This is a genomic window from Nitrincola salilacus, assembly GCF_046271865.1.
Taxonomy (GTDB): Bacteria; Pseudomonadota; Gammaproteobacteria; order Pseudomonadales; family Balneatricaceae; genus Nitrincola; species Nitrincola salilacus.
Genome location: NZ_CP176580.1, coordinates 4,202,210 through 4,257,414, shown reverse-complemented (window position 1 = coordinate 4,257,414; position 55,205 = coordinate 4,202,210). Strand labels below are relative to the sequence as shown.

General features: G+C 52.9%; 60 protein-coding genes and 2 riboswitches (2 of these 62 running past the window's edge). Of the genes, 40 read left to right on the top strand and 20 right to left on the bottom strand.

Annotation, left to right across the window (positions count from 1 at the left end):
* Positions 1–386 carry the 5' end (the start) of an ATP-binding protein gene (locus ACK3CJ_RS19645; RefSeq protein WP_409523886.1) on the bottom strand. Its footprint begins 1,090 nt before the window's first position, so the window shows 386 of its 1,476 coding nt (coding positions 1–386); it begins with the start codon at positions 384–386; the stop codon falls past the left edge of the window.
* Between the two features lie 255 nt (positions 387–641).
* Here ACK3CJ_RS19645 and ACK3CJ_RS19640 point away from each other — a divergent pair, with 255 nt between their 5' ends.
* Both ACK3CJ_RS19640 and ACK3CJ_RS19635 read left to right on the top strand, forming a co-directional pair.
* The gene (locus ACK3CJ_RS19640; RefSeq protein ID WP_409523885.1) at positions 642–1,094 is read left to right on the top strand and encodes an Lrp/AsnC family transcriptional regulator; all 453 of its coding nucleotides are present in this window, start codon (positions 642–644) and stop codon (positions 1,092–1,094) included.
* Between the two features lie 250 nt (positions 1,095–1,344).
* Entirely contained in the window at positions 1,345–1,722 is a 378-nt protein-coding gene (locus tag ACK3CJ_RS19635; RefSeq protein ID WP_409523884.1) for a DUF4168 domain-containing protein, read from the top strand.
* Positions 1,723–1,740: 18 nt separating this feature from the next.
* Here the strand turns inward: ACK3CJ_RS19635 and ACK3CJ_RS19630 are convergent, their stop codons facing one another.
* Both ACK3CJ_RS19630 and ACK3CJ_RS19625 read right to left on the bottom strand, forming a co-directional pair.
* Positions 1,741–2,259: a DUF192 domain-containing protein gene (locus ACK3CJ_RS19630; RefSeq protein ID WP_409523883.1), complete on the bottom strand. Its 519-nt coding sequence runs from the start codon at positions 2,257–2,259 to the stop codon at positions 1,741–1,743.
* 4 nt (positions 2,260–2,263) lie between these two features.
* Complete coding sequence (locus tag ACK3CJ_RS19625; RefSeq protein WP_409523882.1) at positions 2,264–3,253, bottom strand: rhodanese-related sulfurtransferase; 990 nt, start codon at positions 3,251–3,253, stop codon at positions 2,264–2,266.
* 437 nt (positions 3,254–3,690) lie between these two features.
* Here ACK3CJ_RS19625 and urtA point away from each other — a divergent pair, with 437 nt between their 5' ends.
* The 8 genes from urtA (at position 3,691) to ACK3CJ_RS19585 (ending at position 12,117) form a co-directional block, all read left to right on the top strand.
* Positions 3,691–4,971, top strand: a complete 1,281-nt coding sequence (gene urtA / locus ACK3CJ_RS19620; RefSeq protein ID WP_409526626.1) for an urea ABC transporter substrate-binding protein — start codon at positions 3,691–3,693, stop codon at positions 4,969–4,971.
* A gap of 115 nt (positions 4,972–5,086) precedes the next feature.
* Positions 5,087–6,715, top strand: a complete 1,629-nt coding sequence (gene urtB, locus ACK3CJ_RS19615; protein WP_409523881.1) for an urea ABC transporter permease subunit UrtB — start codon at positions 5,087–5,089, stop codon at positions 6,713–6,715.
* A 3-nt stretch (positions 6,716–6,718) separates the two neighbouring features.
* Positions 6,719–7,798 carry an urea ABC transporter permease subunit UrtC gene (urtC, locus tag ACK3CJ_RS19610; RefSeq protein ID WP_409523880.1) on the top strand — a complete coding sequence of 360 codons (1,080 nt, stop codon included), beginning with the start codon at positions 6,719–6,721 and terminating at the stop codon, positions 7,796–7,798.
* Positions 7,795–8,631: an urea ABC transporter ATP-binding protein UrtD gene (urtD, locus tag ACK3CJ_RS19605; RefSeq protein ID WP_409523879.1), complete on the top strand. Its 837-nt coding sequence runs from the start codon at positions 7,795–7,797 to the stop codon at positions 8,629–8,631. Before urtC ends, urtD begins: the two co-directional genes overlap by 4 nt.
* 15 nt (positions 8,632–8,646) lie before the next feature.
* Positions 8,647–9,342, top strand: coding sequence for an urea ABC transporter ATP-binding subunit UrtE (gene urtE / locus ACK3CJ_RS19600; RefSeq protein WP_409526625.1), 696 nt, complete (start codon positions 8,647–8,649; stop codon positions 9,340–9,342).
* Between the two features lie 713 nt (positions 9,343–10,055).
* Positions 10,056–10,316, top strand: coding sequence for a Rap1a/Tai family immunity protein (locus ACK3CJ_RS19595; RefSeq protein ID WP_409523878.1), 261 nt, complete (start codon positions 10,056–10,058; stop codon positions 10,314–10,316).
* The gene (locus tag ACK3CJ_RS19590; protein WP_409523877.1) at positions 10,313–10,804 is read left to right on the top strand and encodes a T6SS effector amidase Tae4 family protein; all 492 of its coding nucleotides are present in this window, start codon (positions 10,313–10,315) and stop codon (positions 10,802–10,804) included. The genes ACK3CJ_RS19595 and ACK3CJ_RS19590 overlap by 4 nt, the downstream gene beginning before the upstream one ends.
* Positions 10,805–10,899: 95 nt before the next feature.
* Positions 10,900–12,117: a methyltransferase gene (locus ACK3CJ_RS19585; RefSeq protein ID WP_409523876.1), complete on the top strand. Its 1,218-nt coding sequence runs from the start codon at positions 10,900–10,902 to the stop codon at positions 12,115–12,117.
* Between the two features lie 34 nt (positions 12,118–12,151).
* Here the strand turns inward: ACK3CJ_RS19585 and ACK3CJ_RS19580 are convergent, their stop codons facing one another.
* The 8 genes from ACK3CJ_RS19580 to ACK3CJ_RS19545 all read right to left on the bottom strand — a co-directional run bounded on the left by ACK3CJ_RS19580 (position 12,152) and on the right by ACK3CJ_RS19545 (position 19,849).
* Entirely contained in the window at positions 12,152–13,678 is a 1,527-nt protein-coding gene (locus ACK3CJ_RS19580; RefSeq protein ID WP_409523875.1) for a cobyric acid synthase, read from the bottom strand.
* Positions 13,679–13,709: 31 nt separating this feature from the next.
* Positions 13,710–14,321, bottom strand: coding sequence for a cob(I)yrinic acid a,c-diamide adenosyltransferase (gene cobO, locus ACK3CJ_RS19575; RefSeq protein ID WP_151702461.1), 612 nt, complete (start codon positions 14,319–14,321; stop codon positions 13,710–13,712).
* An 82-nt stretch (positions 14,322–14,403) separates the two neighbouring features.
* Positions 14,404–15,174: an ABC transporter ATP-binding protein gene (locus ACK3CJ_RS19570; RefSeq protein WP_409523874.1), complete on the bottom strand. Its 771-nt coding sequence runs from the start codon at positions 15,172–15,174 to the stop codon at positions 14,404–14,406.
* Positions 15,174–16,094: a FecCD family ABC transporter permease gene (locus tag ACK3CJ_RS19565; protein ID WP_409526624.1), complete on the bottom strand. Its 921-nt coding sequence runs from the start codon at positions 16,092–16,094 to the stop codon at positions 15,174–15,176. The genes ACK3CJ_RS19570 and ACK3CJ_RS19565 overlap by 1 nt, the downstream gene beginning before the upstream one ends.
* A 94-nt stretch (positions 16,095–16,188) precedes the next feature.
* Positions 16,189–17,079 carry a cobalamin-binding protein gene (locus tag ACK3CJ_RS19560; RefSeq protein ID WP_409523873.1) on the bottom strand — a complete coding sequence of 297 codons (891 nt, stop codon included), beginning with the start codon at positions 17,077–17,079 and terminating at the stop codon, positions 16,189–16,191.
* 21 nt (positions 17,080–17,100) lie between these two features.
* Positions 17,101–18,921, bottom strand: a complete 1,821-nt coding sequence (locus ACK3CJ_RS19555; RefSeq protein WP_409523872.1) for a TonB-dependent receptor domain-containing protein — start codon at positions 18,919–18,921, stop codon at positions 17,101–17,103.
* 127 nt (positions 18,922–19,048) lie between these two features.
* A riboswitch (cobalamin riboswitch) is annotated at positions 19,049–19,248 on the bottom strand.
* A gap of 72 nt (positions 19,249–19,320) precedes the next feature.
* Positions 19,321–19,614, bottom strand: a complete 294-nt coding sequence (locus tag ACK3CJ_RS19550; protein WP_409523871.1) for a type II toxin-antitoxin system RelE/ParE family toxin — start codon at positions 19,612–19,614, stop codon at positions 19,321–19,323.
* A complete protein-coding gene (locus tag ACK3CJ_RS19545; RefSeq protein WP_409523870.1) occupies positions 19,607–19,849 on the bottom strand; it encodes a type II toxin-antitoxin system ParD family antitoxin in 243 nt (80 codons plus the stop codon). Before ACK3CJ_RS19545 ends, ACK3CJ_RS19550 begins: the two co-directional genes overlap by 8 nt.
* 374 nt (positions 19,850–20,223) lie before the next feature.
* Here ACK3CJ_RS19545 and ACK3CJ_RS19540 point away from each other — a divergent pair, with 374 nt between their 5' ends.
* Both ACK3CJ_RS19540 and ACK3CJ_RS19535 read left to right on the top strand, forming a co-directional pair.
* The gene (locus ACK3CJ_RS19540) at positions 20,224–20,514 is read left to right on the top strand and encodes a DUF1778 domain-containing protein (RefSeq protein WP_409523869.1); all 291 of its coding nucleotides are present in this window, start codon (positions 20,224–20,226) and stop codon (positions 20,512–20,514) included.
* Positions 20,492–21,010 carry a hypothetical protein gene (locus ACK3CJ_RS19535; RefSeq protein WP_409523868.1) on the top strand — a complete coding sequence of 173 codons (519 nt, stop codon included), beginning with the start codon at positions 20,492–20,494 and terminating at the stop codon, positions 21,008–21,010. Before ACK3CJ_RS19540 ends, ACK3CJ_RS19535 begins: the two co-directional genes overlap by 23 nt.
* 37 nt (positions 21,011–21,047) lie before the next feature.
* Here ACK3CJ_RS19535 and ACK3CJ_RS19530 read toward each other — a convergent pair whose 3' ends face one another.
* The 5 genes from ACK3CJ_RS19530 to ACK3CJ_RS19510 form a co-directional block, all read right to left on the bottom strand.
* A complete protein-coding gene (locus ACK3CJ_RS19530; protein ID WP_409523867.1) occupies positions 21,048–21,485 on the bottom strand; it encodes a bifunctional adenosylcobinamide kinase/adenosylcobinamide-phosphate guanylyltransferase in 438 nt (145 codons plus the stop codon).
* On the bottom strand, positions 21,476–22,045 hold the full coding sequence (locus tag ACK3CJ_RS19525) for a bifunctional adenosylcobinamide kinase/adenosylcobinamide-phosphate guanylyltransferase (protein WP_409523866.1): 570 nt from the start codon (positions 22,043–22,045) through the stop codon (positions 21,476–21,478). Before ACK3CJ_RS19525 ends, ACK3CJ_RS19530 begins: the two co-directional genes overlap by 10 nt.
* On the bottom strand, positions 22,039–23,271 hold the full coding sequence (locus tag ACK3CJ_RS19520) for a pyridoxal phosphate-dependent aminotransferase (RefSeq protein WP_409523865.1): 1,233 nt from the start codon (positions 23,269–23,271) through the stop codon (positions 22,039–22,041). The genes ACK3CJ_RS19525 and ACK3CJ_RS19520 overlap by 7 nt, the downstream gene beginning before the upstream one ends.
* Before the next feature lie 42 nt (positions 23,272–23,313).
* Positions 23,314–24,300 carry an adenosylcobinamide-phosphate synthase CbiB gene (gene cbiB / locus ACK3CJ_RS19515; RefSeq protein WP_409523864.1) on the bottom strand — a complete coding sequence of 329 codons (987 nt, stop codon included), beginning with the start codon at positions 24,298–24,300 and terminating at the stop codon, positions 23,314–23,316.
* Positions 24,301–24,383: 83 nt separating this feature from the next.
* On the bottom strand, positions 24,384–24,878 hold the full coding sequence (locus ACK3CJ_RS19510; protein ID WP_409523863.1) for a winged helix-turn-helix transcriptional regulator: 495 nt from the start codon (positions 24,876–24,878) through the stop codon (positions 24,384–24,386).
* Between the two features lie 151 nt (positions 24,879–25,029).
* Here ACK3CJ_RS19510 and fabB point away from each other — a divergent pair, with 151 nt between their 5' ends.
* The 4 genes from fabB (at position 25,030) to ACK3CJ_RS19490 (ending at position 28,788) form a co-directional block, all read left to right on the top strand.
* Positions 25,030–26,244 (top strand): beta-ketoacyl-ACP synthase I, encoded by a 1,215-nt coding sequence (gene fabB / locus ACK3CJ_RS19505; RefSeq protein ID WP_409523862.1) that lies wholly within the window; start codon positions 25,030–25,032, stop codon positions 26,242–26,244.
* 169 nt (positions 26,245–26,413) lie between these two features.
* Complete coding sequence (gene cobT / locus ACK3CJ_RS19500; protein ID WP_409523861.1) at positions 26,414–27,466, top strand: nicotinate-nucleotide--dimethylbenzimidazole phosphoribosyltransferase; 1,053 nt, start codon at positions 26,414–26,416, stop codon at positions 27,464–27,466.
* Between the two features lie 18 nt (positions 27,467–27,484).
* Positions 27,485–28,231 (top strand): adenosylcobinamide-GDP ribazoletransferase, encoded by a 747-nt coding sequence (cobS, locus tag ACK3CJ_RS19495; RefSeq protein WP_409523860.1) that lies wholly within the window; start codon positions 27,485–27,487, stop codon positions 28,229–28,231.
* A 20-nt stretch (positions 28,232–28,251) separates the two neighbouring features.
* Positions 28,252–28,788 carry a histidine phosphatase family protein gene (locus tag ACK3CJ_RS19490; protein ID WP_409523859.1) on the top strand — a complete coding sequence of 179 codons (537 nt, stop codon included), beginning with the start codon at positions 28,252–28,254 and terminating at the stop codon, positions 28,786–28,788.
* A gap of 54 nt (positions 28,789–28,842) precedes the next feature.
* On the opposite strand, the gene ACK3CJ_RS19485 is transcribed toward ACK3CJ_RS19490, so the two are convergent.
* The gene (locus ACK3CJ_RS19485; protein ID WP_409523858.1) at positions 28,843–29,751 is read right to left on the bottom strand and encodes a phosphotransferase; all 909 of its coding nucleotides are present in this window, start codon (positions 29,749–29,751) and stop codon (positions 28,843–28,845) included.
* Between the two features lie 15 nt (positions 29,752–29,766).
* Positions 29,767–29,899, top strand: a riboswitch (TPP riboswitch).
* 63 nt (positions 29,900–29,962) lie between these two features.
* Here ACK3CJ_RS19485 and thiB point away from each other — a divergent pair.
* The 4 genes from thiB (at position 29,963) to ACK3CJ_RS19465 (ending at position 33,432) form a co-directional block, all read left to right on the top strand.
* Positions 29,963–30,961 carry a thiamine ABC transporter substrate binding subunit gene (gene thiB, locus ACK3CJ_RS19480; protein WP_409523857.1) on the top strand — a complete coding sequence of 333 codons (999 nt, stop codon included), beginning with the start codon at positions 29,963–29,965 and terminating at the stop codon, positions 30,959–30,961.
* Between the two features lie 7 nt (positions 30,962–30,968).
* The gene (locus tag ACK3CJ_RS19475; RefSeq protein WP_409523856.1) at positions 30,969–32,579 is read left to right on the top strand and encodes an ABC transporter permease subunit; all 1,611 of its coding nucleotides are present in this window, start codon (positions 30,969–30,971) and stop codon (positions 32,577–32,579) included.
* Positions 32,572–33,183: an ATP-binding cassette domain-containing protein gene (locus tag ACK3CJ_RS19470; protein WP_409523855.1), complete on the top strand. Its 612-nt coding sequence runs from the start codon at positions 32,572–32,574 to the stop codon at positions 33,181–33,183. Before ACK3CJ_RS19475 ends, ACK3CJ_RS19470 begins: the two co-directional genes overlap by 8 nt.
* 66 nt (positions 33,184–33,249) lie before the next feature.
* A complete protein-coding gene (locus ACK3CJ_RS19465; RefSeq protein ID WP_409523854.1) occupies positions 33,250–33,432 on the top strand; it encodes a hypothetical protein in 183 nt (60 codons plus the stop codon).
* Between the two features lie 11 nt (positions 33,433–33,443).
* Here the strand turns inward: ACK3CJ_RS19465 and ACK3CJ_RS19460 are convergent, their stop codons facing one another.
* From ACK3CJ_RS19460 to flgA, 3 genes are all read right to left on the bottom strand, one after another.
* Entirely contained in the window at positions 33,444–33,602 is a 159-nt protein-coding gene (locus tag ACK3CJ_RS19460; protein WP_409523853.1) for an entericidin A/B family lipoprotein, read from the bottom strand.
* Between the two features lie 203 nt (positions 33,603–33,805).
* Positions 33,806–34,360: a magnesium transporter gene (locus ACK3CJ_RS19455; RefSeq protein ID WP_409523852.1), complete on the bottom strand. Its 555-nt coding sequence runs from the start codon at positions 34,358–34,360 to the stop codon at positions 33,806–33,808.
* A gap of 105 nt (positions 34,361–34,465) precedes the next feature.
* The gene (gene flgA, locus ACK3CJ_RS19450; RefSeq protein WP_409526623.1) at positions 34,466–35,155 is read right to left on the bottom strand and encodes a flagellar basal body P-ring formation chaperone FlgA; all 690 of its coding nucleotides are present in this window, start codon (positions 35,153–35,155) and stop codon (positions 34,466–34,468) included.
* Positions 35,156–35,226: 71 nt separating this feature from the next.
* Here flgA and ACK3CJ_RS19445 point away from each other — a divergent pair, with 71 nt between their 5' ends.
* The 20 genes from ACK3CJ_RS19445 to ACK3CJ_RS19350 form a co-directional block, all read left to right on the top strand.
* Complete coding sequence (locus ACK3CJ_RS19445; protein WP_409523851.1) at positions 35,227–36,159, top strand: chemotaxis protein CheV; 933 nt, start codon at positions 35,227–35,229, stop codon at positions 36,157–36,159.
* A 25-nt stretch (positions 36,160–36,184) separates the two neighbouring features.
* The gene (locus tag ACK3CJ_RS19440; RefSeq protein ID WP_409523850.1) at positions 36,185–37,021 is read left to right on the top strand and encodes a CheR family methyltransferase; all 837 of its coding nucleotides are present in this window, start codon (positions 36,185–36,187) and stop codon (positions 37,019–37,021) included.
* Positions 37,022–37,211: 190 nt separating this feature from the next.
* Positions 37,212–37,613 (top strand): flagellar basal body rod protein FlgB, encoded by a 402-nt coding sequence (gene flgB / locus ACK3CJ_RS19435; protein ID WP_409523849.1) that lies wholly within the window; start codon positions 37,212–37,214, stop codon positions 37,611–37,613.
* A 2-nt stretch (positions 37,614–37,615) separates the two neighbouring features.
* Positions 37,616–38,050, top strand: coding sequence for a flagellar basal body rod protein FlgC (flgC, locus tag ACK3CJ_RS19430; RefSeq protein ID WP_409523848.1), 435 nt, complete (start codon positions 37,616–37,618; stop codon positions 38,048–38,050).
* 43 nt (positions 38,051–38,093) lie between these two features.
* Positions 38,094–38,765 carry a flagellar hook assembly protein FlgD gene (locus tag ACK3CJ_RS19425; protein WP_409523847.1) on the top strand — a complete coding sequence of 224 codons (672 nt, stop codon included), beginning with the start codon at positions 38,094–38,096 and terminating at the stop codon, positions 38,763–38,765.
* A 14-nt stretch (positions 38,766–38,779) separates the two neighbouring features.
* Entirely contained in the window at positions 38,780–40,738 is a 1,959-nt protein-coding gene (locus ACK3CJ_RS19420) for a flagellar hook-basal body complex protein (protein ID WP_409523846.1), read from the top strand.
* 214 nt (positions 40,739–40,952) lie between these two features.
* Positions 40,953–41,693 (top strand): flagellar basal body rod protein FlgF, encoded by a 741-nt coding sequence (locus tag ACK3CJ_RS19415; RefSeq protein ID WP_409523845.1) that lies wholly within the window; start codon positions 40,953–40,955, stop codon positions 41,691–41,693.
* Positions 41,694–41,797: 104 nt separating this feature from the next.
* A complete protein-coding gene (gene flgG, locus ACK3CJ_RS19410) occupies positions 41,798–42,583 on the top strand; it encodes a flagellar basal-body rod protein FlgG (RefSeq protein ID WP_409523844.1) in 786 nt (261 codons plus the stop codon).
* A gap of 80 nt (positions 42,584–42,663) precedes the next feature.
* A complete protein-coding gene (gene flgH, locus ACK3CJ_RS19405) occupies positions 42,664–43,344 on the top strand; it encodes a flagellar basal body L-ring protein FlgH (RefSeq protein WP_409523843.1) in 681 nt (226 codons plus the stop codon).
* A gap of 29 nt (positions 43,345–43,373) precedes the next feature.
* A complete protein-coding gene (locus ACK3CJ_RS19400; protein ID WP_409523842.1) occupies positions 43,374–44,465 on the top strand; it encodes a flagellar basal body P-ring protein FlgI in 1,092 nt (363 codons plus the stop codon).
* A 1-nt stretch (position 44,466) separates the two neighbouring features.
* Positions 44,467–45,534 carry a flagellar assembly peptidoglycan hydrolase FlgJ gene (flgJ, locus tag ACK3CJ_RS19395; protein ID WP_409523841.1) on the top strand — a complete coding sequence of 356 codons (1,068 nt, stop codon included), beginning with the start codon at positions 44,467–44,469 and terminating at the stop codon, positions 45,532–45,534.
* 62 nt (positions 45,535–45,596) lie between these two features.
* Positions 45,597–47,639 carry a flagellar hook-associated protein FlgK gene (gene flgK / locus ACK3CJ_RS19390; RefSeq protein ID WP_409523840.1) on the top strand — a complete coding sequence of 681 codons (2,043 nt, stop codon included), beginning with the start codon at positions 45,597–45,599 and terminating at the stop codon, positions 47,637–47,639.
* Between the two features lie 15 nt (positions 47,640–47,654).
* Positions 47,655–48,575 carry a flagellar hook-associated protein FlgL gene (gene flgL / locus ACK3CJ_RS19385; RefSeq protein WP_409523839.1) on the top strand — a complete coding sequence of 307 codons (921 nt, stop codon included), beginning with the start codon at positions 47,655–47,657 and terminating at the stop codon, positions 48,573–48,575.
* 1 nt (position 48,576) lies between these two features.
* Positions 48,577–48,882 (top strand): hypothetical protein, encoded by a 306-nt coding sequence (locus tag ACK3CJ_RS19380; protein ID WP_409523838.1) that lies wholly within the window; start codon positions 48,577–48,579, stop codon positions 48,880–48,882.
* A gap of 153 nt (positions 48,883–49,035) precedes the next feature.
* Positions 49,036–49,446: a flagellar protein FlaG gene (locus tag ACK3CJ_RS19375; RefSeq protein WP_409523837.1), complete on the top strand. Its 411-nt coding sequence runs from the start codon at positions 49,036–49,038 to the stop codon at positions 49,444–49,446.
* Between the two features lie 45 nt (positions 49,447–49,491).
* Positions 49,492–50,877: a flagellar filament capping protein FliD gene (fliD, locus tag ACK3CJ_RS19370; protein ID WP_409523836.1), complete on the top strand. Its 1,386-nt coding sequence runs from the start codon at positions 49,492–49,494 to the stop codon at positions 50,875–50,877.
* A 27-nt stretch (positions 50,878–50,904) separates the two neighbouring features.
* A complete protein-coding gene (fliS, locus tag ACK3CJ_RS19365) occupies positions 50,905–51,318 on the top strand; it encodes a flagellar export chaperone FliS (RefSeq protein ID WP_409523835.1) in 414 nt (137 codons plus the stop codon).
* Positions 51,319–51,534: 216 nt separating this feature from the next.
* A complete protein-coding gene (locus ACK3CJ_RS19360) occupies positions 51,535–52,395 on the top strand; it encodes a flagellin (protein WP_409523834.1) in 861 nt (286 codons plus the stop codon).
* A gap of 106 nt (positions 52,396–52,501) precedes the next feature.
* A complete protein-coding gene (locus ACK3CJ_RS19355; protein ID WP_409523833.1) occupies positions 52,502–54,982 on the top strand; it encodes a 6-hydroxymethylpterin diphosphokinase MptE-like protein in 2,481 nt (826 codons plus the stop codon).
* On the top strand, positions 54,979–55,205 hold the 5' portion of the coding sequence (locus tag ACK3CJ_RS19350) for a motility associated factor glycosyltransferase family protein (RefSeq protein WP_409523832.1). 1,045 nt of this gene lie beyond the right edge of the window; only the first 227 of its 1,272 coding nucleotides appear in the window; the start codon lies at positions 54,979–54,981; its stop codon lies off the right edge, out of view. The genes ACK3CJ_RS19355 and ACK3CJ_RS19350 overlap by 4 nt, the downstream gene beginning before the upstream one ends.

Genomic DNA, 55,205 nt, shown 5'->3' with positions numbered 1-55,205 from the left:
ATACTTTCATACTGAGCGAACTCGCCGTCAACGGTCATTTTCATCGCTTCGTCTGCCTGGCGACGTGTCGGGCTGACAGCGCCGAAGCTGATCAAGCGCTGCCCATCGGCATCAAACAGATAGGCACCGTAGACTTCGGTGATATCGAAGATGGAGGCCAGGCTGTTTTGCAATTGTGCGATGTCATCGCGTTGCAGTGCTTCGGTTACAGGCAGACGAATCGCTCTTGCCACTAGACTCAGATCTCTCTGCAACCGCTCTTCAGCAAAGTGGCCCACTACGCTGAGGGTCGCAGCAAGGATGACCGCCAGCATCAACAGTAGTGGTAATGCCACCTGCAACAGAAGTACTGAGCGAAGGCTGCCGGGGGTGAATTTCAGACGCATGCTTGTCCTGTAACTGCCTGCCAGAGGGTGCAGTCGTTTGTCGTTGATAGATGAAGGGTATATTTGGATACATGTGCCAAAATGTCACATGTTGAATGCTGGGTCAAATGAGCTTACTGGTTAGTGAACGGTTATTAGGGTTATTTATTCTGTATTAGTGGTAAATCATGGCATTATCTGCTGGTTATTGAGCATATATATGAAATGTATGTCTGATTGGTCAGCTTCTTATCCCCATCACTGCAAGAGGTTTCTATGGATAAAATGGATCGCAGAATTCTGTCGTTGCTACAGGTGGATGGTCGCCTGTCAAATGTTGAGCTGGCTGAGCAGATCAGTTTATCCCCGTCACCCTGTTTGCGTCGTGTGAAAAGGCTTGAGGAATCAGGTGTCATCACCGGTTATCATGCCGCACTGGATCGTACCCGCATTGGGTTGTCGATGACGGTATTTGTTGAGATACGGCTGGAAAATCATCGTGATGAGGCGAGTCAGATATTCGAGCAGACCATTCTGGATATGCCGAATGTACTCAGTTGTCATGTGATATCGGGTGCCGCAGATTATCTTTTGGAGGTAGTGGTCGAAAGTCTGTTGAGTTATGAGATCTGGCTGAAAACGGTACAGAAACTGCCGGTGGTGAAAGATATCAACAGTAACTTTGCAATCAGGACGGTCAAGACAGCCGCCGCCCTGCCGTTGGATTGACTGGGCTATATGGTTTATGTGCCATATACAGCTCATGTGTCATATGGGCACATGATTGTCGCCTGTGGGTGAAGTCTGAAGCTGGTTTGCTTAGCGTAAATCGTTGATAAATTGTTTTATAAACAATTGGTTACTTGATTTTTTATGAAGTTGGCACAATGCTCGCAATGCAGTTGAGTGATAGTTGGATAACAGGCGACACTGTTTCAACATTATTACTGACTAAGTGTTCAACTCAAGGAGAGAACCTATGAAACGACTCACAAAACTGATCATGGCATCCATTCTGGCTGGTGGTATCAGTGCTGCAACGATCGCACATGCACAGGACAGCGCTCCACAGACCGGGACGATGACACAGCAGGAAACTGTCTCTTTTGATGACGCTCAGTTGCAGACTTTTGTCAGCGTGCAGCCGGTACTGGATGGCATCCGTGCTGAATATGCTCAGCGTCTGGAATCAGCTAGTGATGCTGATAACGCGGCGGCTCTGCAGCAAGAAGCAGGTCAGGAAATGGTCAATGCAGTGCAGGAAGCAGGTCTGGATGTAAATACCTATAATCAGATCGCCATGGCCATACAGCAGGATACCGAGCTGCGTGAGCGTGTCGAGACCATGATGAACTGATCATAAACGGTCGAGTACTCAATCAGACTGTTCGTCCTCGATCAGTCTGATACGCTCACCTGCTGTAATGCCTTTCCTGGCAAACCAGCCTTGATTGACCTCAAGACCAAACTGCGCCGGTTGAGTGGCGCAGTGGGTCTCATCCGATAGCGGCTGCATGTCGAAGAACTCGATAATGCGGCCGTTACTGTCTATAAAGGCGACGGTGAGTGGTATCAGGGTATTACGCATCCAGAAGCACTGTTTATTCTGCGTATCCATAATGAACAGCATTGCACTGTTTTCTGGCAAGGATTCCCGCCACATCAGGCCCTGAGATCTTTGGGCTGGTGTTTCTGCAACCTCTGTATCCAACAGATGCTCACCGACCTGCAATGTCACGCGCTCGAACTCAACTGTCTGACGGAATTGTGTCTTGACCAGATGAGACGCATCACCGTTGGTCAGTGCGCTCAGGCTGATACCAAGCAGCAGCACGGAATTTTTTAAAAGTCGGCTGCCGCGAAAGTAACTCTTCAAACTATCGTTCGATGGCATGCAATCAGGCCTCCGCCGGTGCCTTGCGCTGCTGTTCACGCTTGGCCTGTTTCTGTGCCTTGCGCTGTTTTGCCTGTTCTACCGCTTCTGTACCGATATGCGCTTCACCGCGCTCCTTTGCCAGCTGTATCTGAAGCTCGCGTGAAGCAAAGCGCTGCTTCTGTTCAGGTGTGAGTTTGTCATGGCAATGCGGACAGCAGATCCCCTGAACATAATGCTCACTGGTACGATCCTCTACAGACAGAGGAGAGCGACAGCCTGCACAGAGCTCATAGTTACCCGGTGTCAGGTCGTGGTTGACGGTCACGCGATTATCGAACACAAAGCATTCACCCTCCCACAGTGATTCCTGAGCCGGCACCTCTTCCAGATATTTCAGAATGCCACCGTGCAGATGGTAAACCTCTTCAAATCCCTGCTCTTTGAGAAAAGCAGTGCTTTTTTCGCAACGAATGCCGCCAGTGCAGAACATCGCCACTTTCTGATGCTGTTCGGGATTGAGCTTGCTGCGAACATAATCCGGGAATTCGCGGAAACTGGATGTTTCAGGGTCGATCGCACCCTTGAAGGTACCTATCTTCACTTCATAGCTGTTGCGTGTATCGATCAGCAGTACTTCAGGGTCTGAGATCAGGCTGTTCCATTCATTGGGCTCAACATAGGTGCCGACCACTTGCTTCGGATCTATCCCCTCCACGCCCATGGTCACAATCTCTTTCTTGAGCTTGATCTTGCTGCGATAAAACGGCTGGGAATCAACCAGAGACTCCTTGTAGTCGATGCCGCTGAACCGCTCATCACTGGCGAACCAGTCTTTGAGCAGATCGATCGCTTCACGTGTACCGGCAACGGTGCCATTGATCCCTTCGCTGGCCAGAAGCAGGGTGCCTCGGATGGCGTGCTTTTCCATCAACTGGGTCAGGGGTTGGCGCAGCGCCTGATGATGTTCGAGGGTGACAAACTTGTACAGTGCGCAAACAACAATATTGGACATTCAAAAACCTCTCCAGCAGACCAGATCGTAAATCCGGGGCTGATAACGTAATGAAAGCAGGATGCTGAGACAGGAGAGCATCGTGCCGCGATTCGGTGCGGATTGTAGCATATCAACGCCACTTTGCCTGCCTGTGTACCCTGCTGGGCTGTATGCAAAATAACCTGCACCCATTTTGGGCTTTCAATTTTTTGCGCGCACCAAAATGGCACTTCCCACCTGTGAATGGCATTGCCCATCTGTTCGATACGCTTGTTTAATCCTTGTAAATCAGTGATCTGAAAATCTGGTATGAAAACTGCTTTGTCAATGCACAAATGCACTCAGCAATCAGGTTTTATGTACGGGTTTTAAATACAGGGTTCAGATACAGAGTTCAGATACAGAGTTCTACTTCGCTTTTCTAATAACATAACGGGGACTAACCGATGAAACAGATGAAACGTAAACTGGTAACGGCTTCATGTACCCTTGCTCTGTCAATTGCAGCTATCACAGCGCAGGCCGCAGATACCATCAAAGTAGGTGTGTTGCACTCGCTGTCCGGCACCATGGCGATCAGTGAAACCACACTGAAAGACACCATGTTGATGCTGATTGAAGAGCAGAACAAGAAAGGTGGTCTGCTGGGTATGCAGCTTGAAGCGGTGGTCGTGGATCCAGCGTCTGATTGGCCATTGTTTGCTGAGCGCGCACGTGAACTGCTGGAGCGTGATAAGGTGGCGGCGATCTTTGGTGCCTGGACCTCTGTTTCACGTAAATCGGTACTGCCGGTTGTCGAAGAGCTGAATGGCCTGATGTTCTACCCGGTTCAGTATGAGGGTGAAGAGTCTTCCCGTAATGTGTTCTACACCGGTGCAGCGCCGAACCAGCAGGCGATTCCAGCCGTTGATTACCTGATGAATGATCTTGGTATTGAACGCTGGGTGCTGGCGGGTACCGATTATGTTTACCCACGTACCACCAACCGCATCCTGGAAGCCTACCTGAAATCTCACGGTGTGGCAGAGGACGATATCCTGATTAACTACACGCCGTTTGGTCACGCTGACTGGCAGACCATCGTATCCGATATCCGCAGTTTTGGTTCTGCTGGCAAGAAAACCGCTGTGGTCTCCACCATAAACGGTGATGCCAACGTGCCTTTCTACCGCGAGCTGGGTGCACAGGGTGTTTCCGCTGAAGATATCCCGGTTATTGCCTTCTCGGTTGGTGAAGAGGAGCTTTCGGGCATCGATGCTGAGCCACTGGTCGGCCATCTGGCGGCCTGGAACTACTTCATGAGCGTGGACAGCGAAGAGAATGACACCTTTATAGATCAGTGGCATGAGTTTATCGGCAATACTGATCGTGTCACCAATGACCCGATGGAAGCACACTATATCGGTTTCAATATGTGGGTTGAGGCGGTCAACAAAGCCGGTACCACTGATCCATCTGCTGTTCAGGAAGCGATTATCGGTGTCACTGTTCCCAACCTGACGGGTGGCTATGCCACCATGATGCCTAACCACCACATCACGAAGCCTGTACTGATCGGCGAGATTCAATCCGATGGACAGTTTTCAACAGTCTGGCAAACACCCAGTACTGTAGTCGGTGATGCCTGGTCTGACTTTCTGGAAGGATCAAAAGACATCATCTCCGACTGGCGCAAGCCCCTGGAGTGCGGTAACTACAATGTTGTGACCAAAACCTGCTCTGGTCAGACATTCTGATCTTCATGCCAGCAGCCTGAGGGTTCAGAGGTTATCTGAATACCGACTGGCTGCTTTAAGCCTGTCCGGTTGATGGCAACCGGTCAGGATTTTTTTCAGCTCCAGGTATCCACCTATGACAAGCAGAATAATACGCTGGTTGATGGCCAGTGGGGCGATCCTTGCCTGCCTTTTTGTCAGTGTCGGGGCTCAAGCTCAAGCCCAGACTGATGATCAGGTCCTCCTTGAGGTACAAGCCCTGCTGGTGTCACCCAAAGCCCCGGATAAAACTGTCGCGATTGAGCGGTTGGCACAAGCCAATCATTCCAGAGCATTGGAGATCTACTCCCTGCTGCTGGACAGCCGTCTCTATTTCAATCGAACCGATGATCTTCTCTATATCATTGATAATGTAGCAGAAGGGTTGCCGGCTCTGGCGCTGTTGAGTCAGGAAACCAGCCTGATTGAAAAACGACGTGATTATCGACGTGTGGCGATCAACAATGCGCAGCGCACGCAGATCCGGCGCGTCATGGCTCAGACCGGGCTCAGTCATGAGCGGGTGGATGTACGTGTCGGCGCGGTGCAGCAACTGATGGGTGATCTGGATCAGGATGCACTGGCCCTGATTCGTGAGGCCTATGTGTCTGAAACGCATGCGCGAGTCCGCGATCTGATGGCAGTAGCGCTGGCGATCCACACACTGAGCAGCGATGACGAAGCGGCACAACGCGATGCGATCAGTGTGCTGGGTGGCTCGCTGGAGCCTCGAGCGCGTGTTGCGCTGGTCAGTTTTGCAGAAACGACCGAGCAGAGCAGGCTGAAGACCTTGTCAGAGCAGGCGCTTGTCGGGATAGATCAGCAGGTCAGGTTTTACAGAGGACTGGAAACTGTATTCTTCGGCCTCAGCATGGGCTCTGTGCTGGTGCTGGCCGCGATCGGGCTTGCCATCACCTTCGGCGTCATGGGGGTGATCAATATGGCACATGGTGAGCTGATCATGATCGGTGCCTACACCACCTTTGTGATCCAGCAGTTGATGCCGAACCATATTGGATTGTCAGTACTGGTGGCGGTACCCGCGGCGTTCATTGTCTCCGGGCTTGTCGGCATCGCGATTGAGCGCGGTGTGATCCGTTTTCTCTATGGCCGCCCCCTGGAAACCCTGCTCGCCACTTTTGGCGTCAGCCTGGTTCTGCAGCAGGCGGTGCGCTCGATCTTTTCACCGCTCAACCGCACGGTGCAGACCCCGGAATGGATGAGCGGCATGTTGCAGTTCAACCCAGTGTTTTCCGTTACCTGGAACCGGCTGTATATCATCTTCTTCTGCCTGATGGTGTTCTTCCTCTTACTGATGATCCTGAAGCGCACAGCGCTGGGGCTGCAGGTGCGTGCGGTATCACAGAACCGTGCCATGGCCCGCGCCATGGGTGTGCGCTCGGAGCGTGTCGATATGATGACCTTCGGCCTGGGTTCCGGTGTGGCCGGAATTGCCGGGGTTGCGCTGTCACAGTTGACCAATGTCGGCCCGAATCTCGGGCAGGCCTATATCATCGACTCCTTCATGGTGGTGGTATTCGGCGGTGTCGGCAATATCTGGGGCACACTGGTGGCAGGCATGACCCTCGGTGTTGCCAACAAATTCATGGAGCCCTGGGCGGGTGCCGTACTGGCGAAAATCCTGGTGCTGGTGTTCATCATTCTGTTTATCCAGAAACGTCCACGCGGTCTCTTTCCGCAACGTGGCCGAGCGGCGGAGGGTTAAAAGATGCTGTGGAAGCTGATTCGAGAAGACCGCGGCGGCCAGATACTGCTGGGGATACTGCTACTGGCGATCATCGCAGTGCCCTTGTTGAATGGCCTGCCATCCGATCATCCGTTGCATATACCCACCTATACCGTGGCACTGCTGGGCAAGTATCTGACCCTGGCACTGCTGGCGCTGTCGGTGGATCTGGTGTGGGGCTATCTCGGTATCCTGACGCTGGGTCACGGCGCGTTCTTTGCTTTGGGCGGATATGTGATGGGGATGTACCTGATGCGCCAGATCGGTGAGCGGGGTGTCTATGGCCACCCTGAACTGCCTGATTTCATGGTGTTTCTGAGCTATGACAGCCTGCCCTGGTACTGGCTGGGGTTTGACAGCTTCTGGTTCACTGTCGCAATGGTGATGCTGGTACCTGGGCTGCTGGCATTCGTATTCGGCGCACTGGCGTTCCGCTCACGGGTATCCGGAGTCTATCTGTCGATCATCACTCAGGCGTTGACCTTCGCGTTGATGCTGGCGTTTTTCCGCAATGAGATGGGTTTTGGCGGCAATAACGGCCTGACCGATTTCAAGGATATCCTCGGCTTCAGTCTGCAGTCGAATGAAACGCGTCTTGGACTGTTCATCGCCTCGGCCGTGGCGCTGATGCTGGGTTATCTGCTCAGTCGCTACATCATTCAGAGTCGTCTAGGGCGGGTCTGTGTCGCGGTGCGTGATTCTGAGTCGCGGGCACGTTTTCTCGGCTATCGGGTCGAGAACGTCAAACTCTGGGTATTCACCCTGTCGGCAATGATGGCAGGTGTAGCGGGCTCGCTCTATGTGCCGCAGGTTGGCATCATCAACCCGAATGAGTTTTCGCCGCTGAACTCGATCGAAGTGGTGGTGTGGGTGGCGGTGGGTGGCCGAGCCACGTTGTATGGCGCCGTGGTGGGTGCACTGATGATCAATTATGCCAAAACCTGGTTCACCACCGAGCTGCCGGAGGTGTGGCTGTTTGCCCTCGGTGCGATCTTTATTCTGGTTACCTTGCTGTTGCCACGTGGTGTGACCGGTTTGCTGCGACGTAAGGAGGCGGTATGAGTCAGTCGCTGCTGCAGGAAGTTAAAAACCGCGATCAGGTGTTCTCCTTTCTGCGCCCGGCTGAACAGCCGGCGCTGAATGTGGATAAGCAGATACTGCTCTATCTGGAGGGGTTGTCGGTCAGTTTCGATGGTTTTCGGGCCATCAATGACCTGAACCTCTATGTACGCGATGGCGAGCTGCGCTGCATCATCGGGCCCAACGGTGCCGGCAAGACAACAATGATGGATATTATCACCGGCAAGACCCGGCCCGATACAGGGTCGGCCTGGTTCGGTCAGACCATCAATCTGCTGGATCTGGATGAGCCCGCGATTGCGCAGGCAGGTATCGGACGCAAGTTTCAGAAACCGACCGTATTCGAGTTTCTCAGTGTCTGGGAGAATCTGGAGCTGTCGATGCCCTCACCGCGTGCTGTCTTCTCGGTGTTGCGCGCAAAACTGGATGGTGAGCAGCGCGATCGTATCGAAGAGGTGCTGACGCTGATCGCTTTGCAGGAGCAGCGTGAGAGTCGGGCCGGTAGCCTGTCGCACGGACAGAAACAGTGGCTGGAGATCGGCATGCTGCTGATGCAGCAACCGCGACTGTTGTTGGTGGATGAGCCGGTGGCAGGCATGACCCATCAGGAGATGGATCGCACCGCCGAGCTGCTGATCTCGCTGGCAGGGCGGCACTCTGTCGTGGTGGTGGAGCATGATATGGACTTTGTGCGTCAACTGGCAGGTCGTGATCGTACCGTGACCGTATTGCATCAGGGTAGTGTGCTGGCTGAGGGCAGCATGGAGCAGGTGCAGAATGACCGCAGGGTCATTGAGGTCTATCTTGGCGAATAAGTGGGAGAATAAATGATGCTGAGCATAACCGGACTCAACCAGTTCTATGGTGAAAGTCATACCCTGTGGGATCTGGATCTGACCATCCCCGAGAAGGCCTGTACCGTGCTGATGGGGCGCAATGGTGTGGGTAAGACAACGTTGCTGCAATGTATCATGGGGCATCAGAAGGTGCGTTCCGGTTCAATTCAGCTTCAGGGACAGGAGATGCTGAAAGAGTCGGTGGAGCAGCGGCCAAGAATGGGCATCGGCTATGTCCCGCAGGGGCGCCAGATCTTCCCTCTGCTGACAGTAGAGGAGAATCTGCAGATCGGATTGCCGGTATTGCCGCGAGGGCAGCGCCGTATTCCGGACTATATCTTCGAGCTGTTCCCGGTGCTGGCGCAGATGATGCATCGGCGTGGCGGGGACCTGTCCGGTGGGCAGCAACAACAACTGGCGATCGGCCGCGCACTGGTGGTCAATCCGCAGCTGCTGATTCTGGATGAACCGACCGAGGGGATACAACCGAATGTGGTGCAGGAGATTGGCGATATCATTCGCCGCCTGAATCAGGAGATGGGGTTGACGGTACTGCTGGTGGAGCAGAAACTGCCATTTGCCCGCAAAGTGGGTGATCACTTCTGCATTCTGGACCGTGGGCGCAAGGTGGCGCAGGGGGGGATGGACAGACTGGATGATCAACTGGTTAAACAGTATCTGACCGTCTGATGGTGTTTATGTAGCAATCAAGGATGTTCAGGCAAAATAAGCACCCAGCAACAACAGAGCTGAAACAGCTTCCATACAGACATGAAGCGGCAGCAGATGTTTCACTGGCCGCTTCATGCCGTATCTTGATCGTGAATCCGTGAGATATCCCGAAGGCCTTGGGTGAGACGCCGTGAATACGTCCCTGTAGGCTTAAATGCCGCATCCCTGCGGCATACACTCACCCAAAACCTTCGGGATATGCCTGCACATACAAGCAGTTGCCAGTGAAATCACGGATCCAAGTTGGTAACTGGATAAATACCCTTGATCCAGGCAATAAAAGTCAGTAGGCTTTTGCGCAAACAGGGGCTGGATTGCCCTAAAGGATGATTTTCTAATAAGGATATTATTATGCCAACCGTCTATTTCATTTCCCACGCATACCGCATTTCTGATCTGATTGACGCTGATGAAGAGCTCACAGCCGAGTTTCCCGAGCGAATAGCATAGGGATAAACGGTTTTGTTTATGAAGATCAAGTCTTCCGCGCTAAGTATCAACTATCTCCTGCTGGCGTCGAATCAGATAACCTCAATCAAAGGGGTGATTAATTGAACAGAATAATAGGTGTATTAGCGTCGATAGTACTGTCTTCTTGTTCGGTTGCGAGTGGCAATCCTATAGCTATGCCAGAAAGTGACAGTCAGCGATTGTTTGCCGGTAATACCAGTATGACTACAGAGTCCTTCTTCAAGGCATACATGAGCACAGATATAGAGCAGAGAAGGTTGGCGGAAATGTATGTGGTTGGGGTAATTGATAGCTCTGAAGGTGAGTTGTGGTGTGGGTATGGAATAGCTTCACCGGATGCTATACAGGAGCAGGTCTATACCGGATTGAAGAGAGCACTTGAAAACTCACCCAGACAACGTGCCTCAACCGCTATAAAATCCCAGCTTAAGGAACTTCTGCCCTGCAAGGAAGCAAAATGAAACCGACATTCTCTACACTGAAATCCAACTATTATTCTTCTAATGAACTTCAAAGCAACTACGTAAGCGGTGCTGATCTCTATGATGAGATGGGTATCGATCATGACGCCTTGATTCAGGAGAATCCAGCTTATGTGAATACCTGTGCTGCTCGAGTGAGCCTGGCGCTGTTAAAGTCGAACGTCACTTTTGTGGGGCGGTTAACGATCAGGTCAGGAGACTATGCCGGTAAAAAAATTGAAACGGGCGCTAAATTACTCGCGGATCAACTTAAAAAACCAAGCGTGTTTGGCATGCCAGAGATATATTCGCCAACCACTTTTCGCCAAAAAATAGTAGGTCGAAAAGGCGTGGTCTTATTCTGGAAAATATCCGGTTATGGAGGCGGACACATTGATTTAATTGATTCCTCAACAGCAAATGCCGTTTGTAGTTCTGGTTGTTATTATCAATCAAAAGAGATCTGGTTCTGGCCGCTAGATTATTAACCAAGTTGGTAACTTGTCATTCTAAAGTTTCAGCCACCCCTGTAGATGGTATTATGCCGCAATCGAGGAAACTCTGATTTTAAGGCATCACACCCATGTTCAAGCGTTGGCAAGCCCTGGATTCCTGGCTCAGTGAATATGCTGCCTTCTGGCAACCCGTTCCCTTTTACACACCTCAACCCGACTGGGCGATTCAATATCCTGAGCTTTACCGTGCATTACAGGGTTTGTCAGCGGAAGACTATGCCGAGTTGCAGCGCGATGAAGCAGCGACAACAGACTGGTTGATTGATTGGTTGCCGGCGTTATCACAGCGTGCGAGTTTGCTGGAAGGATTTTCGACGGATGAGTCGGCATCTCAGACGTCGGCCTGGGTGCTGACCGAAGCGCAGGCACCCCATATGCCTGAACGTAAACGTATACAGGCGGGTGTGCTGGCAGGCTGTTTACAGCCATTATCACAGCCGATAACGGACTGGTGTTCGGGTATGGGGCATCTGGCGCGTACGCTGGCTGCCGCCAGTGGTCAGCCGGTGACAGGGTTGGAGTGGAATCCAGAACTGGTGGATCGAGGGGAGCAGTTGATTCAGGCGAGCCACTGCCCGCACCAGGCGAAAGTGACCCTGCAGCAGCAGGATGTGCTGCAACTTCAGGCGAAGACAACGCACTGGCCTGACACGCCCCATCTGGTGGCGCTGCATGCCTGTGGTGATCTGCATCGTCATCTGCTGTATCAGGCAGCCATGGCACGCCAGGCTCGGATCAGTCTGGTCCCTTGCTGCTACCACTTGACCGCTGATACCCACTGGCAACCCTTGGCCGAAGTGACACGGCAATCGGCTCTGCATGGTCTGACTCAAGCCCAGATGCGTCTGTCTGTGCAGGAAACAGTCACGGCTCCAGCACGTGTGAGGGAGCAGCGCGAACAACTGAATGTCTGGCGCCTGGGATATGAAGCACTGCGCCAGTCTCTGGCTCAGGATGACACCTACCGTCCTTTACCCTCCAGCTCGGTCAAGCAGCTGCAACATGGCTTTCCAGCGTTTTGTCACTGGGCGGCAAGTCAGCATGCTGGAACCTTACCTTCGCAGGTTGATTGGCCCACCTGGCTGCAGCAGGGGAGGCGGCGCCATGCGCAGGTGCAACGGGATGAGCTCTTGAGGCATCAATTTCGCCGTCCATTAGAGCTCTGGTTAGTGCTGGACTATGTGCTGTTTCTTCAGGAAGCCGGTTACCAGGTCACATTGCAGACCTTCTGTGCCCGCGAGTTGTCGCCGAGAAACCTGCTGATCGAAGCGCGCTACCAGCACTAGAATCGCCGATTCAGGTCATTCGTAACCTATCAGCCTAAAGTTTCAGCAGCCTGAGGAGCCAGTCGGTATCCAGATGCGTATCCAGCATATCGGCCAGCCGGTCCAGTGAGGCCTCACGGTGTTGCTGATAGTCGACCCGGGTCTGCAACCTCTGGCCCGGATGGCCCTCGCCCAGAAAACCGAGCAGTGCAGAGCAGGCCTCGGCCTGATCAAAGATGCCGTGCATATAGCTGCCGATGATCTGACCATCAGCACTGATGGCGCCATCCCTCTGATCCGTTTCATCAGTCAGACTACGAGGAGGGCAGTGAGTCAAACAGCGATTCAGGGCGCTACCCTCACTGCGGCCGTTGTGGATCTCATACCCGCTGAAAGCTATTCCTGATTCGGTTGCAGAGGCAAAATCAGGGTTGGGGTTAGCTTCGGGTAACTGCAAAGTGCCACTGATATGGCGCAGTGTCTTTTTCTGCATCAGCTCGGTCGTCATATCCAGCAGCCCGAGGCCCTGACTGCTGCCAGGTTCACCCTCGACACCCAGTGGGTCGTGGATCGTCTGGCCGAGCATCTGGAATCCGCCACAGATTCCCATCACTTTGCCGCCATAGCGCAGATGGCGCTGAATCACATCGGGCCAGCCCTGTTGCTGTAGCCAGGCCAGATCCTGACGCGTGTTCTTGCTGCCCGGTAGCAGGATAACATCCGCTGCAGGGATCGTTTCATCCTGGCCGACAAAGCTCAGCTCCACGCCGGGGTGCAGGCGCAGTGGATCAAAGTCATTATGATTACTCATGCGTGGCAGGCGGGGAATCACGATCTTCAGTGCACCTGCGTCATGCTCACCGGCATCGGCGACACTGTCCTCGGCATCCAGCAGCAGTCCCTGCAGATAGGGCAGCACACCTAACACTGGTTTGTCGGTACGAGCCGTCAGCCACTCAAGGCCTGAGGTCAGCAGCGCGGGGTCACCACGGAAGCGGTTTATGATAAAACCGCGTGTGCGCGCCTGTTCAGATTCTGACAACAATGCCAGCGTGCCAACCAGTTGTGCAAAGACGCCACCGCGATCGATATCACCGACCAGCAGTACCGGGCAGTCGATCGCTTCGGCAAAGCCCATGTTGGCAATGTCGCGATCTCGCAGATTGATCTCGGCCGGGCTGCCGGCGCCTTCGGCGATGATGATCTGATGGCGTTGGCTCAGAGCCTGCCAGGCGTCCAGCATCTCTGTGCGGGCATGGGTCTTGAACTGATGATAATCGATCGCCTCCATATTGCCGTACACCTGCCCGCGCACGATCACCTGCGCCCCGCGATCACTCTGAGGTTTGAGCAGAATCGGGTTCATGTCGCTGTGTGGCTCAAGCCCGCAGGCCAGCGCCTGCAGCGCGGTGGAGCGACCGATCTCGCCGCCGTCGATCGTCACGGCGCTGTTCAGTGCCATGTTCTGCGGCTTGAAGGGTGCCACTGACACGCCGCGGCGGGCCAGCCAGCGACATAGCGCTGCGACCACCGTACTCTTGCCGGCATCTGAGGTGGTGCCCTGGATCATCAATGTGGTCATAGCTTACAACTCAAAACTTACAGCTCATGATTTACAGTTCTATCCCTTTCTGCGCCTTGATCCCCTGATCCTTGAAGGCGTGTTTGATCACCTTCATCTCGGTCACGGTATCGGCCAGGTCGATCAATAGCTGTGGTGCATTACGGCCAGTCACCACGACATGCTGATGTGCCGGGCGGGCCTGCAGATCATCTAGTACCTGATCAAGATCCAGATATTCATAGCGCAGTGCGATATTCAGTTCATCGAGCAGGATCAGGTCATAGCTCGGATCCTGCAGCATGTCGCGGGTGATCGCCCAGGCCGCTTCAGCGGCGGCGATATCGCGTTGCAGATCTTTCGTTTCCCAGGTGTAGCCTTCACCCATCACATGGTAGGTTACGCCGGGCTGTCGACGGAAGAATGCCTCTTCGCCAGTCTGAAAGGCGCCCTTGATGAACTGCACAACACCGACTTTCATATCATGCCCCAGTGCGCGGGCCAGCATACCGAAACCGGAGCTGCTCTTGCCCTTGCCCGGGCCGGTCAGCACCAGCAGTACCCCCTGTTCGTTCTGTGCCTCTTCTATGCGCTGGCGCATGAATGCCTGCTTGCGCTCCATGCGGCGTGCGTGGCGTTCGGGGTCGCGTGTTTTATCCTGCATCTTGTACCTCATATTGGGTGCGTGAAGGCAATAAGTATGGAAGACTGAACCCGATAGTTAAGAAAGTGTGGGTCATATTGATTCAGTCTCGTGCGGGGATGAAAATGGGTGTGCCATCAATCATTGTGGTGATCAGGCGCTGGTTATAGAGTTTTTCCAGTGCGGAGGGGATCAGCATACTCTGGGTGTCGCCCCAGCAGGCCTCTCCATCCGGGTAGAGCAGCAGAATCCGGTCACACCAGCGGGCGGCAAGGTTCAGGTCATGCAGGCACATGAACACCGCCTTGCCTGCTGCAGCCTGACGCGACAGCAGTTCGAGTACCGCGACCTGATGGTGGAGATCCAGATGATTGGTTGGTTCATCTGCGAGCCAGATCTCGGGCGCTTGTGTCAGCAGTGTGGCGATGGCAACACGCTGGCGCTCACCACCCGACAGGGTACTGACCAGTCGATCACTCAGATGCGCGACATCCAGTGCTTCAAGGGCGGCTTCCGCCTGGTTGATATCCTCGGCTCCCTCCATCTGCCAGGCAGACAGAAACGGATGGCGTCCGATCAAGGCGGTTTCGCGCACGGTGGCCGGGAAACCATCCTGACGCTCCTGAAACACCAGCCCCAGATGTTGTGCAATAGCTCGCCGTTTCAACGATGCCAGAGGTTCATCATTGAGTAGTATCTGCCCGGAGCGAGGTGGACGAAGCCCTGCCAGTGTATGCAACAGCGTGGTTTTGCCGGCACCATTCGGGCCCAGTACTCCCCATACCTGCCCTGGTTCCACACTCAGAGTGATCGCTCTGCCATCAGCACGCGCCGGAACATCAATGATCAGATCCTTCAGCTCAAGGCGGCTCATCATCGACTCCTGTACAGCAGGAAGAGAAAGGTAGGCACACCCAGCAGGGCGGTCAGCACACCCGCGGGCAGTTGTTCCGGCGCGATGATCGTGCGTGCCAGGGTATCCGCGAGGGTCAGCAGTGTGCCGCCTGCCAGAACGCAGGCGGGTAAGATCAGGCGCTGATCATTGCCCAGCACCAGACGCAACATATGTGGCACGATCAAGCCAACAAAACCGACACTGCCAGCGGTGGTGACAGCTACTGCTGTGAGCAGACTGGCCAGAATATAGATCAGCGCCTCCATCGGCTTCACGGCCACTCCCAGCGCAGCCGCCTGCAGTGGCCCTCGTGCGAGCACATTCAGGCTACGCCCGAAAGGTGTCAGCACCAGGCAGACCATCAGTAATACAATCAACGCAGGCCAGGGGGTTCTGGCGTAGGAGAGATCACCCATCAACCAGTAGAGCATACCGGGCAGGCGTTGTGGGGGACTCAACGCCAGCATCAGGGTGATCACGGCGCCCCAGCCGGAGGCGACGACCACGCCGGTCAATAGCAGACGCGACGGCGTCCAACTGCCGGTGCCATGGGCCAGACCAAACACCAACAGCGTGGCTGACAGGGCACCGACCAGTGCCGAACCTGAAATCAAAAAACCGCCGAGACCGGCCAGCATTGCTGCCAGCGCGCCGACAGCCGCGCCGCCGGATATCCCCAGAATATAGGGGTCTGCGAGCGGGTTACGCAGCAGTATCTGCATCAGTGCGCCGGCCAGCGCCAGCAGTCCGCCTGTGGCGAAGGCAGAGAGTGTGCGTGGCAGGCGCAATTCCAGAATCAGAGTGCGCTGCAGGTCACTGCCCTGGCCGGTGAAAACGGCGATCACATCCTGAAGCGGAATGCTGGAGCTACCATGCGCGATAGAGAAGATCATCGCCATCAGGGCAGCCAGTGACAGTGTCAGCAGGGGAATACCGATCTGTCTTGAAAAGGAGGTATTCCCAGGCTGTGGTGCCGCAGAGTGGTTTGAGGGCTCAGCGTCGTGCACGTGCTATCTCCAGCTTCTCGCAGAACAGCTGCGCGCCCGCCAGCATGCGTGGCGTGGGCCTTTGTATCAGAGAGGGTGGGATAAAAAACAGATTGCTCTGCTGTGTTGCCTGCAGGCTGCTGTAGTGAGTCCAGTCGGTTAACCATTCTTTATTCTCTTCACCCATACCGCCGGCCATAATCGCTTCCGGGTTGGCAGTCAGCACTGACTCTACATCAATGCGGGGAATCAGGCGGGGCAGGTCGGCAAATACATTCTCACCGCCACACAGCTCAATGACCTGATGGATCAGATGATCGCCATTAACCGTCATCAGTGGCTCCTTCCACACCTGATAGAAAACACTGATTGGTGAACTGTCTTGATAGCGCTGGCGCAGAGTATCAATGCCCTGACGAAAATCCTCGGCGACGGCCTGGCCGTGAGTATCAGTACCGGCGAGGTGTGCCATGCGCTCTATCGCGGTCGATACATCCTCAAAGGTACGTGGTTCCAGATAGAAGATGGGTAGACCCAACTCCTCAAGCCGTTCCGTCTGTTCAGCAGGATTGCCGGTCACCCAGCCGATCACCAGATCCGGCTGCAGCGCGACCAGGGTTTCCATATCCACCCGGGTATGGCTGCCCACCGAGGTGATCTGACGGGCTTTGGGAGGATAGTCACTGTAGGCGACCACCGCTACCACCTGATCACCGGCCCCGGCGGCATAGACCAGCTCCGTGGCACCGGGTGACAGGGCCGCGATACGCTGAGCCGGTTGATCGAGACACACCTGACGATCCTTGTCATCCACCACGCACAAAGCGTCTGCCCAGGCGAAGGGGATCAACCCGGTCAGTAGCAGGGCGGTGGAACATAGCTGTCGCAGGTGTGGCATTTGTATCGGTTCTCTCGCAGATTAAAAGCCAGTATAGCGCAGGGTCAGGAAGCCGCTGCGACCGGGGTTTTTGTAGTCCCAGCCACCGAAGCCACGGGTCGTGACATACTCCTTGTCAAGCACATTGTCGAGGGTGACAACCGCAGACCAGTTTCTGGCAAACTCCCAGCCTGCTCGCAGGTTGAGCAGACCATAGCCCGGCATCTTGTCATTGTTGCGTCGTGCATTGTAACGGCTACCCTGAGCAATGACCGTGGCACCGAAGGTCCAGTCACCCATTCGTGTGTCGGCATCCAGACGCGCACTTTTGCTGGTGCGGCGTTGCAGGCGGGTGTTGTCGGCACGATCGATCGGATCAGTACCGGTCAGGGCTGCACGCAGGGTCCAGTTCTGAATCTGTGTACCAGCCGCCAACTCGATGCCGCGAATCCGTGCACGGTCGATGTTCTGGGGTGAGAACAGGCCGCTGGGTGTCGGTGCCCAGTTGATCAGGTTCTTGTAGTTGGCTTCATAGATCGCCAGATCCCAGAACAGGGCTTGATACTGTCCGCGGGCACCCAGTTCAATGGTGTCGGAGGTTTCCGGGTTCAGATCCAGATTCCCGCTGCCGGGCCAGTACAGGTCGTTGAAACTCGGGGCGCGGAACGCTGTGCCGTAGCTGGCCCGCAGCGTGTGCTGCTGATCCAGCTCATACCCCAGAGCCAGTGCACCGGTGGTTTTGTCACCATAGACTTCGTTGTCGTCGTAACGCAGGCTCAGTTGCAGGTTGATCGGGTTAAAGTGGAACAGACCCTGACCAAACAGCGCATGGTTGTCACGGCTGATGGATCCGTAGCTGGAGGTATCCACCTTGTCCTGTACCAGTTCGATACCACCGATCAACTCATGGTGGCCCGCCCAGACGGTATTCTCCCAGCGCAGACGATGGCTCTTGGTATCAAAATTGTAACGAGAGGTCTCATAGCTGGTGTTGTCGTCACGTGATTCGCTGAGTTGCAGGCGTGATACCCAATGATCATTGAGCGGCAGGGTGGTATTCAGTCCCGCAACTTGAATACGGTAATCGGAATTGCCGCCGACAAACTCGGTATTACCACGGCCGCTCATGATCAGACCGCTGACATCGGCGCCATTGTCAAAGGTGTGGCCCAGGCGAACCAGTCCGGTGGTGTTGTCATAGCCCTTGCGGCCCTGACCTTCTCTTATCTCTATTCCATCGGTACGGTAGTGATTGGCAATGAAGTTGAAACGGGTATTGTCCTGATGACCGGAGAAACCGGCCATCGCCTGTTTCGAATTAAATGAACCGCCGCCGAGGGTCAGATCCACACGCGGCTCGCCCTGTCCGTCGGGTAGAAAGCCCTGAATGACTCCGCCGGAAGCATCTGCACCATAAAGGCTTCCACGTGGACCGCGCACGATCTCGAAGCGTTCAAACAACCCCGGAGTCAGAAACTGCCAGGAAGCGCCACCGGTAGTGGCAGTCTGCAGACGTATACCATCCACCAGCAACAAGGTGGAGTCGCCACCTGCTCCACGTGTATAGACACTGGTTGTTTTACCGAAGCCGCCATTGGAACTGAAATCCACTCCGGGCTGGCCTTTAACCAGATCTATCAGATCACGCGGCTGTTGCAGTCGAATCTGTTCCTGATCGATCACCGTCACAGATGCAAGTGAGTCATCAGCGGTGCGTGGAGCAAGCGTAGCCGTAACTACTATGGGATTGAAGCGTAAATCAGCGTCTAGTGGCGCGTCATGGTCGTGTGCGACTGCAGACAGTGGCAGTACTGACAGGCAGAGCATGGGCAGATGCTTTGCGTTAAAAACGGACTTGTTCATCGGGACGGATCTCATTCACACCATGCACACCCGCATGGTTGACATTAAGGAAAGCTGTCGGGAAGGAGATCAGGAATAGGGATAACAACAGACGTGTCTGGCCCTGCCTGGTGATCGCCCTCCGCAATCAGGCACAACATCACGGGCAGGTCTCCGGGCTGACAAGCGAAAAGCATGCTTTTCGACAGATCGCCTTCCCATACCTGAGTACAGTGGCGCAGGACCTGTCTTGACTTGAACACCGTTGCGGGGGCAGCGTCGGATATGAGCCGACTTCCCTATTAATCCCGGACGCTCGTCCTGGGAACCTGTGAAGGCGCGAAGGTTACCACTGCGTGGGTTGGATCTCAAGGAGACAGTGGTTTGGGGGGATGCAAACAACCCCACGCCTGTTTACCTTTAAAGCTCAAAGAAATGCCTCAACGGTTCCATCTGTTGATGAAGTATCCGGATGATAAGAATATCGTGCTCGCGCCGTCGGTAAAAAATGGTATGCCGTTGGTGATCATGGCGTCGAACCCCTTCAGCAATTTCCGGGCATTCAAGCCCCATCTGGGGTGAGCTCGTTAGAAGACGAAAGGTGCTCTCTAGGTCGTCGGTGTATGCGTCAGCTTGGCGAGTACCAAAATTAAGCAAGGTATATTCGTAAATGGCAGAGAAGTCATTTGCCGCAAGATTGGAAAGCTTATACATTGTGCTGTTGTTTCACCTGAGCGGCAATGTCGCGCAGAGTCATGTCACTTTCCCCACTTCTCTCTCCTGCTTCTACAGCGTTTCTCAGCGCTGCCGTCTGATTTTCCTGGCGCTCAAGTAATCGTAAGGCTGAGCGCACGACTTCACTGGTTGAGCCATAGCGTCCAGTCTCAATCATTTTTCCCACAAACTCGTCCAGTTGCGGGCCGATAGTGACGCTTGTTGTTCTGGGCATGATTTGACTTCCAGAGATGTGTTAATAGATAACACAAGCATAGCATTCTAGAATTGTGTGTCAAAAATAACGCTCGGTGCTCTGATTGCAGTCTGCCTGATGCTGTATTGAGGTGGATAGCCATCGCGTGCACTTTCATCCCTTTGAACTGATCACTCCATTAAGATGTGTACCTCAAGTGTAGGCCGGAGTGATATACACACACTTGACGCACACAAAACACGTGTGCCAATATGGCATACAAATGACGATCGAGGAGTTTGCAGCTTTTGTGGACTTCCGGTCTGCCTTTCCACCCTATTCGCCGGTGCAATCGTTTGCTGTGTCGGTGAATGATATGCAAGGATGCAAGACTCAAAGTGAGAGTGTGCATAATGGGTAATACACAACAGAGCTCTCAGCGGCTCGTGACCCGTGCCAGCCCTGAGGTGATTGAGCTGGTTCAGGACGCAGCGGATATATCTGGCGTGTCTGTCTCAGATTTTCTGCGTGAATGTGCAATACAGCGGGCCAGAGAGGTTATCTCTGCTCATGAGGCATTCACACTGACTGCCCGTGGGCGTGAGCAACTGATGAATGCGCTGGAAAATCCGGCTCCGATTAACGATAAGTTGCTGAAAGCGGCAAGGAAGCTGAAAGAGCATGGTGGATTCCATTCGACTTGAGCTTCAGGTGCTCGATGCCGCTGTTCATGATCGGGATCGATTTGACTGTAGCATGGATGGCCTGAACAAGTGGTTCAAAACTCAAGCCGCCAAAGCAGCAAAGCGCAATCTTTCGCGTACGAAAGTATTGGTGTCGCCGGCTGAGCCAGCGCTGGTGCTGGGCTTTTATACCCTATCCAACTGTATGATCCACTCCCTCCCCAGGTACCCCCAACAGGGTGCGCCGGCACTGCTTCTGGGGAAAATGGCGGTTGATCGCGCCCATCAGAGAAATAGGCTTGGCGAACAGTTGTTGCTGGCGGCTATCAGAGATACCGCTTATGTTGCAGTTGATACGAGGCTGCCACCTGTGATTGGGCTGGTTGTTGATCCAAAAGAGGGTGTGGCCGATTTCTATTTGGGGTACGGCTTTACCGAAGTTGAGATGAATGATGGAGCAGTACGTTTGTTTATGCCGGTATCGACCTGTTTACGTGTGGCTGAAGAGATACAGTAGTTAAGCAAGAGCTTAGTGGCGTTTATAGAGCACTAGCTTAGCCTTTAATCGCTCGTGCCAGTCCATGCCAGAGGTAGTGGACCTGATCGCAGAGCCCGGCGGCATCTTGGCTGAACCAGCCGTTGAGATCCCGCAGTTGGCGGTCGTGGGCATCGATCGGGACGATACCGCGTCCGATCTCCAGTAGGATCAGGCATACCTCTACCCCTTGTTCGTTTTCCGCCTGTTGCAGTGCCTGCAGTTCATGCTGTAGCGCCTGACGCAAGGTCATCAGATCGGGTGCATCTTCTGCAGAGAGTCTATCCCGCAGCCAGCACTCCCAGCCCTCGAGTACCAGCAGGTGATTGGGCAATACGCGTGTGTGCCAGCCCTCCGGAGAGTCTCCCTGATAGGCCGAGTGCCAGATCAACGCATCTGACTGCTGCCGCGCAAAAGCACGCTTGCCGCTGTGACTGCCGCCGATAATCAGTTGCATGGATCACTCTCTCTTTTAGGACTCGAAGGTTTCCACTCCAGCGCAGTACCAGCGAGCATCTGAATGGCGCGGTCTGCACGCTGCACCATGCGCTGATGTATCTGTTGCTGAAAGATCAGCCAGGCGCGCACTTGCGGATCTGTGGGGGGCAGTTCTTCATTCAGATCATTGGATACCAGCAGCAGATCCACCTGCATCCGCTCAGACTGTTGCACAAAATCATCAAGCAGGGACAGGCTTTGTGCTTCATTTAACGAACTGCTGAACATCACCTGGCTGCTCCAGAGGGTCAGGCAGTCAAGCAGCAGCGTGCTGTTCGGTTCGACCTGTTGCAGTGCTCGGGTCAGTTGAACGGGTTCTTCCAGTGTGATCCAGTGTGGCCCGCGTGTCTGCTGATGATGGCGGATACGTGCGCCCATTTCGCCATCGACAGGGGCGGCCGGGGCGGCAGTGGCCAGATAATAGAGTTTACCCCCTTTGCGCTGCTGGTTCTGGCAGGCCAGTGTTTCAGCCAGTGCACTTTTGCCGGAACGAACACCGCCCGAGATAAAGATCAGCATGCTCTCTCTCCCCGATTCTGCTCCCGCCAGCTCTGCAATGCCGCGAGCAGAGATTGGTTTTCCTCGCGTGAGCGGATCGCCAGTCGCAGCCACTTTCCGTTCAGGCCCGTGAAGTTGTGGGTATGTCGTGCCAGAATCCCCTGCTGCAGCAGATGGCGAAACAGTGCATCAGCGCTGGACTGCTCTTCAGCAGGAGTGTTAGCGTCCTGCAGCAGGAAAAAGTTGGCGGCTGGCGTGGGTATCCGGTAACCGAGTGCGTGCAGTTGTGGCAGCAGCCAGTCGGACTCTGTCTTGAGCCAGTGAGCGGTTGCCTGCAGAAAGGGCCAATCCGCCAGCAGCGGAGCAACCAGTTCAGCTGCCAGATGATTCACGCTCCAGGGAATCTGCCGGGCGAGTAGCCGCCGGATCAGATCGGCATGGGCGAGGATATACCCCAGTCTCAACCCCGGCAGGGTATAGAGTTTGGTCATCGAACGCAGCAGGATCAGGTGACGGGACTGATGTAGACAGGACTGCTGCAGATGTTCGACCAGGCCTGGTTCGCTCGGATGGCAGAAGTCGATGAAGGCTTCATCAATGATCAGCGTGCAGTGAAACTGCTCGGCCAGCGCCAGCCAGCGGCTGATGGTTTCTGCCGGAATCAGAGTGGCTGTGGGGTTGTTGGGGCGCGCGATCAGGATCAGGTCCTGCTGCCGGATCGCCTCGCTGATCAGCGCCTCATCCGGCAGAAAGTCAGGCAGGGGATCCGGCGGATTGTCATGTGGATCGTTTGGTATATTTAGACTTCCCGGAAAATGGCCAGGCATAAGCATCGGTTGCTGCAGCGGTAGTTGGGTGATGGCGATCTGGTAGTGGTCACAGGCACGGGCGTACTCACCGAAGGCCGGTTGCAGGATCGCGGCTTTCTGGCCGGCAAACAGTGAGGCCGCCAGAAAAATCGCCTCACTACCGCCATTGGTCAGACAGACCTGATCCGGCGACACTCCTTCACTGTCGGCGATGGCGCGTCGGGCATTTGTGTAGGTCGGGTCGGGGTAGAGTGCCAGCCCGGCGCTCAGACTCGCCAGCTGTGCGGCAACCCACTTTGGTGGTCCCAGCGGGTTCAGGTTGGTGCTGAAATCCAGTAACGGGTGATTGTCGGGCAGGCCAAAGTGTGCCAACAGAGCATTTCGCTGACCGCCATGTGAGGGCCAGGGTGCCTTAAGGTCTGACTGTAAAGGGGTCATACTACACTTGCTCCATCCACATCAGCCCCGTCCACTCCAGCCTCATCCATACTGAGCCTGCATAAGTGATATGCCACTGGTGATCAGCATCAGCAGCAGAAACACCATCCAGGCACCATGCATCAAGAAAATAGCACGATGGATGTGCACTTCCCGCAGTGGTCCCAGTGCCTCTCCCATCAGGTTGCGTACCGAGGCGACTCCCTGATAGTAGTTGGTGCCGCCGAGTTGTACTCCCAGCAGATAAGCCATCATCGCCTCAGGCCAGCCTGCGTTCGGGCTCGGGTGCATGGGCGCATCCCTGAGAGTGCCATGCCAGGCCTCGCGAGTGTGGCAGCCTGGAAACAATAGCCCACAGCACCAGAGGCACAAAGCGGTCAGTCGTGCAGGAATCCAGTTTGCGAGATCATCCAGTTTTGCTGAAGCATAACCGAAATCGTCGAAGCGTTCGTTGCGGTGACCGACCATTGAATCCAGCGTATTCACCGCCTTGTAGGCCAGTGCCAGCGGTGCGCCGCCGATCAGTGCCCAGAAGAGCGGGGCGGTGATGCCATCGACGGTGTTTTCTGCCAGCGTCTCGACGGTACCGCGGGTGATCTCTGCTTCATCCAGTTGCTCCGTGTCGCGCCCGACTACGCATGCCAGTGAACGTCTGGCCTGCACCAGATCACCTCGGCTAAGAGGTTCTGCCACCTGAAGGGCTGCATCTTTCAGCCCCTTGATGGCCAGCGCTGATGCCAGCAGCAACACCTCGGCCAGCAGACCGAGCCAGAGATGCAGGTGATACAGCGCAGACAGCAAGCCCAATACCAGCAGATAGGTAACACCCACCAGTATCAGTGGCAGCAGAAAACCGCGTCGACGTCGTGTGATGGCTGTGCCTCGGTTCAATCGCCGTTCCAGTGAACTGATAACCCTGCCCATCAGCACGACGGGGTGGGGCAGCCAGTCAGGGTCGCCGATCAGCAGATCGATGATGATCGCCACAACCACCAGGGCCAGTAGTGACAGACTCAGGGCTGGCAGCATAGCCAGTTAATCCTCTAAATGTGAAAGCGCAGTAGTGTACATCAGGGCACTCTGAAAAACCTGCCCGGTGCCTTTGGCAAGGTTTAAGACGTGTGATCTTCCTTTAATTTTTTCCAGCGCTGCTGGGCATCTTCGGGCATATGCCTGCTTGGTTCGCCAATCAGGTCCCTGAAGCTGATCGGCTCACCGCACTCAGAACAAACAACCTGAGGGCTGGTGATCTGGTTGCAGGCTTTGTGAGTCAACTCGATGGGTGGTTGGTTCTTGAATACCCACTTGTCTCCCCACGCGATCAGCGTCAGCAAGACAGGCCCGAGTTCATATCCCTTTTGGGTCAGGTGGTATTCGAAGCGGTTTCCCGTGTCGTATGGAACCTGTTCGAGTATCCCCTCTGCGACCAGCGTTTCCAGCCTGTCGGTCAGGACTTTTCTGGAGATGCCGAGGCTGTCCAGAAGTCCGCTGAAGCGATGATTACCGATGAATACATCGCGAAGAATCAGCAGCGTCCACCACTCACCGACAATATTCAGGGCTTGAGCGATGGAGCAATGCATATCAGAAAAATCGGTGCGTTTCATAACGGCCTGCTGTACTTGAACAAAGTGAGTGCTTGGGATATCTTAACAGTCTCTTAAAGAGACTTTATGGTTATCTTTAATCATAACTGACTGAACAGGTTTCATACACTCGCCAAGGCGACAGTCTGGGCGGGAATTAAAGAGGCAGGATATGCGAAGAGTCGTCATTACGGGTATGGGCATTGTTTCGAGCATTGGCAATCAACTGTCAGAAGTGACGGCGTCATTGAGAAACGGTACTTCAGGTATCCGACTTCAGGAGTCTTATCGGGAGCAAGGGCTGCGCTGTCATGTAGCCGGCTCAATACAGAACCTGAATTGTGAAGAGCGGATACCACGAAAACTCTACCGTTTCATGGGCGATGCCGCCGCTTTTGGATATGTCGCCATGGAGGAGGCCATCGCTCAATCCGGCCTGACTGAAGCGCTGATCAGCCATCCCCGAACCGGTCTGTTGATGGGTTCAGGTGGCGCCTCCACGATGGATATAGTCGAGGCGGCAGATATCTTGCGCTCAAAGGGGATCCGCCGTGTAGGCCCTTATCGTGTTACGTCCACCATGGGCAGTACGGTCTCGGCCTGCTTATCCACCTCCTTCGGGATTAAGGGGATGAACGCCACGATGACTTCGGCCTGCTCTACAAGTGCACACTGTATCGGTTACGGCATGGAGCTGATTCAGTGGGGTAAGCAGGATATTATTTTTGCCGGTGGTGGGGAGGCGGAGCATTGGAGTCAGAGCTGTCTGTTCGATGCGATGGGCGCTTTTTCCACGCGCTCTAATGATCAGCCAGACAAGGCCAGTCGCCCATATGATGCTGACCGGGACGGCTTTGTCATCGCGGGCGGCGGGGGCGTGGTGGTACTGGAGGAGCGTGAACACGCACTTCGTCGTGGCGCCCCTATTCTGGCTGAACTGGTAGGTTATGGTACCGCTTCGGACGGTTATGACATGGTGGCTCCATCCGGTGATGGGGCGGCACGTGCCATGGCGTTGGCGATGGAAACCGTCAATGCGCCTATCGATTATCTGAACACGCACGGTACCAGCACGCCAGCTGGCGACATTGTGGAGTTGGAGGCGGTGGCTAAGGTGTTCGGTTCAGACTTCCCGAGATTCAGCTCCACCAAATCCCTGACCGGGCACTCGCTGGGGGCGGCCGGAGTCCATGAGGCTATCTACAGTATTATCATGCTTAATGAAGGTTTCATGGCGGCCTCTGCGAATGTTGAAAACCTTGATCCGGGCGTGGGTGACTGGCCGATTGTACTCGAACGCCAGGAGACACCTCTGAGTCGAGTGATGAGTAACAGCTTCGGCTTTGGTGGCTCCAACGTCAGCCTGGTATTCTCCAGGCATGGCTGATTTAATTTCCTGAATGGACTTGAATCACACTGTTTGGCAGAGGTGCTGGTTTGACAGAGGTACTTGTTTGATAGAGAGCTGTCCGATAACACCGTTCAAGGTTGTTATTTTAGCGGCAGCGCCGTACTCTGCGACTTTTCCAACACTTGAAAAGATCAAAGGGATTGTCGTGAATCAGCCTTTATTGCCGCCTATCTTCCATGTTCAGCCGGTCAGCGCAGCGCTGGATGAGCAGATACAGAGTGTGATCGACAACAAAACCAAGCCTTTGGGTTCACTGGGCAAACTGGAAGCGCTCGCGGCGCAGCTGGCACGGATACAGCAGAATCTGTCGCCCCGGGCGGATGAGGTGATGCATCTGGTATTTGCGGCGGATCATGGTGTGTGTGATGAGGGGGTCAGCCCCTTTCCACAGGAAGTGACGGCGCAGATGGTGCTGAATTTTCTGCGCGGTGGTGCTGCGATTAACGTGTTCTGTCGTCATAATCGTGTTGGGCTGAAGGTGATTGATGCTGGCGTTGCTGCGCCTCTGCCGAGTCATCCCGATCTGATCTCTGTGCCGGTAAGAGCAGGTACGGCCAACTTTACCCTGCAGCCAGCAATGACCAAAGCCGAACTGATGAACTGTCTGGAGCAGGGCGCTGCGATGGTGGATACCTGGGCAGCGGATGCACAGATTCTCAGCCTGGGTGAAATGGGGATCGGTAATACCACGGCTGCGGCAGCCATTCTGGCATCGATGATGCAGGTGCAGCCATCCGAAGTGGTGGGGGCTGGTACGGGGGCCAGTGAGCAGATGCAGCAGCATAAAGCAGCTGTAATCGCGAAAGCCCTGGCACGGATACCACTCGGCCCAGATCAACCACTGGCTGTGTTGCAGCAGGTAGGCGGGCTGGAAATTGCGATGATGGTCGGAGCTTTCCTGCGTGGTGCCTCACTGGGCAAGCTCTTGCTGGTGGATGGATTTATTGCCACCAGCGCCTGGTGGATCGCCTATGCTCTACAGCCGGCACTGAAGCACTACACGGTGTTTGCACATCAAAGTGATGAACAGGGCCATACCCGTGCCCTGCAAGCGCTGCAGGTGACACCTTTGCTGCAACTGGATATGCGTCTCGGTGAAGGTACGGGGGCTGTGGCGGCAGTGCCGTTGCTGCGTCTGGCCGCGGCCTTTTTCAATGAGATGGCCTCCTTTGCCGATGCCGGTGTGAGTAACGCCTGATATGACAGCTTCCCTACAATGACAGCCACCCTGCAGCGCGAATGGCAGGCCTTCTGGCTGGCGCTGGGTTTTCTGACGCGCATCCCGATGCTGGTGCGCATCGACTATTCCCAGTCTTTGATGAATCAGAGCAGTGTCTACTTCCCGCTGGTGGGGTTGCTGCTGGGAGCCACCTATACCGGTCTGTATCTGCTGTTGAGTCAGCTGTGGAGCTTGCCTGTCTGTCTGCTGCTGGTGTTGATCTTTCACCTCTGGATCACCGGTGCTTTTCATGAAGATGGGTTGGCTGATTCGATCGATGCACTGGGGGGCGGTTATACGGTTGAAAAACGCCTGAGTATCATGAAGGACAGCCGTATCGGCACCTATGGTAGTGTTGCCTTGATTCTGGCGCTGGGGCTGAAACTGGCGCTCTGGCTATCGATCGACGGCCTGCTGATCGCCTTTCTGATCGTACCAGCTATTGCGCGCTTCACGCCGTTGCTGCTGATGCATTTCATGCGTTATGTCACGGATCCTGATAGCAGTCGCAGCAAACCTGTAGCGGAAAGTTTCTCCGGCAGTCGGCTGTTGCTGGCTGGGCTTTTCTGTCTGTTGCTGTCGCTGCTGACACAGACTCTGTTCTGGTCACTGTTGGCTGTTGCTGCCACGGCGCTGATCTGGGGTTTTTATCTGCAGCGACAGCTGGGTGGTTATACCGGAGATACGTTGGGTGCCAGTGTCATCCTTACCGAACTGGTGCTGTTGCTCCTGCTGGCCGTATAAAAGGGGGCTATAGAAGGGCTATGCGCTACTGGATTCGACATGATCGACCGGAGTTGCCGGATCACATCTGTTATGGCTGGCTGGATCTACCGCTGGCGATACCTGTCGAGCAGACCTTGCAGACTCTGCCGGAGCTGCCGCACGGGCTGCCGATTTTTACCAGTCCATTGCAGCGTTGCTGTCTGCTGGCTGAATCCCTAGCGGAAACCCAGTCCGAAACCCTGTCTGAGTCGATGGCGGGAAGCATTGAGGTCGAGTGTCTGACATCGCTGCAAGAGGTGCACTTTGGCCGTTGGGAAGGCGTGCGCTGGGATGATGTACCCAGAGAGGAACTGGATGCCTGGGCTGCAGATCCTTTCGGATATCAGTTTCCGCAAGGGGAGTCGGTTCCGGCTTTTATCGAGCGTATCAGATTGATGCTGAACAGCCTGCCAGCAGATGCGATCATCATCACTCATGCCGGTGTGATCAGGGCCGCGCTGCATCTGAGTCAGTCCATCACTCTGGCAGAAGCATTTGATCGCAGAATCGATTTTGCTCAGTGTCTGCGTTTCTGAGAAGAGATAACAGATGTTACTCAGCCAGTTAGAAGAGTAACCACCTGTTCAGGATCATTCCCGGCTGGGCATGGCGAGATACCAGAGCTGATCAAATCTGGCTTTCCAGTATCCCAGAGCTTTCCAGGGTTGTTTTGAAGTCAGGGGCGGGAGTGGATAGTGTACCAGCGCCACCTCCAGTCGCTGCTTTTCAGCAGGGGTCAGCGTCAGCATCTGATCCAGCATCACTGCATCCAGCCAGGGGTTGCCGAGGGAGGCGAACTCCCAGTCGATCAGCGTACAGTGATCCTCAGTCAGCAACAGATTACCCGGGTGCAGGTCGTGATGGGTCAGGCAGGCCTCTGCTGTCGGCCAGTCGGCACATTCTCTCAGCAGCGCCTCGCTGAGGGCGTTGATCTGTTCAACATTGAGCTCTTCATTATTGAGTGCTTCAGCGTTTAGCTCTTCAGCACTGAGCTCTTTAGCATTGAACTCATTAGCACTGAGGACGTTTTGCCGCGCTAGCTGCGCATACTGATGAATCAGCTCTGAATAGTTACACAGCGGCAGTGCCTCGCGGATCTGCCAGCAATCGATCACGGCCTGCAGTATCAACGTGCGCTGCCGGTCGGCCAGAGTCATACCGTCTTGTTGTATGGCAGTCATCGTCTTTCCAGGCGCTTCACGCATCAACAGGCCCTCACTGGGCAGGACGGCAACCAGCTCAGGTGCCCAGTGTTGCCCTTGAATTGCCTGCATTACTGCCACCTCACGCTCCCTGTCCACGCCAGGGTTGGTGTGACTGAACTGACGCCAGACATAATGGCCGGATGCTGTTGCAATCAACCAATGCGGATTGCCGGTACCCATACCGAGAAAGGTGATCTGCCCGGCATCAATGTGGTGTGTGGCAAGCAGTGCATCCAGCCCTGAGCAGAGGGCTGGTTGAGTCGAGGGTGCTGATTGATGCGAGTCCGGATACATTGGGATATACTGATTGCTGTCTTATCGGGGTGCCCTGCGGAAGGTGATATCACCTTCATGGTCTTGTCATCAAGGCCCGGGCTGAGAGTGTACACCCGTTGAACCTGATCCAGTTAATGCTGGCGGAGGGAATGAGATAGCGACGCTGTTTGATTTGCAGCCGCTCTTGTCACCCGCCGTCGGCCCAGTTGCCTATGGCCGGTCGTCATCCATGAAAATCACACCTCGTAATCTTGCCTGTGCTGCGTTGGCAACTGTTCTGAGCAGCACATCTGTATCTGCATCCGAACTGACCGTGTATACCTACAGCTCCTTCACCAGCAGCTGGGGGCCGGGCCCACAACTGAAAACTCTGTTTGAAGCCCAGTGTGACTGCAGTCTGACGTTTGTCAGCAGTGACGATGGTGTCAGTCTGCTTAATCGGGTTCGTCTGGAGGGCAGTAATACCCGGGCGGATCTGATCATGGGTATCGATGATGCTCTGATGTCTCAGGCACGTGAACTGGGGCTGGTGCAGCCGCACGGACTTGACCTGTCGGACTGGCCGCTGCGCGACGAGTTGAGCTGGGATGATGATACTTTCGTGCCCTTTGATTACGGTTATTTCGCCTTTATCTATGATGCCGAACGACTGGCAGAGCCAGCGACCTCTTTTGCTGAACTGCTGGCTTCCGATGCGAGTGTAATTTATCAGGATCCGCGCACCAGCACGCCGGGGCAGGGCTTGATGCTGTGGATCAACGCGGTACATGGTGAGCAGGCAGGCGAGGCCTGGCAGCAACTGGCCGCTCAGACCGTCACCGTCACCAAGGGCTGGTCGGAAGCCTACAGCATGTTCCTCAAAGGCGAATCGGATTATGTCCTGAGCTATACCACATCGCCCGCGTATCATCTGGTGGCAGAAGAGGAGAGCCGCTATTTGGCAACTGAGTTCAGCGACGGCCATGTGGCTCAGATCGAAGTGGCGGCGCTGTCCGCCCATGCGCAGCAGGTTGAGCTGGCGCAGCAGTTCCTGCAGTTTTTGTTGAGTGAAGAGGCGCAGTCAGTGATCCCTGTCACCAACTGGATGCTGCCGGTACGTGATGATATCAAGCTGCCGGATGCCTTCGATACGCTGATTCAGCCGACCCGTATCGGTTTCAGCCCTGAGGTGATTCAGCAGTCCCGACCGGACTGGATTCGTGAGTGGCGGAACGCGGTCAGCCAGTGATTCGATCATGAACCGCCCTGTACTGATCAACCTGCCAACTAACCGGACCGGGCTGTGGTTTTGGTTCTGGCATCGCTGGCCGATAATGCTGCCGGGTGCATTGGCGCTGTTGCTGATGCTGGGTATCAGCGTCATGGCCTTTGTTGCACTGGCTGGCTGGGGCGATGCCGGTGTCGATACGACACTGTTACAAGAGCCCTGGTTCTGGCGGGTACTGCAGTTTTCGATCTGGCAGGCGCTGCTCAGCGCACTTCTGTCAGTGTTGTTGGCGTTACCAGTGGCGCGTGCGCTGGCGCTGGATCATCGTCTGCCGGGCAAAAGCTGGTTTCTGCGCTGGTGCCTGCTCTGTTTCGTGATGCCGAGTCTGGTGCTGATCACGGGGCTGGTGGCGTTGTTCGGGCGCTCCGGTTTGCTTACTCCGCTACTGCCTGGTGGCTGGAATCTCTATGGTCTGAGCGGCATTTTGCTGGCTCATGTGTTTCTGAACCTGCCTTTTGCGCTGCGTGTGTTTACTTTTCAGTGGCGGAGCATTCCGCAGGGGGCCTGGAAAATGGCCGCGCAACTGGGGTTGAGCGGCTGGCAACGTTTTCGGTTGGTCGAGTTGCCAGCATTGCGTGGCGTGGTGCCGGCCGTTACGGGCTTTGTTTTCCTGCTCTGCTTCAACAGTTTTGCGGTGGTGCTGGCACTGGGTGGCGGGCCACGCGCGACCACGCTGGAAGTGGCGATCTTTCAGGCACTTAAATATGACTTCAACCCGCCTGAAGCGTTGTTTCTGGCCTGGACTCAATTGCTGGTCGCTGGTGGATTGTATCTCATGTTCAGTCGCTGGGGTGGCTTGCAGTGGTTGACGCCTCTGCAACCGGATAGTGGCTGGCGGCCACATCTGAGTCGCGCGGGGCGTATTGGTGGTGGATTCGCTTATCTGTTGTGCGTGCTTTTCCTGTCGCTTCCTGTGCTGGTCCTGATTCCGACGGCGCTGCAGGCCAACCTTTCGGCGGTTCCCTGGCAGGAGATGTTGCAGGTGAGTCTGCGCTCGGTAATTCTGGCGATCAGTGCAGCGTGTCTCGCGCTGCTGCTGGCACTGGCGGTGCTCTCCTGGTGGCGACGTTTCGCCAGTCCGACACTGCGCCGCCTGATCGAAACCGCGGCACTGCATCATCTGGTGATTCCCGGTATGGTGTTGTCGGTGGGTGTCTATGTCATGCTGATGCCCTGGCTCAACTGGCAGGAGTGGGGCTGGCTTGCCATTATCCTGCTCAATGCATTGGTGGCACTGCCATTTGTTTTTCAGCAGCTCAAACCTCGCGTGTTCGAGTATGATGCCAATTATCGACCGCTGCTGGCTGATCTGGGGTTGGGTGCCTGGCCGCACTGGAAACTGGTGTATGGCCCTTTTCTGAAGCCGGTGTTGCAACGGGTGTTTGCGATCAGTTTTGTGCTGGCGCTGGGTGATTTTGCAATCTTCGGCATCTTTGGCAATGATGAGTGGCGTACCCTGCCCTGGCTGATCTATACCCTGTCGGGCTCCTATCGTCTGGCAGAAGCCGCACTGGCCTCCCTTTTGCTACTGATGCTGGCACTTGTCGCCTTAAGACTACTGGAACGCAACCATGCTTGAAGTCCGATCTCTGCAACTGTCGCGTGGAGCCTTGAGCTGGCAGTATGACTTTACATTACAGCCTGCTCAGATGCTGGCGTTGATGGGGCCGAGTGGCACGGGTAAAAGCAGTCTGCTGGAGTGTATCGGTGGTTTTGTACCGGCTGATGCCGGTCAGATTCTGCTGCAGGGAGAGCCTATCCAGCATTTGCCTGCTGAACAGCGCCCTGTCTCCACACTGTTTCAACAGCATAATCTGTTTGAACATATCAGTGTGGCGCACAATCTGCGTCTGGGTTTCAATCAGGGGCGGCCCAGTCATGAGCAGTGGAGCAGGGTGGAAGCTGCCTGCGAGCACCTTGGTATCCGTGAGTTGCTGGATCGCCTGCCTTCAGCCCTGTCGGGTGGTCAGCGTCAGCGTGTAGCACTGATCCGGACCGTTCTGCGAGAGCAACCCGTGATTTTGCTGGACGAACCCTTCAGTGCTCTGGATGATGATACTCGCCTGCTGGCCGGGCAATGGGTCCGTGATGAGGTCAGCCGCAGTGGCAAGCACCTGCTGTTCGTGACACATATGCAGGCAGATGCCGATAGCTGGGCAGATCAGGTGATCAGTATTGGATGAGTGGGTGCTGAATGCTCGCGTGGGCTAAATAATTAACAAAAATAAAACAACAGATATAGGTATCAAATGAAAACAGGTCAGTGGATCGGCGCCATCATCGCCGTCATTATTTTCCAACTCATCGCACCCAGTTTTTTCGATCTGTCGGAAGGCTTCAATATTCTGCGCACCATCCTGTCAATTGTAGCTGCCGTGATGGGGGCCATGGTGGGTAACTTTGTGGCTGAGTCGATCCGCTCTAAAAAATGACCGCCTTGAGGCTATTTTTTCCCGGCTCGTTCAATGGCCTGACCGCCTTTCTGGATATCCTTGCCAAGTCCTTCCACGGTGTTACAGCCGGTAACGCCAAGTGGGAGGGCAATAATCAATACGAGCAAGGCGCTCTTCAGAGAAAAAAACAGGGCAGAAAATCTTTCCATCTACAGGCTCCATAGTCAGTAATACAGACTGTCATTCAAACGGTTATACAGTTGGGAATCAGGAACGGATTATAGGCATAGATGGACACGCAGGCCAGTGTCAGGCACAAGGCTACCTGCAAAGCGTTCAGCTCTGCTCTCAAAGAGTGATCCTGTGGTGCTGTGGTGCCTTGAGATCGCTCCAGGCTACTACAAGAGTCTCTTCAGACGGTCCGCTTAAACTGATGCCAGACTTTCTGTGCACCAATCAACCATGCCGGTGAAGCATTCCCTGTTCCGGCCAATTCCAGTTCCGGATGATGTCTGACCACCTTATCCAGTATCGGTTCCTGTACCTGATTCACATCCACAAAGAAGACATGCTGACCGGCTGCAAGTTTCTCTCTGAAGGGCTGAAAATCAACATTTTCCTTCTGAATCCCTACAAAGCCACCTTCCCATACGCAGAAGGCAAACAGAATTGCCGCCAGAAAGATAAAAGGCATCCACCCGACCCCGGATGCAGCCCAGTCATTGAGATAGGTTGTACCAAGAACCAGCAGGGCCAGTGTCAGGCCGATCAAAGCACCGATTTTACCGGAATGAGCGACATCTTGTTTCATCATCGCAGAAACAGCGGGCAGGTGGTGATCTTCCACATCGCGTTCATGATCACTCAGAACGTGAATCTGTTCCAGGCTGATGCCTTCGGCTTCCAGTTCATGTTCCAGCGACTCCAGATCATCCAGATTGTTACTGACATAATAGTGTCTGTTCATACATCACCTCACAACACTCAAATTGGTTAAATATTAACCAAATAAAGTATAGCATCAGACGATGATAGTGCTCGCGCTGCAAGCATGACCGAGGAGGTTATAACTTCAGGGAACCTGGACCACACCATTGCCAACCACGTTGGCCCGCAGCTCTATCCCGGAGCGCGCGTTACGCACTGTGATCTGCTCATTTATCCGACCATCTTCGAGTGCGATGCCGGGGGTGCGTATCACCAGTCCGCCGCGTCTGACCTCAATGGCAACGCTGTCGCCACGATTAACCGCCAGAGCGGCCTCCAGCATACGTGTGGTGATGACCTGATTACTGCCTATGTGACGCCGTGACAGCTTGCCGAGCAGGTCCTGCTCACGCGTAAAGTACTCTTGATTGAGGCGCGCGATGTCCTGCTCCTGCATTTTCAGATCGTCTGCCGAAATTCTGCCATGCCTGACGATGGGGCGTGCTGCAACAACGACCATCATGAACTGGCGAACCTGCGCAGTTACGTTGATACTCCATTGGGGTGTGCTGCAGGCCGCTCTTGCCGTGACCCGTTGCCCACTGTTGAAAGGTAATGTTATCGTCAGGGGGTGGCTGCAGGCAGGTAAGCTCAGCGAGTTGTTGACAGGTGTCACGTTGACTTCAACACGACTGCTGGGCAGGCGGTTCTGAAACTCCTCTGTGATGAACTGACTGATGGCCTGTTCAATCTCGTCGGCAGGTGTTGATGCCGAAATAACAGGGGAAATCAAAAAAGTGGCGAAAAGCACCATAACTAGTGTTAAATTAAACATATTCACATGTGTGCTCTGTCCTAAGTGGCTGAACGCAACTCATAAAAAGAAAGCTTGGGGTTGATTGAATCATGTCAGGTATCCTGGATAGTGTAAACCTACGTACTCAGATGGTCGGGCAGAACCGCCTGGAGCTGCTGCTGTTCAGTCTGGAAACATCGCAGCGTTATGGAATTAACGTGTTCAAGGTGCGCGAGGTACTGCAGTGCCCTGATTTGACAGAAGTGCCGAGGCAGACAACTGTTATCAAGGGGATGGCCCACATCCGAGGTGAAACCATTCCCGTGCTGGATCTGTCAGAGGCGATCGGTCGCCGGCCGATTCCAGAAGAGGATGAGCGCACCTGCTTTCTGATTGTGGCCGAATATAACAAGCGTACTCTGGCGTTTCTGGTACGCAAGGTTGACAGAATTCTGAATACCAATTGGGATCAGATCATGGCACCGCCGGCTGAGATAGGAACCGATAACTACCTGACTGCCGTATTTGAGCATGAGGGCAAGTTGATCGAGATCATCGATGTTGAACAGATCCTGGCTGATCTCTATCCTGCACCGACTGATGTCAGTGAGGAGGTAGCCAACAAAGATGTTCGCCAAGAGGCGCATCAGTATCATGTGCTGATATGTGATGATTCTGCTGTTGCACGTAATCAGATGCAGAAAAGTCTCGAAAGTCTGGGGTTGAAGGTGACGATCGCCAAGAACGGTCGCCAAGCCTGGATGCTGCTGAAGGATATGGCTGACAAGGATGTGGATGTGACAGAGCACTTTCTGATGCTGATCTCTGATATCGAGATGCCGGAGATGGATGGTTACACGCTGACCTCCATGATCAGAGGTGACAGCCGGATGCAGAAGATGCATGTTGTGTTGCATACATCACTCAGTGGCGGATTCAACGTCTCGATGGTGAAAAAGGTCGGTGCCGATGGTTTCCTGGCCAAATTCAACCCTGATGAGCTGGCAGGTGTCGTCGTCAGGCGTATGCAAGCGGTCAGATAACCTGACCCAACTTGAGGCTGATTGAGTGAAAAGCGGATTTACGATCTCAACTGACGAGTTCAGAAGTTTCAGCCAGTTCCTGGAAAAGAGCTGTGGTATTTTGCTGGCCGACCACAAACAGTATCTGGTTCAGAGTCGTCTGAACCGGATCATGCAGCAAGAGGGCTTCAGTAGTCTGTCGGAGTTGGTATCCAAACTCAGTCAGTATGGTGGAACGACACTGAAAGAGCAGGTTATCGATGCGATGACAACCAACGAAACGCTCTGGTTTCGTGACATCCACCCTTTCGATATCCTGCGTGATAAACTTCTGCCTGAGATGACGGGTAGTGGCTCTCAGAAGCTTCGACTCTGGTCCGCTGCCTGCTCGACGGGGCAAGAGCCCTACTCCATCAGTATGGTGATGGAGGAGTATAAGCAACTGAAGCCAGGTGCTTTAATGACGGCGCCGGAAATAGTGGCTACGGATATCTCAAGCAGTGTGCTGAATCAGGCGCGGCGTGGAGAGTACGAGATGCTGGCACTGGGGCGGGGGCTGTCACAGGATAGACTCAAGCGCTTTTTTCAACAGTCTGCTGATGGTGTCTGGCAGGTTCGGCCCGAAATCAAGAGTCGGGTCAAGTTTCAGAGTCTCAACTTGCTCGGGCAGTACTCAACGCTGGGGCAGTTCGATATTATTTTCTGCCGTAACGTATTGATCTATTTCTCTTCTGATGTGAAAGCTGAAATTCTTCGCAAGATGCGTAAACAGCTTAAAACAGGAGGGTATCTGGTTCTGGGTGCGTCTGAATCCCTGTCTGGCATGCCAGATATCTACAAGATGATCCATTGCCGTCCTGGTATCATTTATCAGGCGATTTGATGCCGCTTCTACTCTCCAGGTTTCCATATTTGCCGCTAAGGCGGTAATTCATTGCCGCTTAGGTGGCAATGAACTTTAAAAAATCCCCTTTATGCATTAAAAATCAATAATTTAATAGTTATGGTATGTCTTTTGCATTTTTCTGTGCAATATGAGCTTTATGCTGTCGTAAAAGAACTCAGAGGCAATCATGGCAATTAACTTCGATAATGCACTTGGTATTCATCCTGACGCGCTGTTATTGCGTACGCGCCGTAGTGAGATCATTGCGAATAATATTGCCAATGCCGATACACCGAACTTCAAGGCGCGTGATATTGATTTCAGTGCTGTGCTGAAGGGAGAGCAGGCGGTACAGGAACCGGTTGCCCTGAAAGGGACTAAAGCAGGTCATTTCTCTGGGTTGATAGCGCCTGATTTTGCGGCGGATCTGCTCTACCGCCAGCCACTCCAGCCCTCCATTGATGGCAATACGGTGGAAGTGCAGGAAGAGATAGCACGTTTTACCGAAAACTCTATCCGCTTTCAGGCATCCTTTGAGTTTTTGAACAGCAAGTTCAGTGGCCTTAATTCAGCGATCAAGGGTGAGTAATCATGTCTTTATCTAACGTATTCAATATTGCCGGCTCTGCCATGAGTGCTCAGACGATTCGTTTGAATACAACGGCCAGTAATATGGCCAATGCTGAAAGTGTCAGTTCAAACGAAGGTGAAACCTATCGTGCGCGTAAGCCAGTTTTTGCACTGCGTGCACCAGAGGAGTCTGTTTTGCAAAGTGGTGAAGCGGGTCTTGCGCCTGGTCAGGGCGTTCAGGTACTGGATATTGTTCAGAGCCAGGCAGCATTGCGTCAGGCCTATGAGCCGGACCACCCGATGGCAGATGAGCAGGGTTACGTGTTTTACCCCAATGTGAACATCATGGAAGAGATGGCCGATATGATTTCGGCGTCACGCTCTTTCCAGATCAATGTTGATGTGATGAATACAACCAAACAGATGCTGCAGAAAGCGCTGACGCTGGGTCAGTGATCAGTGTCAGGGTTAGCTATTAAAGTTAAATAGAGGGGCTCTCATGAGCACTATTAACGGTACTGGTCAAAATGTTTTTGACAAGATAAACCAGAATAACCAATCAGAAGCTCAGAAAGCCAAAGGGCCGGGCGACGAAAGTCAGATGTTCATGAAGCTGATGATTGCCCAGTTGCAGAACCAGGATCCTACGAGTCCGGCTGAGACAACTGATTTCATGCAGCAGATCTCCAGTATGACCATGGTTGAGAGCATGGCGAACATGAGTAATACGGTAGAGAGCATGAGTAACTCGCTGTTGAGTTCTCAGGCGGCATTGCAGGCTTCAGCGATGGTGGGGCGAAATGCTTATGTGAAAACGGATACCGGTATTTTGACTGAGGATCGTGCCGTCAGGGGCATGGTGCCGCTTGAAACCAGCGTGTCTGATCTGAAAGTGTCAGTCTATGACGGTGCAGGGAATCTGATAGATGCTGTGAATATGGGAAATCAGTCTGCAGGTGAGCATAACTTCGCCTGGGCTGGTTTGGATATGCCTCCAGGAAAATATCGTTTTGTTGCAGAGGCACGCCAAGGTGACGGTGAGTATCAGACAGTAGAGAGTTATATCGCACATACCGTCAACAGTGTGACGCTGGGGCAGAACGGTATCGGTATGAAAGTTAATACAGATGGCGGTTCGGTTGGTATCAACGACGTCAGACAGATTGGATAAATGAGAGGTTAGCCATGTCATTCAATACCGCCATTACAGGTCTCAAAGCCGCCTCAACCATGCTGGATGTTACGGGCAATAATATTGCCAACACCAGTACCGTCGGGTTCAAGTCATCACGCACTCAGTTCGGTGATATCTATGCGACATCGGTTGTCGGTGCTGGATCGAGCAATACACCGGGCTCTGGTGTGACAGTATCCAATATATCGCAGGACTACAGTGCCGGTACTATTGAGTTCACGAATAACAACCTGGATCTGGCGATCAATGGCTCCGGTTTTTTTCAGCTGGATGATGGTCAGGGTGGCGTAACGTATACCCGAGCCGGTAACTTTGAGCTGGACAAGGATGGTTCCATTGTTTCGCAAAGCGGTAAGTTTTTGCAGGGTTATGGGTTGGATGAGCAGGGAAACCGTCTACCGATCGGTAATCTGGCGGTGACCCAGAAAGAGAGTCCGCCAAAGGCAACGGAAAGCATTGATCTGTCTTTCAATATTGATGCTCGGGAGGATGCTTCCTTACTGCTGCCCAACTATGATAAGGATCAGCCGGGCTCTTTCACCTACACAACAACCGTGCGTACGTTTGATAGTTTGGGTAATGAACATACCATCAAATACAACTTTGCTGAACAACGACCGGTGCGTGAGTATTTCGAATTCACGGTCGGTAATATTGATGATGTGCTGGTCTCGGGTCTGGATGTGTCTACCGCGGGTGCGCTTGATCCCGCCAAGCTTGAGGCGTTGGCCGCACGCGATAACAGGATCGACCCTGAGTCTTTTACACTGGTTGGCGGTGTACTGCGTTTTGAACTGAACGCCTGGGCTACGGATGCCGGTGATGTTGTTGTCACAGAAGCAGCCACTGCTCTGATACGGGATAATGCGGCGACCCCACACAGGGATGCCAATGAGGTGCGAACCTATGATATCACGCCGGGGGGTGATGGTACGATCAGTCTTGGGGGAGTGAATATCACCGTTGACAGTACTCAGTCTCAGCAGGAGATCGCTGAGGCTATTGTCGCTCGTGAAGCTCAGATTCTGGATCGTAACCCTGCAATGGAGTCAGTCCAGATAGTGCAGACCGGCACTAACTACCAGATTCAGATCCGCTTTAAGGCTACTGAGGGTGATATTCCTGCTGATCAGTACCGTCCCTCAGTGACAACTGATGCTGGCTCGCCGTCTGAAGTAGGGTTTGGTACTGCGCTTCCAGCCGCAGGCACGACTGCAGCAGCTGACCCGAATGAGCTGATAGAAGGTGATAATTCCTTCCTCGGTTTTTACAGAATGTATGCTTACCTGAATGGTGAGGAGATTCTGGATCTGGGTAAAATCCGTGACTGGGGTGAACCTGGGGGCGGTGCCGAGGTGCTGGGTGGTGGTGGTGAAACAGAGGTGGGTCCGATCCTGATTCAGTTCAATCCGACCAATGGCCTGTTACGCTCCATCAATGGAGAGGCGTTCCCGGCAGGTGGCCAGGTGCCGCAGATCACTATTTCAGGTGCTGATCCGGCCAACCCATTGACGACCATTCAGTTGGATCTGACTAACTCTACCCAGTTTGCTTCTGCTTCCATCGTGAAGAATCAGCAGCAAGATGGTTATACCAAAGGCGACCTGATCGGCGTAACCTTTGCCCCAACCGGTGAAATGATCGCTTCTTTCAGTAACGGTCAGAATCAGTCTCTTGGTGTTGTTGCCTTTGCGACCTTTGAAAACCAGAATGGTTTGCAGCCGAGCGGTGATACCGAGTGGATCGCGACTCTGACTTCAGGTAATGCGATTCTCAACCCACCTGGTACCGGTCTCAACGGTACATTGCGTTCAGCGTCGCTGGAGCAGTCCAACGTGGATCTGTCGACCGAGCTGGTCAACCTGATTCAGGCGCAGCGTAACTTCCAGGCCAACTCTAAAACGCTGGAAACCGCGAATAACATTACACAGACGATTCTGAATATCTGATCTGATTTTCTGAATCCTTACGGGTGGCTCGGCACATGACTGCTGAGTCACCCGTTTTCGTTTTATGCCCTCTTTTCCCTATAGGCTCTGCGTGCGTCATTACGTCATTGCGTTATGGCACAGACTTTGCATTATTTCTTTGTAAATACTCTGGGCGGCAATTTTTTACCTTAGCTGCTTACCTTAGATGCTTACCCCAGAGACAGGAGAGATAATGGATAAATCACTGTATATCGCCATGACAGGAGCCCGAGAAAATATGCTCGGACAGCAGGTGCGTGCCAACAATCTTGCCAATGTCACCACAAATGGTTTCAAGGCGGATTTTGAGCAGGCACGGGCGATGCGGGTCTTTGGCGACGGGCATGCCTCACGCGTGTACTCCCAGAGTGAGCGCCCTGGTACGAATCTCAGCAGTGGAGCATTGATTGAAACCGGACGCAATCTGGATATCGCTATTCATGGGCCTGGTTGGATTGCCGTGCAGTCCCCTGATGGCACGGAAGCTTACACCCGCGGTGGGGAGCTGCAGATCAATGCCGCCAATGAACTGGTGACAGGCAATGGTTTGCCGGTTCTTGGCGCGGGCGGGGCGCCGATTGTATTGCCGCCGGCACAACAGGTAGATATCTCCTACGATGGTGCCATTACGGTTCGCCCTCAGGGTGACCCTGCGGCAGCCCTGGTTCAGGTTGATGTGATAAAAACGGTCCTGCCGGAACCGGGTACTTTTTTCAAAGGGCCGGATGGCATGATGCGTACAGATGACATGGTGCCTTTGCCGGTTGCTGCGGGCGTACAGTTACGCTCCGGCTATGTCGAGTCCAGTAATGTCAATGCGGTCAATGAGCTGACATCCATCATCAGCCTGTCGAGGCAGTTTTCGATGCAGGTGAAAATGATGAAAAATGCAGAAGAGAATTCGAGCGCGGCTGGCCGGATACTGCAGAACTGATTTGGCAGGACGGATGTGGCAGAACAGGTTTGGTAGAGAAGGTTTATAGGTACTTATTGCGTCAGGTATGGCGCTGAGTCGATAACAGAATTGGAGTAGATGTCATGCATGGTGCCTTACATGTTGCTAAAACCGGATTAAGTGCGCAGGACACTAATCTGAAGATCATCTCAAACAACCTGGCTAACGTCAGCACGGTTGGGTTCAAGAAAGATCGGGCGGTTTTCGAAGATCTTATGTATCAGATCCGTCGCCAGCCGGGCGCACAGAATGCTGAAGATGCTCAACTGCCCTCCGGTCTGCAAGTCGGTAACGGTACGCGTCTGGTCAGTACACAGAAGATGTTTCAGACCGGTGAGATGCAGGTCACCGATAACTCATTCGATATGGCGATCAGTGGTGGAGGTTTTTTCCAGGTGCTGCAGCCCAACGGTGAATTAGCCTATACCCGCAATGGCCAGTTTCACCTCAGTAATGAAGGGCAGATAGTGACTGCGGAAGGCTTTCCGCTGGAGCCGGAAATAAACGTACCTGAGGGGGCTGTCCAGGTATCGATTGGTGTGGATGGAACGGTTCAGGCTGTCATAGCGGGTGAGGTTGAGCCTCAGGATCTTGGACAGATAGAGCTGGCCAATTTTATCAATCCGCAGGGTTTGCAGGCAACTGGTTCAAATCTGTTTATCGAGACGGCCGCCAGTGGTGCGGCTCAGGTGGTCATTGCAGGCGAAGATGGCACTGGCTTTATCAATCAGGGCTGGATAGAAGGCTCCAACGTGAATGCGGTTGAGGAGTTGGTCAATATGATCACGACTCAGCGTGCTTATGAGATCAACTCAAAAGTGATCTCAACGGCTGATCAGATGCTGTCGTTCGCGACCCAGCAGCTGTAGTCAGTTTTAGTTAGCAGGTTTGGATAGCAGGTCTGAATAGCAGGGTTAAGTGAGTTGAATAGGGTGATGAGGTACGTGGCATGACAAGGGTTATCAGATCGACGCTGATGTTACTGGCAATCCTGTTGCTCAGTGGGTGTGTGAACAGCCCGCCTAAACCGGATAACCCTTACTATGCACCTGTGCAGCCACAGATGATGCAGGCACCGAAGCCGGTAAACGGAGCGATCTACAACGCTTCGACAAGTGTAGGTCTGTATGGTGATGGGCGTGGGCATCGTGTCGGTGACATCATTACCGTCAATCTGGCTGAGCGTACACAATCATCGAAAAGTTCGAGTACATCCGCCGACAAGAACACCAGTGTGAATGTCGGGGCACCCAATATCGGTGGTCAGGATCTGGCACTGTTTGGCAACCCACTGAGTGCATCAATCAGTGGAGGTAGTGCGTTTGATGGTACTGGCTCATCGGATATGAGCAACCGTCTGAGTGGCAATATCACCCTGACGGTACATGAGATCTATCCCAATGGAGTCATGCTGCTCAGGGGTGAGAAGTGGTTGACGCTGAATCAGGGGGATGAATATATCCGTGTTAGTGGCTTGGTACGGCCTCAGGACATCAATCCGGATAACACTGTTGACTCCACGCGTCTGGCTGATGCCCGAATCTCCTACAGTGGTACTGGTGCGACAAATGATGCGAACGTGATGGGCTGGGTATCGCGCTTCTTTTTCAGCCCGCTCTGGCCCTTTTGAAGCTGGCCATTTTAACAGGAGATATGTGAATGAAACGCATACTGATCACCGTGCTACTGGCGAGCCTCTATTGTTCATCAGCCTATGCTGAACGCCTCAAAGATCTGGTGTCGGTATCCGGCGTTCGGAGCAACCAACTGGTGGGTTATGGATTGGTGGTAGGCCTGGATGGAACAGGTGATAAAACCAACTTCACCTCCCAGACCTTCCGTAACATGCTGAATAACTTCGGTGTGGCTATTCCGCCGAATATCAATCCCAACTCCAAGAATATCGCTGCAGTTGCCATTCATGCTGATCTGCCACCTTTCGCTAAACCGGGTCAGATGATCGATGTAACTGTTTCAACCATCGGTGATGCCAAAAGTCTTCGAGGTGGTGCTTTGTTGATGTCACCACTTAAAGGAGCGGATGGTGAGGTTTATGCGATGGCCCAGGGCAGTCTGATAGTCGCGGGCTTTGGTGCCGAAGGGCGTGATGGCTCCCGCCTGTCGGTCAATGTACCCAGCGTTGGCCGTATTCCCAATGGCGCGTCAGTGGAGCGTGTGGTGCCGAATGCTTTTGCACAGGGTGACAGTCTGATTCTGAATCTGAACAACCCGGACTTCACTACGTCTCGCCGTGTAGCTGAGCAGATCAATGGCCTGCTTGGGCCAGATGTAGCGGCATCTCTGGATGCGACATCGATCCGAGTCAGAGCCCCGCGCGATGCATCGCAACGTGTATCTTTCCTGTCGGTACTTGAAAATCTGGAGGTGCAGCCTGCAGAAGAAACGGCCAAGATCATTATCAATTCACGCACCGGTACCATCGTCATTGGCCAGAATGTGCGGGTATCCCCCGTGGCTGTGACGCATGGCGGTCTGACAGTTTCCATTACGGAAGAGTTTGATGTCGATCAGCCTAATATTCTGGGGCAAGGACGAACAGTAGTAACTCCTCGAACGGGTATCGATATTGAGGAGGGGTCCGGCAGAATGTTTGAGTTTGCACCAGGTACATCCTTGCAGGATATTGTCGAGGCCGTTAATCAGGTGGGAGCAGCGCCAGGCGATCTGATGGCGATACTCGAAGCCCTTAAGCAAGCCGGTGCGCTACGCGCCGAGCTGGTGGTGATCTGATATGGATATTAATAAGTTCGGCCAGGCCAACCCACAGCTCTATACCGATCTGAATCAATTACAGTCACTGAAAACCAAGGCTAACAGTGATGAGAAGGCTGCACTCAAAGAAGCGGCACAACAGTTTGAGCAGCTGTTTCTGAGCATGATGCTGAAAAGCATGCGAGAAGCCAATGCGGCGTTCGGTGAAGACAATATCTTCAACAGCAGCGAGACAGAGCTCTTTCAGGATATGCTGGATCAGCAATCCACCCTCAATATGGCTAAGCAGGGCGGAATAGGCCTGGCGGATGTGCTTGTCAGGCAGCTCAGTCAGGGAATGGACATGCGTCCGGCAAAAGATGATGACGATGACAGCACCAGCAGTAAGTCTGACACAGAGCAGATGTTGAATCGTGCATTTGATTCAACAGCCAATGCGGCGGCATCAGCAATGCTGGGCCGCATCTACCAAAGCAGCAAGTCCGATGAGTCAGCTGAAATAGAAGCTGCCGAAGCACCAGATACTCAAAAGCAGGTTCAGGAGAGTGGTGTAGTAACAGATGAAACCAACCGTACCAGTGAATCTCTGCCAGGCCGCTTTGAATCACCGGAAGAGTTTGTTGAGGCTCTGCTGCCGCTGGCTGAGGCTGTTGCTGGAGAGCTGGGTGTCGATCCCAAGGTACTTCTCGCACAGGCCGCACTGGAAACAGGCTGGGGGCGGTTTATCACTCAGGATCAGCAACGCAGCAGTTATAACCTGTTCAATATCAAAACCGGCAGCCGCTGGGAAGGTGATCAGGTGCGTGTGTCGACTCTGGAATATAACCAGGGTATCCCTCAGCGAGAGATGGCTAACTTCAGGGCTTATGAATCCTATGAGGATAGCTTCAGGGACTATGTCAGCTTTCTGAAGAACAGTCCCCGTTATCAGATAGCGCTGGAGCATGCCGATAACCCGGCACGCTACCTGCAGGAGTTGCAGGCTGCGGGATATGCGACAGATCCGGCGTATGCGGACAAGATAGAAAGGATTTTTTCCGGCGCAGTGTTGGCGCAGGCCGGAACCGGTACGGCTCAAGAAAGTTAATCGCTGGCCGATAACAGGACAGCAACGTTAAAGCAGTTATTGTGCTGCTGCGGGAGTAAGAGATGGCTTCATTATTGTCAATTGGTGTTCAGGCGGTTCGTGCCAATCAGGCGGCGCTGGGCGTTGTCGGCAACAATATCTCGAACGTCAATACACCGGGCTATACGCGCCAGATTCCTCAGTTTCAGAGTGAGTTGGGTGGTGGTGTCAGGCAGGAGGCCACACAGCGCATTGCAGATAAATTCATCACCTCTCGCGTTTGGGCGGATAACTCCCGTTTTGAAGCAGCCAAGTATTTTGAAGGTATGGCGAACCAACTCGATAATACATTGGCCAGCGACAGTACCAGTCTGTCTCTGAAACTGGATGATTATTTCGCAGCCTTGCAGGGAGCGAATGATGATCCTTCATCGCTGACCAACAGAGAGCTCTTCGTTGCCGAAGCCAATGCAACCGTGCGCCGCTATAACGATCTGCATCAGCGCATCTCGGAGCAGAGCACGACGATTAATACCCGTATTCGTGAATTGGCAGAAGAAGTCACGAGCCAGGCTCAGCAGATTGCTGACTATAATGACCGTATACGTATTGCGCAGGCGGCAGGAAAGGAGTCTTTTGAGCTGCTGGATCAGCGTGATGAGGCGATCAAGGAGATGTCATCACTGATCGATATTCAGGTCATTGACCAGCCAACAGGAGAGGTCAGCATTTTCATCGGCAATGGGCAGCCACTGGTTATCGGTCAGACGGCCAATCCACTGGTCGCCCTTCCAAACGAGCTGGATCCTACTCAGTATGATGTGGGTGTGGTGATTGCCAATCGCTTCAATAGTCTTGACGGTATGATCTCTACTGGTCAGCTTGGTGGTGTTCTGGAGTATCGTGATGATGTGTTGAACAAGAGCCTGGATGAGCTTGGACGGCTGGCGATTATCTTTGCCGATACCATGAACGAACAGCACCAGAAAGGAATGGATCTTGATGGCAACATAGGTAAGTTGCTGTTCCGGGATATCAACGATGATGTTCTGGTCAAATCTCGCTTGCAGTCAGAGCATGCTGATGGGGGCGTGACCATTACCGATAGTTCAAAGCTTCGGGCGTCGGATTACCAACTGGTATTTACCTCCAATGAAACCTTCAGGCTGACACGCTTGTCAGATGGAGCGAGTTGGACTCAGGCGTCTTTCAACTCAGTCGGCGCTGATATTAATGATGTGAGTTCAGACAAGGATATCTATTTTGATCCTGCCAGTGGCGAACTACGCCTTGAAATAGATGGCTTTCAACTTGATATCAACAAGGCCGCACCCTTTACCACTAATGAGCTGATGATGGTGAGGCCGGTTAGAACAGGCGCTGAAGATATGCGTCTGGATATCAGTAACGGGCGGCAACTTGCACTGGCAACTCCAGTATCAATAGCGGCTGAAGCAGGAAACGAAGGGACGGGGCAGGTCAGCGTTCAGGTCAGTGATCTGGTGCCATTACAGGCAACACCTGAGAGCGCATTGATAAATTTGCTACCTGATGCCGATCACAGTATCAATCTGGTTAAAACCGCAGGTGGATATGATGTTCAGTTGCTGGATGGTGCGGGTGCAGAAGTGCTGCCGGCACCTTTGGTTGTGGATACAACTGACCCGCGAAAACTTGTGATCAGCAATGCGGATTCGACCCTACCCGGGGAGCTGGTTGTTGGGGTGCAAGGGGTGCCGGAGGAAGATGATGCATTCGTTATCAATTTCAACTTTGAGATCGACGGTGGAACGGGCGATAAAATCAATATAGGTATCTCCGATAACCGTAATGGTGTATTGCTGAGTGACCTGATGAGAGCAAAAACCTCACTCGAAGGCAGCTATCAGGAGACTTACGGTCGACTGGTCGAGCGCGTGGGGATCACAACCCGTGTCGCCCAGATGGATCGACAGGCCTCGGAATCCGTACTCAAGAACTCGATCAATCAGCGTGAAGAAACAAGTGGTGTCAATCTGGATGAAGAAGCCGTCAGGCTGATTCAGTTCCAACAGGCCTATCAGGCCGCAGCGCAGCTCATTACCGCCTCGCAGCGGACCTTTGATGCTCTGATCAACTCAATTTAAATGGGGAGGTAAGTGATGCGACTTTCAACCCAACAGTTTTACATACAGAATCTGGATAATGTGAACCAGAGCAATGCGCGGCTGTTCAAGGTACAGCAGCAGTTGGCTACCGGCCAGAAACTGTCACAGCCCTCAGATGATCCACTGGCTGCGACCCAGATCAACAAGTATGAGCGAGTCATCGCTCGAAATGACGTATTTACCAATAATGTCAACGTATCTGAACGCAGGTTAAGGCTTGAAGAGAGCACACTGACGGCGATCACCGAGTCAGTGCTCAATATTAAGGATCTGGCGATACAAGCGAATAATGGTGCCAATTCAGACAGCGATCTCGCTATCATCGGCGAAGAGATGCGGCAGATTCTGGGGCAGTTGGTTGCAGCAATGAATACCCGGGATGCTCAGGGTGAATATCTTTTTTCGGGCTTCAAAGGCGATACCGAACCCTATCAGCTCAACGTTGACGATAACTATGAATATAAGGGTGACTCCGGGCAGCGTTTCCTGGATATCGGAGAGAATGCCACCATTGCGGCTACTGACCCCGGCAGTATTCTGTTCGGTTCGGGTGAGGAGAACCTGCTGAATGTTGTCAACAGTATGGCATCACTGTTGAAAGGTGACAGGCCGTTGGATGCTGCGTTTAATACGATTACGGAAGAGGTGTCTGACCTTCAGGGGCAAACTAATCAGTTTTTCGAGACATTGGTGACCAAACGCTCAGAAATCGGCGCCAGGTTACGTGTACTGGATGATCAGCGTGAAGCCCTGGCTGATATTAAACTCTTTACTCAGAACACCTTGTCAAAATTCAAGGATACCGATTATTACGAGGCTACCAGTCAGTTACTCTTGGAGCAGAATGCTCTGCAGGCGGCTTATGCCAGTTTCGGCAAAATACAGCAGCTTTCGCTGTTCAATTATGTGAATTGATATGGTAGTTGAATCGCTGGATAAACTGGAAGCTTTGCTGGAGCAGCAGGTACAGGCGCTTAAAGCGGCAGATATTGAGAAGCTCACTGCGCTGGAGGCTGAAAAAGTTGAGTTGTTGCAACGATTGGACTGGTCTTCGTTGGCACGGCAATCGGATACTCAGTCGCGATTGCAGTTGTTGATTAAGAAGAACAAGTCGATAGCCGATCAATGCGTCAATATTCAACTTGAATTGGCCAACAAAATCTCTGAGTTTCAGCAGCATAACAAGGCCGCTCAGAAGTATGAGGACTTTTCCGGCTCCTGATACCGTTGGATCACGCTTCACTGATACCTGACAAGGACAAAAAGGCCGCAATGAGCTAAAGTTTAGTCAGCTTCTGCCGATATGTTCCCAATAGATATAGAATCGGCCGGATGAAAACAAGGTTGGCTTCTGGCTAACAAGCGGAGAGTGGTCATGGCAATTGAATCTTCTATGGGCGCCACAGGTGCTGAACGGGTAATGCCTCAGCAGAGTGATGTTGGCCTGCGTGCTAAAGTGGATGCCGGTCAGGTTGAGGCACGGGCGGTCGAGGCAGCCTCTCAAAGCACTGCGCAGAAAAAAACTGATCCAGAAGCTGAAGCCAATGCAGTGCAGGAAGCAGCCAAACAGTTGAGCGGTTTTCTTAATGTGATCAACAGCGACCTTAACATCTCCGTTGACCGGGATGTCAATGCAACCGTCGTCAAAGTCATCAACCGTCAGAATGACGAAGTGATTCGCCAGATCCCCTCCGAGGAGGTGCTGTCGTTGATGCGCAGAATGAATGAAATATCAGAACAGATGTTCGGTGATTCAACCGGTGTTCTGATCAAAGACCAGGCCTGATTCGTTTGTGCAGAGCGGTCTTAATTAGTTAAGTGGGGTGTAATAGTGTCTGGTATCTCTTTTTCAGGTGTAGGCTCAGGTCTTGACACTAAATCAATTGTTAATGCGTTGGTCGCAGCCGAGATGGTGCCACAGCGTGAGGCATTGAAAGCCAGACAGAGCAATATCACCAGTCAGCTCTCGGCTTTCGGGCGCTTGAAAAGCGCCATGACTGCATTCCAGACCACTTTGAATGATTTGCGCAAAGAAACGAATTTTCAGCATCGCTCGGCAACCCTGAGCAATGATAAGTATTTCAGTATCTCGACTACAGCAAAAGCGACTCCAGGTCAGTTCAGTGTCGAAGTGCAGCGTCTTGCAGAGCCTCAGAAACTGATCACGCAAGCGGGTGCTTTTGCCACTGGTGCTACAGAGGTGGGTACCGGTTCTCTCGATATCACCTCCGGTAGTGACAGCTTTACCGTTAATATTGGGGATGGCTCCAAGACGCTGGCAGGAATCAGGGATGCGATTAATGCGAGCAAAGATAATGATAGTGTCAATGCCTCTATCGTTAATGTCGATGATGGCTTTGGTGGAACAGAGGCTAGATTGATACTCACTGCACGTAACACTGGGTTGGATAATGTGATCACAGTGGTGGCTAATGATGCCGATGCCGGTAATGGCCCGAATGAGGGGTTGAATCGGCTCTCATCTGCGAACCTCGTGGAGCAGCAAGCAGCAGCAGATGCATTGATTCTGGTTGATGGGCTGTCGGCGACTCGCTCCAGTAATTCAATTTCGGATGTCATCGAAGGTGTGACACTGGATCTCAAAGAGGCAGAACTGGGTAAAGAGACTATTGTCACCATTGACATCGACAAGAAGCAGATTGGTGATAATGTTCAGAAGTTTGTCGATGCCTACAACGCGCTCAGGGGAGTGATGAAGGATCTGTCGGGCAATGAAAAGAGCGTCTTGCTGGGTGACTCCACACTCAGAACCCTGAGTATTCAATTGCGCAACGAAATCTCATCACCTGTCGCTACGGCCGAAAGTGACAATAATATACTCAGTCTCGTGGGCGTTACCATTGATAAAGATGGTCGCATGAGTCTGGATAGAACCAAGCTGGATAAAGAGTTAGATGCCAATCCTGGTTCAATCGCGTCTCTGTTTGCCAGTGAAGATGGTGTGGCGAGTCGCCTTTATGAAACTGTACAGAATTATACTCAGGCTGGCGGGCTGCTGGAGAACAGAACCAAGGGTCTGGATGCCAGAATGAAATCTGCCAATGCTCATGAAGAGCGTCTGGATCGCAGAGAAGAAAACCTGTTCACTCGTTTGACGCGTCAATATAACGCGATGGATTCGCTGGTTGGCAGTATCCGCAGTTCGGGTGATTTTCTCGTGGCTCAATTGTCAGCCATGAACAATAGCCGTTTTTAATCTGATTTTGTGATTTTCGGGGAATATATGAATAAGGGTATTAACCAGTACCAGCAGATCAATGTTGAAACCTCCCTGACCAATGCCACTCCGCACCGATTGGTGCAGATGCTGTTCGAGGGAGCTTTAAGCAGCCTGTCAGCGGCGAAAGGTGCGCTGAAAGATGGCACCTCCGTTCAGGTGGCTACTCATATGAAAAAAGCGGCCACCATCATAGCGGGCCTTGAGGAGGGGCTGGATTATGACAAAGCAGGCCCGGATGGGCGTGAACTAGTCAGCAACCTCGAAAACCTCTACCAATATATGCAGGATCAGTTGATCAGCGCACAGGTTGATCAGAGTGAGGCTAAGGTCGACCATATTATCAGCCTGTTGATAGAGCTCAAATCTGCCTGGGATCAGATCAAACCAGACGCAGCAGATACGGGAAGCGCGAGCTGATCTGTTTGAAGGAAAGTATTTTCCAAGGCGTAGCGAAATCTACGCCTTTGTTTTTTAACAGCAACTCTGTAGCGCTGCTCTACTCCCTCCATTGGTTTTGTTTCATCCCCTCGAAAAAAAATCAAAAAAAACCTCAAGCATCTTGATCAAGCGCCGATAACCTACTCACACAAGAGATAAAGTACGCACTTCTGGCGTAATGTGAGGAGATACAAAATGGCTAACGTCGTCGCAACAAACATGTTTTCACTGACCGCGCAGCGCAATCTGTCTACTACAGAAGGCGGAATGAAGACTGCGATGGAAAGATTGTCATCTGGTCTGCGCGTTAACAGCGCAAAGGATGACTCAGCAGGTCTGGCTATCGCAGAGCGTATGAATGCTCAGATACGTGGTATGAACGTAGCCATTCGTAACTCTGCTGATGGTATTTCACTGGCTCAGACCGCTGAAGGCGCCCTGCAGCAGGTATCTGATACTCTGCAGCGTATGCGTGAACTGGCGGTACAGTCTGCCAACGGTACGAACTCAACGACTGACCGTGCTAACCTGGACAAAGAGTTCAAGGACCTTGGCGCAGAAGTTGATCGTATTTTGGGTGCGACGCAGTTCAACTCCCGCGATATCTTTGTATCTGGCGCTGGTGCTGGAACAACCATTTTCCAGGTGGGTGCAAATAACGACTCAACGAACCAGATCAGCGTCACAACAGTTGCGCTTAAAACTGATGCAAAAATCACGGCTATCACTTCAGGTGGTACTATCACAGCGGCAGGATCACTGGGTGCGCAGCAGAGTGCAGCCCAGGCGATGATCGATACCATTGATACTGCTGTTGATGAGATCACCACTCAGCGTGCAACCTACGGTGCTGCAAACAACCGTTTTGAAGCAACCATCACGAACCTGCGAAATGCATCTGAAAACCAGTCTGCTGCACGTAGCCGTATCATGGATGCTGACTTCGCGGTTGAAACTGCCCAGTTGACCAAGTCTCAGGTACTTCAGCAGTCCGGTATTGCGATTCTGTCGCAGGCCAACCAGGCGCCACAGGCAGTGCTTGGGTTGTTGCGATAAGTTATATACTTACAATCCAACAGAAAAAGGCAGCGAAAGCTGCCTTTTTTGCTTCACTATGTCAGACTGGTACTATAGGTTGATCCCATATGAAGGTGAGGTATATATGAGTTTAGGCTGGTCAGTAAATCGCTTTGGTGAACCGTATCTGTATGAGATCAACAGAGTTAGGTTTATTGCTGAGCCTTCTGTGGAACAGTTTGATAGTTTCTTTGGGGGACAATTAAAGGCTGAAGGACAACTAAGTATTATTGTAGGATCTGATTCGGGATTGTTGATACCCTATATTGAGTCCTTTATTGATTTAAACCGGCGTAGTCGCTACCTAATAATCGAAGATGAGATGGTACTCGCTGAAATAAGAGATAAAATCAATATTCAGTCAGATCGGATCAAACTGATATCAATCGATCAGTGGGAGGAGGGGGGAGAGGCAATTGGTCTTAAGCGGTTTGTCTTTACCAATAAAATAACCTTACTGAAATCGCTCGGTTGTGATGATGGGCACTATGAACCCTATGCAGAGTTGTTTGAAAAAACCAACTCTCTTTACGCAAAAGACAAGCTCTTAATTGAGGCAAGTTCGATTGGAATGAAGCACTTCGTGATGCTACAGCTCCTGAACTCACCTGATCATGTGTATCAGGCGTGTGAACTGGAGTCATATTTAGCAGAGCGCGATGTTTTGATCCTGGCCGCTGGCCCCTCACTGGATCAGCTTGGGGATTGGTTGCTGGTAAACCGAGAGAACTTTACGCTCTTGGCTGTGACCCGTATTGCACCTTTTTTACAAAAATTAGGAATCAAACCTGACTTTTATGTAGCGGTTGATCCTCAGGAAATCAGTTTTGATATTTCCAGAGCAGCACTTTCAGACTCTGCAGAAGTCCCGCTCATCGCAGCAAATCATACCCATTTTCAACTGGTAAGTAATTGGTGCTCACGTGTATATATGCTTGATAAGCGTCTTCCGTGGGACTCACCTTTGAATGTGCAGAATTGGTCACAATCCGCGCCCACTGTAACTCATAGTGCAATTGCCGTGGCGGTTCAGGCAGGAGCCAAGCGAATCTTCCTGGGGGGGGTGGACCTTTGCTTTGATAAGGATATGAAAAGTCATGTCAGTGGTACGCCTGAGGCTAAAGCTGGTCCTAAGCTGAATGTATATACCTACCCTGTTGAAACTTATGCAGGCGAGATGGCCGAAACAGATCGTCATATGCTGCTGTCTATTCAATTCGCAGAACAGTTGGCTGAAGATGCGCGCCTCAAGTCTATTCCTATCTACAACCTTTCACAGCAGGCAGCAGCAGCAAAAGGGATAGAATTTATCAATAAGGATAGTATAACTGGGCTTCAGTCAAACTATCCTGCTGTACAGCAGGTGCAGGGTAACGAACAGGTTAACAGAAGAGCATATCTGGAAGCGATAAAAGGCGAGCTGGAAAGCTTTTATGACGTTATGGTCGGGCTAGAGAAAGAGCTCAAAGAGAGGTCCTTACTGGTAGGAAAGCTTTTTTCGCAGCAAGATATACTGAATACAAAGGTATGGCAGCGAATTAAAGATATTGACAGTTTGTTGGGCCAATTGGGTGAGTCAAGGAAAAGGTTCTTCACTATCTGGGGGTTTGGCTATTTTTTCAATGCATTAGATGGCAAAGACGCGGACAGCATCAGTGCAAAGGACCTGAAGGAGTATTTTAAGGGGGATTATGCTAATCATCTTCAGATTGCAGCAGAGTTAAAAAAGACACTTAAATTTGCGTTAGACAAGTGTAATAGAAGGCTGGATGAGCTTGCACCGGATGATCTGGATAGATTGGCGAGTGAGTGGGAGCAAGAGCTTGAGTTTTTCCGCCCGGAGATTGTTGCAGGCTATGTTCCGTCGCTACGTGGTTCTGCTAAGTTAGAAAAAATTAAACAACACCTCTTTGAACAGTATGGCATGCTCTCAAAAAAAATAGATGAAAGAGAAAGTGCAAGATACCATTTATTTAATAACGAAGGAGCTTTAATTACACGAGCTCTGGAGTTATTTAAACGCGGTTCTGTAGAGTTGTTAGGCAGGCTTGGTGATATAGTAATATCAGAAAATAGTAAGAATAAAAAATACTCATCCGCACTATTATCTCTTATTAATGGGTATAAGTTTGAGCTTGAAAAGAAACCAATGGATGCGTTGGTGGAGTATGAGAAAGTCATTGACAAGGGGGGGCGACCATGCCTGATTCCGGCGCTGAAGCGTGTGCTTGTTTTAAGCAACCAGCAGAAGGATTATGTGCAGTCCTTGCAAGCGATCGAGTGTATCAGTCTTTTAGATCCATCCTATTTGAAAATATATGCAGAGTTTCTATTGAAACTCGGATCGGTACATGAAGCGCTAGATAAGTTTGCAGATTATAATCAGGCTTTTCCGGGTGATATTGATGTTCTTGCGCGTATTGCAGAAGTTTACCATGAGACAGGCAATATAGATCAGGCAGAGGAGATGATTACTAGTCTATTGGCACTATATCCAGAACATCAGTCAGTGTTAACTGTTGCAGCGAAAATAAGTCAGAAAAGATCGAGTGAAGCAGGGGCATGATGGAGGCGGTCAAAGAAAAAATAGCTTTGGCCGCAATGCGGTGGCCTTTCCTTGCGCCATTTATCACTTTAGATATGGCACTGGACTATGACGTAACGGGTGATACACCAGCACCTGTTTTGGTTTACCAGAGCAAGCATATGTCCAGTGCGATAGATCCCAGGACAGAGGCATCGGTGCAGGCTTCTGTCATCCCTGTTGAATGCAAGGAGGCTTGGGTATA

Bases quoted from the DNA above. Each gene is read 5' to 3' on its own strand.
- ACK3CJ_RS19555 (WP_409523872.1), bottom strand. From the start codon at position 18,921: ATGAACAAGTCCGTTTTTAACGCAAAGCATCTGCCCATGCTCTGCCTG.
- ACK3CJ_RS19425 (WP_409523847.1), top strand. From the start codon at position 38,094: ATGAGCACTATTAACGGTACTGGTCAAAATGTTTTTGACAAGATAAAC.
- flgL (WP_409523839.1), top strand. From the start codon at position 47,655: ATGCGACTTTCAACCCAACAGTTTTACATACAGAATCTGGATAATGTG.
- ACK3CJ_RS19380 (WP_409523838.1), top strand. From the start codon at position 48,577: ATGGTAGTTGAATCGCTGGATAAACTGGAAGCTTTGCTGGAGCAGCAG.
- flgA (WP_409526623.1), bottom strand. From the start codon at position 35,155: ATGTTTAATTTAACACTAGTTATGGTGCTTTTCGCCACTTTTTTGATT.
- ACK3CJ_RS19540 (WP_409523869.1), top strand. From the start codon at position 20,224: ATGGGTAATACACAACAGAGCTCTCAGCGGCTCGTGACCCGTGCCAGC.
- flgC (WP_409523848.1), top strand. From the start codon at position 37,616: ATGTCTTTATCTAACGTATTCAATATTGCCGGCTCTGCCATGAGTGCT.
- ACK3CJ_RS19465 (WP_409523854.1), top strand. From the start codon at position 33,250: ATGAAAACAGGTCAGTGGATCGGCGCCATCATCGCCGTCATTATTTTC.
- urtA (WP_409526626.1), top strand. From the start codon at position 3,691: ATGAAACGTAAACTGGTAACGGCTTCATGTACCCTTGCTCTGTCAATT.
- ACK3CJ_RS19455 (WP_409523852.1), bottom strand. From the start codon at position 34,360: ATGAACAGACACTATTATGTCAGTAACAATCTGGATGATCTGGAGTCG.
- ACK3CJ_RS19475 (WP_409523856.1), top strand. From the start codon at position 30,969: ATGAACCGCCCTGTACTGATCAACCTGCCAACTAACCGGACCGGGCTG.
- fliS (WP_409523835.1), top strand. From the start codon at position 50,905: ATGAATAAGGGTATTAACCAGTACCAGCAGATCAATGTTGAAACCTCC.
- ACK3CJ_RS19400 (WP_409523842.1), top strand. From the start codon at position 43,374: ATGAAACGCATACTGATCACCGTGCTACTGGCGAGCCTCTATTGTTCA.
- ACK3CJ_RS19470 (WP_409523855.1), top strand. From the start codon at position 32,572: ATGCTTGAAGTCCGATCTCTGCAACTGTCGCGTGGAGCCTTGAGCTGG.
- ACK3CJ_RS19640 (WP_409523885.1), top strand. From the start codon at position 642: ATGGATAAAATGGATCGCAGAATTCTGTCGTTGCTACAGGTGGATGGT.
- ACK3CJ_RS19445 (WP_409523851.1), top strand. From the start codon at position 35,227: ATGTCAGGTATCCTGGATAGTGTAAACCTACGTACTCAGATGGTCGGG.
- ACK3CJ_RS19580 (WP_409523875.1), bottom strand. From the start codon at position 13,678: ATGACCACATTGATGATCCAGGGCACCACCTCAGATGCCGGCAAGAGT.
- urtD (WP_409523879.1), top strand. From the start codon at position 7,795: ATGAGTCAGTCGCTGCTGCAGGAAGTTAAAAACCGCGATCAGGTGTTC.
- ACK3CJ_RS19510 (WP_409523863.1), bottom strand. From the start codon at position 24,878: ATGAAACGCACCGATTTTTCTGATATGCATTGCTCCATCGCTCAAGCC.
- ACK3CJ_RS19460 (WP_409523853.1), bottom strand. From the start codon at position 33,602: ATGGAAAGATTTTCTGCCCTGTTTTTTTCTCTGAAGAGCGCCTTGCTC.
- ACK3CJ_RS19415 (WP_409523845.1), top strand. From the start codon at position 40,953: ATGGATAAATCACTGTATATCGCCATGACAGGAGCCCGAGAAAATATG.
- flgG (WP_409523844.1), top strand. From the start codon at position 41,798: ATGCATGGTGCCTTACATGTTGCTAAAACCGGATTAAGTGCGCAGGAC.
- ACK3CJ_RS19545 (WP_409523870.1), bottom strand. From the start codon at position 19,849: ATGCCCAGAACAACAAGCGTCACTATCGGCCCGCAACTGGACGAGTTT.
- ACK3CJ_RS19595 (WP_409523878.1), top strand. From the start codon at position 10,056: ATGACTACAGAGTCCTTCTTCAAGGCATACATGAGCACAGATATAGAG.
- ACK3CJ_RS19355 (WP_409523833.1), top strand. From the start codon at position 52,502: ATGAGTTTAGGCTGGTCAGTAAATCGCTTTGGTGAACCGTATCTGTAT.
- flgB (WP_409523849.1), top strand. From the start codon at position 37,212: ATGGCAATTAACTTCGATAATGCACTTGGTATTCATCCTGACGCGCTG.
- fabB (WP_409523862.1), top strand. From the start codon at position 25,030: ATGCGAAGAGTCGTCATTACGGGTATGGGCATTGTTTCGAGCATTGGC.
- urtB (WP_409523881.1), top strand. From the start codon at position 5,087: ATGACAAGCAGAATAATACGCTGGTTGATGGCCAGTGGGGCGATCCTT.
- ACK3CJ_RS19560 (WP_409523873.1), bottom strand. From the start codon at position 17,079: ATGCCACACCTGCGACAGCTATGTTCCACCGCCCTGCTACTGACCGGG.
- flgH (WP_409523843.1), top strand. From the start codon at position 42,664: ATGACAAGGGTTATCAGATCGACGCTGATGTTACTGGCAATCCTGTTG.
- flgK (WP_409523840.1), top strand. From the start codon at position 45,597: ATGGCTTCATTATTGTCAATTGGTGTTCAGGCGGTTCGTGCCAATCAG.
- flgJ (WP_409523841.1), top strand. From the start codon at position 44,467: ATGGATATTAATAAGTTCGGCCAGGCCAACCCACAGCTCTATACCGAT.
- ACK3CJ_RS19485 (WP_409523858.1), bottom strand. From the start codon at position 29,751: ATGTATCCGGACTCGCATCAATCAGCACCCTCGACTCAACCAGCCCTC.
- ACK3CJ_RS19525 (WP_409523866.1), bottom strand. From the start codon at position 22,045: ATGCTGATCTTTATCTCGGGCGGTGTTCGTTCCGGCAAAAGTGCACTG.
- ACK3CJ_RS19565 (WP_409526624.1), bottom strand. From the start codon at position 16,094: ATGGCGATGATCTTCTCTATCGCGCATGGTAGCTCCAGCATTCCGCTT.
- urtC (WP_409523880.1), top strand. From the start codon at position 6,719: ATGCTGTGGAAGCTGATTCGAGAAGACCGCGGCGGCCAGATACTGCTG.
- ACK3CJ_RS19360 (WP_409523834.1), top strand. From the start codon at position 51,535: ATGGCTAACGTCGTCGCAACAAACATGTTTTCACTGACCGCGCAGCGC.
- thiB (WP_409523857.1), top strand. From the start codon at position 29,963: ATGAAAATCACACCTCGTAATCTTGCCTGTGCTGCGTTGGCAACTGTT.
- cobS (WP_409523860.1), top strand. From the start codon at position 27,485: ATGACAGCCACCCTGCAGCGCGAATGGCAGGCCTTCTGGCTGGCGCTG.
- ACK3CJ_RS19570 (WP_409523874.1), bottom strand. From the start codon at position 15,174: ATGAGCCGCCTTGAGCTGAAGGATCTGATCATTGATGTTCCGGCGCGT.
- ACK3CJ_RS19635 (WP_409523884.1), top strand. From the start codon at position 1,345: ATGAAACGACTCACAAAACTGATCATGGCATCCATTCTGGCTGGTGGT.
- ACK3CJ_RS19535 (WP_409523868.1), top strand. From the start codon at position 20,492: ATGGTGGATTCCATTCGACTTGAGCTTCAGGTGCTCGATGCCGCTGTT.
- ACK3CJ_RS19520 (WP_409523865.1), bottom strand. From the start codon at position 23,271: ATGACCCCTTTACAGTCAGACCTTAAGGCACCCTGGCCCTCACATGGC.
- ACK3CJ_RS19490 (WP_409523859.1), top strand. From the start codon at position 28,252: ATGCGCTACTGGATTCGACATGATCGACCGGAGTTGCCGGATCACATC.
- urtE (WP_409526625.1), top strand. From the start codon at position 8,647: ATGCTGAGCATAACCGGACTCAACCAGTTCTATGGTGAAAGTCATACC.
- ACK3CJ_RS19625 (WP_409523882.1), bottom strand. From the start codon at position 3,253: ATGTCCAATATTGTTGTTTGCGCACTGTACAAGTTTGTCACCCTCGAA.
- ACK3CJ_RS19375 (WP_409523837.1), top strand. From the start codon at position 49,036: ATGGCAATTGAATCTTCTATGGGCGCCACAGGTGCTGAACGGGTAATG.
- ACK3CJ_RS19530 (WP_409523867.1), bottom strand. From the start codon at position 21,485: ATGCAACTGATTATCGGCGGCAGTCACAGCGGCAAGCGTGCTTTTGCG.
- ACK3CJ_RS19590 (WP_409523877.1), top strand. From the start codon at position 10,313: ATGAAACCGACATTCTCTACACTGAAATCCAACTATTATTCTTCTAAT.
- ACK3CJ_RS19630 (WP_409523883.1), bottom strand. From the start codon at position 2,259: ATGCCATCGAACGATAGTTTGAAGAGTTACTTTCGCGGCAGCCGACTT.
- cbiB (WP_409523864.1), bottom strand. From the start codon at position 24,300: ATGCTGCCAGCCCTGAGTCTGTCACTACTGGCCCTGGTGGTTGTGGCG.
- ACK3CJ_RS19550 (WP_409523871.1), bottom strand. From the start codon at position 19,614: ATGTATAAGCTTTCCAATCTTGCGGCAAATGACTTCTCTGCCATTTAC.
- ACK3CJ_RS19585 (WP_409523876.1), top strand. From the start codon at position 10,900: ATGTTCAAGCGTTGGCAAGCCCTGGATTCCTGGCTCAGTGAATATGCT.
- cobO (WP_151702461.1), bottom strand. From the start codon at position 14,321: ATGCAGGATAAAACACGCGACCCCGAACGCCACGCACGCCGCATGGAG.
- ACK3CJ_RS19420 (WP_409523846.1), top strand. From the start codon at position 38,780: ATGTCATTCAATACCGCCATTACAGGTCTCAAAGCCGCCTCAACCATG.